The organism is Methanomassiliicoccales archaeon, assembly GCA_026394375.1.
In the GTDB taxonomy this organism is placed as follows: Archaea; Thermoplasmatota; Thermoplasmata; order Methanomassiliicoccales; family UBA472; genus JAJRAL01.
On record JAPKYJ010000013.1, the window covers coordinates 57,139 to 114,456 of the forward strand.

A 57,318-nucleotide genomic window follows, 5' to 3' on the forward strand; every position below is an offset into this window, starting at 1 on the left:
CATAGCCCATGGAGATGGTCTCCAGATCCAGTTTGGCGATGATAGGTGCTCCGGCCACTTGTTCCCCGATCACGTTCCGGCGGTTGCGGGAGTTGAGCATGCTCATGAAGTAGATGGCGTCGCTATATCGCGAGATGGCGTGGGCGCCCGAAGGGAAGTAGATCACTGGCACTTTGATGCGTTTCTTGATCGCCAGGACCGTCTGGTCCAGGTTCTCTTGCGTGACATCCGTGGAACCCCCGACCATGATGGCGTCCGTGCCCGCCTTCTCCGCCACGGCCGCGATCTCCCCTGCTCTCTCATAGTCCTGCTTGGCCGGATCGATCAGGGTCATGTGCAGCGTATGGTGGGTTGCCAGTCTTTCCCGGATGTACGCCTTGACGTTCATGTGATCCCTCCGATGAGGAACGAGACCATGGCGGCTAGCATACCGATCTTGGCCCAGGTCTGGCCCCTCTTCGGGTTCTGGAAATGAACTATGGATGAGTATATAAATATTGCATCTGCCACCAGGACCGTGGCCAGGTACCAGATGCCGAACACCCCGACTAGATAGGGTTCGGGGGACATCGCCACCGCGGCTAGGAATGCAGCGCTTCCCACCACGCCCGCCCGCTTCTTGCCCAATCGCTTGGGGAGGGTCGCTCGGTCATAGTCCCCCTCCATGTCCTGGATGTCTTTGACGATCTCCCGCCCCAGCGTGGCCAAGAAGGCCATGGCGGCGATGGCTACGGTCCTGTCCAGTCCTCCCACGATCGCACCGCCTAGCAGGAACAGGGCTCCGGTCAGCCAGGCAATGGACAGATTGCCGGCCAGGCCGCGCTTCTTGGTGGCGAGCTCGTACGCCAGCACGATGACGATGGCGGAGACCACGATGGCGATGGAAACGAGATCCAGGAGCAAGGAGAGCGCGAGAGATACGACGAAGGCACCGGCCGAAAGGCGGAGCGCGGTGACCGGTCTCATGCGACCTAAGGGCAATGGGCGTTCGGGATGAGCCACCCGATCCACTTCTCTGTCCAGATAATCGTTGAGCGCGTTGCCGCCGGCCACGAAGGCGAAGACCACGCCGGAGGCAATGAGCACCTTCTCCCATTGGCTGGTCATGCCCGTGCCGGCGGCGATGAGTACCGCTAGGACCAGGCCGACCACGCCCATAGCGCAATTGCCCAATCGGAATATCTGGGCGAACCGATTCACGGGCGCAAATTCGATTCCCGTGCTTTAGCTTTTGCCTGGAGAGTCGGTGGAAAACCGCTGAACGATGACAGGTTCTAAGCCAAGGTTATATAGCACGCCCTTTGATAAGGGCGAAGGAGTTCACGTGGACCAAGCGGCTGAGATCGAGCTAGTCCGTTCCCTGGTGGCCAAGCACTTCGCCACCTACGACGTTAAGGTCAGCCTCGATGCGGTGGTGGTCCACATAACCCCTGACGTGTCAAGGTTGGAGAGAGACTTCGACGACCTGCGCAAGGAGATGGCCGCCAAAGGTTACATCCCCATTCTGGAGTACAAGGGCGGAGAATACTCCGTAGCGGCGGTGCGAAAGCCTCAGGCCAGGAAAGGACGCAATTGGATCAATCTCGCGCTTCTGGTCGTGACCATGCTCACGACGATCCTATCTGGGGCGTATCTGTGGGCCGGATACTCTTCCAGCACCGATCTGCTCACCGTGGACAACATCCTCTTTGGCACGGTCTTCTTCGCCATCCCTCTAATGACCATCCTAGGCGTGCATGAGCTTAGCCACTACCTCATGTCCAAGCGCCACGGATTGGAAGCTTCCTTGCCTTACTTCATTCCCTCCGTACCACCTCTGGGGACGTTCGGGGCGTTCATCTCCATTCGCGAGCCCATGCCCAGCAAGAAGGCGCTGGTCGACATTGGTGTGGCTGGGCCCATCGGTGGATTGCTGGTCACTATACCCGTGGCGATCATCGGCCTGTGGCTCAACGCCCAAGGTGTGCCCAATAACAGCACTCCGCCCGGCGGCTCGATAGTGATTAACTTTCCGTTCTTCTTCAACCTGCTCGCCCTGCTCGTGCCCCAGCCAGAGGGGATTATGAACATGCATCCTTTGGCTTTCGCGGCCTGGGTAGGATTCTTCGTCACGGCCATCAACCTCCTGCCGGCCGGGCAGTTGGACGGGGGGCACGTGGCCCGCGGGCTGCTGGGTGACAGGTCCAAGTATCTCAGCTTGGTGACCGTGGGCGTTCTCTTTGCTCTGGGAGTGTTCTTCTACACTGGCTGGTTGCTGTTCGCTGCCCTTATCGTGTTCCTGGGCATGAAGCATCCCGCTCCGCTCAACGACGTGTCCCGACTCGACGTGAAACGGCTGACCGTGGGGGCCGTGGCCCTGGTGATCCTGGTAGGATCGTTCGTTGCCGTGCCTATGGAGGAGATACCTCTGGAACAGACGTTCGAGATGCACGTCGTGGGGTTGAACAACACATCGGTCTCCGGAGGCCAGCTTGCCTTTTTCAATATGACCTTGAAGAACACCGGCAGCGTGAACATCTCCGTGAGGATGGACGTGAACGACGTCCCCTCCACTTTCAGTGCCACCCTCTATCCCACCAATTCCAGTTCAGCCAATGCCACCGACAGCCTCTCGGTCAAGATACCGTACAAAGGCACGGCGAACGTGACTCTCGAGGTGCAGGTGCATTCCTTGGCACTGGCAGGTAAGTACGTGCTGTCCGTCACAGCGGCAACGCAGGGACAGCGGACCACTCAGCGCTTCACCGTCCAGGTGATCTGAACAGACAGTAGTGCCGAGTGAGGGACCGGTGCACCCTCTGGGCGTGCTTCTGCTCCAGTCTCAGACCTGCAGCGTCCTGACAACTCCAGGGCAGGACGATCCCCCCACGCCCTCCCGGCCGCAGGACGTCGGCGATGGAAACCAGCGCGCGGTGGTGCAATTCTAGCATGGGTTCCTTCATGGTGGAGGCTGATCTCCCGTAAGGTGGGTCCGTGGCCACGGCATCCACCTTGCCGAACGTGCTCAGGACATCCCCCACGTCCACGATCTCCAGACGCTCCCACCGGGCCGCGAAATGGCGCATGTTCTGGGCACAGCCATCGATCATCTCCGCTGAGAGATCCGAACCGAGGACCTTCGCTCCCATCAACGCGGCTTCGATCAGGATGCCACCGGTGCCGCAGAAAGGGTCGAGCATGGTCTGCCCTTCGCGCACCTGGGTAAGATTGACCAAGGCCCTAGCGTAGCGAGGGTGGAGCGATATGGGCGAGAAGAATGGGCGACTTCGTACGTGCCTGGCCTCATACTGATCGCGGTCGATGTGGCCTTCCTCGATGAAGAAATGCAGACGGTCGGAGAGAAGCACACGCACCGGGACTTCGGCCGAGTCGAGGTCCACGTTCCTTCCTTTGGAGAGCGCCGCCCCTATCTGCTTCGTGAGATCTCGAGCCTGCTCTGGCGTGCTCGTACCTTGGTGACGCTTCACCCGGACGCTCACGGATCCCTTTGGCAGTGGCAAACCATCGACGAACGGCTTGAGGTGCTCCCGGTCCACGGAGCCGAGGTAGCGGCCATACCGGTGGACGAGGGCCAACCTTCGGACGATGTTACCCCGTTCCTCATCCCCGAGCGAACAAGCCACGAAACCAGGGCCTTCCGCCAACAGCTCAGACCGTCCAGTCTCCGCCTCCAGGCATGAGATGACCTCCGCTCTCGGCAGCGAGGGGTGTTCGCCTGAAAGCTCGAACAGCGTCGCCTGGGGCCTCATTCGCTTCCCCTAAGTTCGCGGAGCTATTAAGTTCAATCGCGAATGCCTTCCTCGGAAACGCTGAAGACCGCCTCGGCCTCGGGGAGGTTCGGAGAGTCGACGAGCCGAGCGATGCGTTTCCCGCCCTTGCTCTTCCGCAGGTAAATCCTGAAGGTGGCCGCGTGCCCTACGATGTGTCCGCCTATTGGTCTGGTGGGATCCCCGAAGAACGCGTCCGGCTTGGCGGATACTTGATTGGTCACGGCCATGACGGTGTTGTTCAGGTCCCCGAAGCGCAGCAGATTGTGCATGTGCTTGTTGAGCAGCTGCTGCCTCTCGGCCAATGCGCCTCTTCCCATGTACTCCGCGCGGAAGTGCGCCGTCAGCGAATCGACGATCATGAGACGGATCGGTATGTCCTTGGCTATCTCCATGGCCTTATCCACCAGTAGCATCTGATGCGAGGAGTTGAACGCCCTCGCCACGTGTATCTTGCGCAGCGTTTCCGCGGGATCCAAGTCCATCGCCGTCGCGATCTGCACGATCCTCTCCGGCCGGAAGGTGTTCTCGGTGTCGATGACGATGACCTCGCCCTCCAGCCCGCCCTTGTCGAACGGCATGGTGGCGTTGACGGCCATCTGGAAGCACAGCTGCGTCTTGCCGCTGCCGAATTCTCCATAGAACTCCACGATGGCTTGGGTCTCGAAGCCGCCGCCCATGAGCTCATCCAGTGCCTTGGAGCAGGAGGTGAGCTTGCGCATGTTGCGCCGCCTCTCCAGGATCACATCGCCGGGCTCGAACCCTCCCACGTCCGCTGCTTCCTTGGCAGCGGCGATTATCTTGGTGGCGGCCGCTTCCCCGATCTCGCACGCTTCCGCGAGGTTCTTGGGCGACTCGACCGCTATGGCCATCAAATCAGTGTAACCGGCGTCCCGCAGCCTCTCGGCCGTTGCAGGCCCAACTCCGGGCAACTCTTCGAGTTTCATCTCAGCCATCGATGCACCTGCCTTTTACCTATCTTCAGCGCACTTATAAACATGCTAGAGGGTAGGACGAAAGTGCCCGTTCTCCGGGCCTCGAGGATCTATCACCTGGCGGGAGTATTAAATCGATTCGCTGCAGTCAGTCTCAACTTCTCCAGCAAGGCTCGTCGACGTCGGGATTGGTGAAAAAGGTTTAAATCCCGCTGCCGTTTAACGGGAGAGCATGGCCAAGAAGAAGAGGAAGGAAGAGGTGGAGGCGGAGAAGTACGAGTTCAAGCCTCCAGATTTCGACGAGAAGTCCTTCCTCGTGAACGACATCAAAGGCACCAAGATGCTCATGGTGGCAGCCCTGCTGGGCATCGTTCTGGGATCGGTAGCATACTTGTTGACCGGCGTCTCGGCCCTGATAGGAGTGGTCGTCCTCTTCGCCGGTGCGTTCCTGCTCAAGTATGTCCTGCAGATCTTGAGAATCAATACCGAGGGGGTGCAGATGAGAACCCTGGCCGGCAACATCGTTCTGCTGATACTGCTGGGGTTGGCCATATGGATCATGCTCCTGAATCCTCCCTTCTCCGACCACTTTGCACCAGAATTCAGAAGCAACACTCAGGACTTCCAGCACGCCGCCGAGCCGTGGGAGAAATACATCGACGCAGGCCACACTCCGATCTATTCGGGGGACGGCGTTCGCATCAATATTACGGTGAGGGACAACGGCCGCATCGCTCACGTCTATGTGGAGGTGCCAGAGGTCACCACTGGCCAGGTCGAGATGGATCCCAACCTGGTCCCAGGCTCGTACATCTACCAGAACACCTACACTGCGAGCGGTTCGACTGCCACGTATACATACACCATCACGGCTGTCGATGAGGCCGGCAACAGCGCCACGACGAACGGTGCTTTTGTCGTCAACCCCGTGGTCTAGTCATCTCTCCCAAGGGAGGGTACGGTCCAGGTGCCGGGACAGTGTTCGCTTCATATCGGCCTTCAGCGAACCAGCGGTGTCCCGCACTTCCATTCCTGCGAGGTCCCTGAAACTGCTGCCGAGGGCGGCCTTCATCGCCTCTCCCCGCACCAGCTCAGGGGCGCGCCGATACTTGCGCTCGACCAGCGCTACCCAGCGCCCGTTCTCGATGTAAGGTCCGACGACCGCCTTTCCAGACCATTTCTCCAAGAACCCGACAGCGTGCCCGATCCAGACCGGCGGACCGACATGCTTCATCACCCTTGGCAGCTCTTCCGCCATGAGCTCGAACACCAAATCCACCCGACCTTCCATGGGATGGGTGCTGGTGGCGACCACAGAGAACTCCCCCGCTTCTAGCGCCGCTTGCAGACCCTCCACCGTCTTCTTCATCTGCGGGAAGAGGTCATCATCTATGAGCTTCGGTCGCTTGAGGCTCACCACCAGCAGACTGGTGCCCCTTTTGTCCATCTCTTTCTTGATCTTCGGCAGCGGCCAGGTCTTCGGCGCCCGGGGAAAGAAGAATCTGATGGACGGGCTGTCCAGGTACGCCTTTGCCGCGTGCTGGAAGCAGGCCATCGAGTCCATGGAGACGGCGGAAGCCACGTTCCGTGAGGAGTCCACTGGGTCGTAAAAGACCAAGGGTGTGTCAAACCGCTCACCTTTACCCTCCAGGTCCAGAACCTCTCCTTTTTTCCAGCTTCCCGCTGCCGCCAGAACGGAGCGGAAGTCTCCATACCTCAGGACGAGGAGCTCAACCAGATATCCTGAGAAGCCTTGCACCTTTGCCTCGGCACCGTACGCCCCGATGCCCTTCATGAACTGCTTGAGCAGGCGCACGTCCGCCTTCTGTTTCTCAGCCAGGTGCGATTTGATATAAGTGGTATGGAAAGGGGTACGATCGACAGCGGACTTGAGACCGACGGGGCTGGAGATGCGGAAACATGGGACCAGGTCGACCTCGTACCCAGAGTAGATGCCATGAACGTAGGGGTGCTCGGCGTAGCGCTCTTCTCCTCCCAGAACGCTCTTGCCGATGCCTAGGCCCACTATTTCCAGATCCTTGCGCGAGGTGCTCTCCGGGAAAAGGATGAACACATCGATGTCGGGCGTGGAGGTATAGGTGTCCTTCGCCACTGAACCCTGGAGGGTAGCCTCCAGAGGCAATCCGGTGTCGTTGATCGCTTCTAGCACGTGAGCGAGAAGGGTCTTGGCGGCCTTCTCCACCCGCTTTCGACGGGCAGGGGACGGAGACACCCTTCCCAATACCTCGTTCTCAATATCCATCGACCCGACCATTGACTGCGCTGTGGATAATACTTGCTGCAGAGGCGGGACCCTCGGGCTATGACTGGATGGCGGTCTAGAGAATGAGATATATGATGTCTAAGGCCGGTGTGGGGGATTCAAGACAGATGCTTAGGAGGAAAGTTGAGCCACCGACCTCAGACACCGATTTTTCGCCTAGTAATGCACTACTATAAGTATTTATGTATTATTCGCATCTGTACAATTGTTCTAAAGCGATTCCGATAGGACACCATATCAGGCTGAAGAATCAAGATCTGGCTAAGCCTTTTAACATTCGCTGAATGATTAACTATGGACTCATGTGTTGCAGAACCGAATCTCGAGGCTGGTATATACGCTTCATGGAGATATGTTAAGATCATGCGATTGACTTAGGGGATAGGCTCTGATTCGAAGCGTTTTTTTAGTAACTCATTGGTTGGTAACAACCCAAAATAGGAAACAGGCAATTGCCAATGAATGTTCATAGATGCGGATTGGATTTTACGAACACTATATTGACTATTGTTAAATTTTACAATTGTTAAGCATGGATAAGGCGCATTGAATTACCATTTCAAAAGCTACAACCTATTAGTATGTATTTAAGCTGTTAAATCTCTATATCAAAGTCTGACATATGTAAAGGAAGCATCGTAGGGAACCTCACCGCAGCGGCGAGCTGAAGCAAGGTTAATATAAGGGGTGTCGCCTGATTTCAATTAGAGGTTTTGAGGGTTCGCGAGATCTCTCGAAGACCTCTCAATACGAACACCTAATAACCAGAAATATGGGGGGGGTTCGTAAGGGGTGTGAGAAATGATAGACATAAGTAGTGTAAACTATGAAGAAGTTTTCCGACGCTATGATATCGAGACGGAAGCCAAAGAGAAGCCTGAAGCGTTGGCCGCAAAGATCTTGGCATCCGTTTCCGACGCCAAGCTGAAGAAGGTCGCTGAGGACGTCGTCTTCATGAACTATAAGGGCGTGGAAGAAGACGTCAAGGCAGCGCTCGAGAAGACCAAGCCTGAGGACGTGATCGAGAAGGGGCTCGTCAAGGGAATGGATGTCGTCTCAGAATTATATGGACGCGGCATCTACTACCTGCCCCAGGTCATGGTGGCTGCAAAGGCGATGGAGCTCGGCATAAAGACCGCTGAGAGTAAGATGAAGGGCGAGAGGGAGATGAAGGGCACTGTTGTCATGCATGTCGCCGAGGGTGACCCGCACGATATCGGCAAGAACATCGCGGCAGTCCTGCTCAGGTCCAACGGCTACACCGTGGTCGACATGGGCAGAGATGTGCCGGTTGACGATGTTGTCAAGATGGTCGAGGAAAAGAAGCCCCAGATGGTCACTGGAACAGCACTCATGACCACGACCATGTCCGCGTTCCCGACGATCGCAGAAAGGCTCATCGAGAAGGGCATCGAAATCCCATTCGTCTGCGCTGGTGGCGCAGTGAACAGGGTGTTCGTCGAGTCCTACCCGCTGGGTGTGTACGCCAATAAGGCGGTCCAGGGACCAGTCCTGGCGAGCAAGGCCGTCGAAGGCTGGAACTACCAGAAGTTCAGACTGAAGTGGGATGAGCTTGTGGGTGCCCATGGAGCAAAGTAAGAGGTGATAAAAATGGCATCAATAAAGAGATTCACCAGGATGGAATACAAGAGCGCTGACGAACTGGTCTTCGGTGAGGCGAAATACCCGGTGACATACGGTCTCGGCCAGAAGGCTGGTGCTGGGCATGTCATCCCCGAAATCAACTTCGCCCCCAGGCCCGGCGCTAGCAAGAACCCCGAGACCCTGACGAGGGAGTACGTCGACTACATCGCCAAGGACATACTCGACCGCGCTATCACCTTGGGATTCCCACGAGTGCAGCTGGAGAACGAGCACATATGGCAGATGGTCAACGACCCGCAAAAATTCGAGAAGCCGGTGGTCGCCGGTCAGAAGGAGATCATGGAGAAGTACCACGATGAGTATGGCATCGAGCTCTCCATCAGACACACGATCGCCGACCCCAGGCTTTGCGAGAAGGGCTTAAGGCCGAAGATGGACAAGGTCCACAACTACCCGGAGAAGGTCATCGAGTCCGCTGAGGTCGCTGCGGAGAACGGCGCCGATATGCTCTCGATCGAGTCGATGGGTGGCAAGGAGGTCTCGGACTATGCCATCATGAACGGCGACATCAAGGCCTGGCTGTTCGGTATCGGCTACCTTGGCTCGCTGGACATGGAGTGGCTATGGCCCCAGCTGGTCGACATCTGCAAGAAGAACAAGGTCATCGCTGGCGGCGACACGAACTGTGCCGGGGCGAACACCTCGATGTTCATGGCCGGCGGCTACCTGGACAAGGATGTTGCCAGGACGTTCGCGGCCGTGACCAGGGCGATCGCTTCCGCAAGGACCCTGATCGCATATGAGGCTGGCGCTACCGGACCGGGCAAGGACTGCGGCTATGAGGGCCCGATCCTGAAGGCCATCTCCGGAAGGCCTGAGGCCCAGGAAGGCAAGGGTGCCCAGTGCGCTCACGCCGACCTGATGGGTAACCTGATGGCGCACACCTGCGACCTGTGGTCGAACGAGTCCGTCGAGTACCACCCTGAGTTCGGTGGGTCATCCGTAGCCTGCTGGCTGGGCGTCATCGGCTACGAGTGCGCGCTGATGACGACCGCGAAGCAGCTCGGCAAGGACAAGGTCCTCAGGGACCTGTATATGGCCGCGGACCGCTTCAAGAGCCCCGAGGGATTCATCCTCTGTTACGACAACGCCTACCAAATCGGAGAGGCCATCGTCGGCGAGGGGAACGACATCTACCTGAGGTCAAAGGCGGCCGGTATGAAGGCTGCGGAGCTGATCGACGCATCTGCCAACTCCAAGGGCGGCATCCGCCTGAACAAGATGGAGAAGGACACTCTGGCCAAGATCATCGTGGACCTCAAGTCCCTACCGGACGACCAGGACAAGTTCGTCGACTGGGCGCTCAAGACCTACAAGGACATCCCGATGTTCAACCCGAGGAACTACGGGCTGTAAAGCGTCTGAAGAACTCCATGAAACCTTTTCCAAAACCCTTTCTTTATCCCCTTTTTTATGACACTGGTCGAGGTGCTGCCCTGCGATATTGCCGTTGATGCGTGCATTCGCTCAGAGGCCAAGCTGGTCCGAGACACCCTTCATGCCGCTGAGCGCCAGCCCGAGGAACTCGTCCAGGCTTAGTCCCAATTCCGCGCAACGCAATATCCGGTCCCTTGAAACGCCCTTGGCGAAATCCTTGGATCTGTGCTTCTTGACAAGTGATTCCAGTTTCACATCGACGATCTTCTTCGATGGCATGACCAGGGCGCATGCGAGCACCAGGCCGGAGACGGCATCGCACGCCACCAATCCGATCTTCAAGCGGGAATCGACCGGGACCTTGGTGTTCTCGAAGTTGTGTGCCATTATTGCCTCGATGACATCGACGTCGACGGTGTCCTTGAGTAGATCTTTGGCCTTGATGGTATGGTCGGCAGGACCGGTGCAGACCTCGAAGTCGATGTCGTGCAAGATGCCCACTAACTCCCATCTATTTGCGTCCTCGCCCAATCTGGAGGCGACGGAGCGCATTACCGCCCCGACGGCGATCATGTGCTTGATGTTGTTTTCCTTCTTGACATAGGTCCTGACCAGATCGAGAGCCGCTTCCCTTGTGAGCATCAACACCACCTGTCCGGTTCGAGTTCAAGCCAGCCTTCTCAGCTCGACCTGCCTCAGCGGTTCTCCATACTGTTGATGATGAAGGCTGGAAGCTCGAAGCCGCTGATCGGGCCAACCTCCACGGTCCACCTGGTTATCTGCTCAAGCTGCTTCTCGATCCCCGCGCACAATCCGGGTATGATCAGCTTATGGTGGTTGACCTTCATGGCCACTGCGCTGTTGGTCAATCCCCGCATTACGGTCATGGGCGTTACCAGCTTCATCCCGGCCGCGTGATCGATGGTGAACCCCTTCGTTTCCGTAGGAACCAGATACGCGCTCGCTCCAGGCGTCTTTGAGAAAATGAGCTTGAGCACCTCGATCGTCACCCCGGAGTTGCCGGTGATGAGCACCGGCGAATCCTCACTCGGGAAATTGAGCTCTATCATCTTCTCCGAGACCGTGCTCATCGTGGCATCGGCCTCGTGCACCTCCAGCTTTATCGACAGTGCCCCGGCCAGGGATTCGCTCATCCTCATGGCCATCTCCGGGCAGTCCTTCACCGAAGTCTTACCCTCGCTGAGAGGCTTGGCGAACTCCGGGCAAGATGCATACCCACAATTGCCGCAATCCTTCCCCGGCAGATACTTGACGATGATCTCCGGGGAGAGGTTATAGAAGTCGACCTCTTCCACGACCACGCGACATACCCCAATGGAATTCAATAACATGTTTTACATATAATTGTTGTCATCGAGCATTCTCCGCAAAGGCGCCACCATTGGAATATCGGGGCCGCAACTCAGGCCTTGGCGGCCTTCTCCACCTTGCCTATCTTGAGATTGCGGAACTTGAAGACCTTCTCGGGACAGCCCTGCTCGCACCTCAAGCACGCCGTGCCTCCGCATAGGTCCGACGCCACGCAGATGTGGTAGCCGCTGGGCGTGGAGTCAATGGCTATTGCGCTCTCGGGGCACGCCTCCTTGCACTTCTCGCATCCGATGCAGCCCTCGAAGCTGCCCTCTATCTTGACCCCGATGTCCCTCAGTATCCTCAGCCCCAGGTCGCCGAGGATCGGTATGTCACGCTGGACGAGCTTCACGACCTTGCACTTCTTGATCTTCTTGGGCAGCTCCTGGATGCCCTCCATGCGCAGCATCATGTTGTACGCGTCCAAGGGCATCCCCTCTTGCCAGTAGGCCAGCTCCTGGATGAAGATGGTCTCGAAGACCTTGTCGGTGGCGAACATCACATGGTTGGAGCGAATGGAGTTGGCCACGGTCTGCAAACGGTCGATGATCTCCGGGTCCTTGACGATGTCCGTGGCCAAGGCCAGCGAGGTGTTGCCTACCTGGTACACGGTGTTGAAGGAGGGAGGGATCAGACCGACCCTCTGCGCTTTGAGGGCATCGACATAGGTTCCGGATGCGCCAGACATGTACATGCTATCCAGCTCCGCGAACTTGATGCCCGCGTGCTCCAGCAGGGTGAAGTGCCCGGCTCGCATGGCACCGAAGGTCTTGGCAGCCTCCAGGAAGTCGTGGGTGTCGATGGAGATGCCCTCTTGGAGGTGCATTTTGCCATCCTTCGTCAGTATCTTCGGTGGCTTGATGAGGTATGTCTCCATGCCCGCCGCGATGACGGCGATGACGCCAGTGCCGGTGACCCCTATGGCCTTGCCATGCATCCCACCTTCCTCGATGATGTTGCCGGTGGTGATGTCCATTAGGTCCCCGTCTTGGGGGAGCAGGTTCTCATCCAGTACCTTCATCCTCCAGTTGAACTCGTATTCCAGGTCGCATATGGCGCCAGGAGATGCCAGCATGCCATGCTTGATGTGCTGTCCCTCGATCGCCGGTCCGGCCGCGGCCGAGCCCGTATAGATCTCATCGCCGACCTTAAGGGCCATCTCAGCGTTGGTCCCGTAATCGGTGACCAGGCAGGTCTCCTTCCGTTCCAGCAGCCCGGTCTTCAGCATCATCGCCAGCGCGTCGGCTCCGATCTCGTGCTTGATGGCCGGAGGCACGTACAAGTCCGCCTCGGGGTTCACCGCCAGCCCGAGCGAGCCGGCCTTGATCACCTTGGCGTCCCTCTTCTGGTGCTCCACCCCTCTGACCTTCAGGGCGCGTTCTCCAGCGAAGGCCAGGTCGCGGATCTCCATGTTCTGGAAGATCGAGAGCTGGATAGGATTGCCGCAGATGGCCATCGTCCTCACCTTCATAAGGTCGATGCCCAGCAGCGCCAGCAAGCGATTGGTGGAATCGATCAGGAGCTTGTTGGCGATATCCGTCGACGCCTCGATGCAGAATGTCAGATGGTCCATGACGTTCATTCCTGGAACAGGGTGTCTGACGGTGATCGCGGTGGAGATGATGTCCTTGGTCTTCAGGTCGATCGCGTGCGCGCGTGTCCCGCTCGTTCCCACATCGATGGAGATGCCGAATTCCTCGCTCAAGTCCTTTCACCCCAATGATATCAACTTGTCCAGGTTCCGAGTCTGATCGTGATCGCGCTCATGAATGGTTATCTTCAACTTCAAGGCCACTGGTTCCAAGGCTTTGCGCATCGCTTCCTCTATCTTCCTGTCCTCGGTCCCTACGATGGCGGCCATCAGGTTCATGCTTCCCGAGGTTATCGCCCCGTCTCCTATGGTCTGGACGGTCTCCAGCCCCAGCTCGGTGTCTACCAGGTTGAGCTGGATATGTCCAAGGGGGGTCTTGATGAACGCCTTCACATGGCCGATCAATGGTTGCTTGCCCGTTATCCGGTTCGCCACCTCCAGCAGGAGGTTGCCCATCATCTTCGTCAGGTCCTGTGCCCTGAGGTCCCCTCGTGACTCGAAGTCCACCTTGAGGCCAAAGGAGCCCGCCTCTGCCAGTTCCTTTGTGTCCTCATCGCCCATCGCTCAGGTCACCCCCAATGCCGTCATCAGCTCCCTCACTCCCTCCCCTTCCTTGGCGGATATGTGCACCAGAGGGGGTTTCGGGTTGAGCTCCCTGATCATGCCTTCGATCTCCTTGATCCTCTCTGGAGGAACGAGGTCCACCTTATTGATGGCGATGATGTCCACGCCCGAGATCTGCCTGCTGAAGAATTGCCTCATCTCGTTGAAAAGCCTCTCCGCCCTGAACGCATCGACCAAAGCCACCGAGATGTTGCGATCGAACTCCACCATGGAGGTGCGGATGATGGTATTGATCTTCGAAGGAAGTGCTAGTCCGGTCGGCTCGATGAGGATGATGTCCGGCTTGTACTCCTTGGAAATTATCCTCAAGGTGTTCTGCAGACTCCCGGACAATGAGCAACAGATGCATCCTTCCGTGAGCTCGACCGACCTCAGCCCGAAGGACTCGATGACCGCCCCGTCCACCCCCACCTCGCCCACTTCGTTGACGATGATTGCGACCTTCTTGCCCGCTCCTCCCAATTCCTTGCCCAAGCGGATCATGAGAGTGGTCTTGCCGCTCCCTAGGAACCCGGCCAGTTGACAGATCATCATCAATCGTTATGAATTGGCTGCAGCGTTAAGAAGCTTGTGTCCAGACGCTTCGCCTGGAGAACTTGGAAACCGGCTCTTGATCACGACGGGCCTTTGGACGGCGACTTCAAGTCCTTGTCCGCGCCCTAATCGCCTTCCCAACGGTCAAGCGCATGAAGTCACGAGCGGCGATGGTCCTCACCCCGGTCCGATCCTGGACATACCTGGCCTGCTTCTCCGCCCCTTCTTGCACCAACTTGGAGCCGAAATGCGTCAGAACCGCCACCTCGGGACGAATGGCCTCGGTCATCTCCGCCGCGTCCTCGGTGGCGAGATGATACTTGACCCTTGATCCTAGTGGGCGGGTCACGCACATGATGAGCACCCTCGCCCCTTGGTGAGCGGACACGACGTCATCGTCCAGCTCGCTGTCGCTGACGTAGGAGATCACTCCGCTGGAAGTGGAGATGCGAAAGCCGATCCCATCCGGGTCGGAGTGTTTTGTCGGCGTTGCGCGTATCATCAGTCCACCTGCCACCATTTCCTCACCAACCGACAATGCTCGGACCTCGCCTGCGATCCGTCTGTGGTAGGCGGACAGCACGGGACCGAAATCGCCTCGGCCTTCGATCGCGCTCACCGCCCCGGCCACCAATCCACGGTGGGAGAAGTTGCATCTGGTCATCCCTTCCACCAGCACCTCCGCGTCCACGTAGTGGTCTGGGTGAGCATGAGAGATAAGGATGGCGTCGGTGGCCGCTGGATCGAGATGGGCTTCGCGCAGAGCCACCACCGCCCCCGGGCCGGGGTCGATATGCAAGTTCCCGCCGTCCTTGATGTAGATGCCGCCGGTGCGACGCACCTGGTACACCATGGAGAACCGACCTCCGCCCGAACCCAGGAAGATGATGGTGACCATTCCGTGACCCCGCTGCAGCCGAGGCATCGAGTAGTCGCCCCCACGCAATTAATGCTTTGCACCCTCTACCCAAAGCTGGCCTTCCAAAACTTGAATAGCGGGGAATGGCATGCGAAGCGCGGTTGTCATGTCCGACCTGCTGGTGAAGGATGCCCTGGTCCTGACGCAGAACTCGACCCGCGAAGTGCTGAGAGGCGACGTGTTGGTGCGGGACGGGAAGATTGCCCAGGTGGGCAAGGTGAAAGCCTCCGCGGACAGAGTGATCGATGCCAAGGGAGACATCCTCTTGCCCGGATTCGTCAACGCCCATACCCACGTCGCCATGAGCATCATGCGGGGAGTGGCGGACGACGTTCCATTCGGCAAGTTCCTGGACAGGATGTTCGCCCTGGACGCAAAGCGCACGGACGATGACATCCTGGCTGGCGCAAGGTTGGGATGTCTGGAGATGCTCCGGGGCGGCACGACCACCTTCGTGGACATGTACTATTCGGAGGACATCATCGCCAAAGCGGTGGAGGAGGCCGGTCTGCGAGGCGTACTATGCTGGGCCGTCCTCGACCAGGAGTTCACGACGCAGAAGGGAGTGCCGCTGGACAACTGCAAGCGCTTCCAGGCGCGCTTTCGGGATTCGGAGAGAATCATCCCCGGGATCGGGTTGCAAGGCGTCTACGTCTGCTCGAAAGAGACCTTCCTCGCCTCTAAGGAGTTCGCGGAGAGCAACGACCTCTTGCTGCATTTTCATCTCTCCGAAACCAGGGGAGAGGTGTACGAGCACAAGCGCAAGCACGGCGCTCGGCCGGCCGAGTGGCTGGAGAAGATAGGTTTCCTGAGCGGGCGATGCCTGGCAGCCCATTCCGCCTGGCTGACCATCAATGAGGTCAAGGCCCTGGCCAAGGCCGGGACGTCGGTAGCCACTTGCCCCGTTTCCAACATGAAGCTCGCCACGGGCGGCGTCGCTCCCATCCCCGAGATGCTGCAGGCCGGGATGAACGTCTCCATCGGCACGGATGGTGCTTCGACCAACAACAGCCTGGACATGTTCGGGGAGATGAAGACGCTGGCATTGCTGCAGAAATCGAACCGTTGGGACGCCACGGTAGTGAGCGCGCAACAGGCCTTGGACTTCGCCACTTTAGGTGGGGCGAGGGCCATCGGCCTGCAGTCGGAGATAGGCTCCATCGAGGTGGGCAAGCGCGCCGACCTGGTCCTTCTACGATCCCAAGCACCGAACCTATGCCCTGTGACCCCCGAGAACGTCGTCTCCGGAGTGGTGTATTCCGCGCACGCGGGGAACGTGCGAACGGTCATCTGTGACGGCAAGATCCTCATGCTCGACCGCCAGGTCCTCACGCTTCCCGAAGCTCAGGTAGCGTTAGAAGCAGAAAAAGCGGCCAGCGGTCTTCTTGGCCGGGCATAATGCTGGCTCAGCTCTCGACAGCACTCCTGGCCGGTGCGTCCGCGGAGGGAAACCTGATACACAATGTGTCATGGAGATAAGCCTCTTCCCCATTGACTATCATCGCTGGAACTTGAGGATCAAATGGCCAGGCGCATGCGCAGCACGAAAACCACTCCCTTCGGATGGTTGTCTTCTACAGTGACGGTTCCTTCGTAGCGCTCGATGACCTTCTTGACTATGTAGAGGCCCAGGCCGGATTGTCCCCCTTTGCCATACTTGAAGCCTTCTTGCCATATCTTCGACATCACCTCAGCGGGGATGCCGACCCCTTCGTCCGCGATCCGGATCTCCCCCTCATTCTCAGGCAGCTTCCGCATGGTTATTCTCACTACCTGGCTGCCCGAATGCACGATGGCGTTGTTGACAAGGTTCTCCAGGACCGAGGAGAGCGCATCATCGCCGATTACGGTCACGTCCCCCTCCACCTCAAAACGGATGCCCTGGCCAACGTGGCGGCTCAATACCTCCTCCAAGACCACCCTCACGTGTATTGGTTTAAGTTCCTTTGGTGAGACGACCGACTCCACCTCTTTCATCTTCTTGATTAGGTCGACCGACTTCTCCACCGCGTTCGCCGCAGAGTCGAGGAATTTCTCGTCTTTCTTCATGCGGTATATGTCGATCCCGCCGCCGATGACCGTAAGGTTGTTCATCACATCATGCCGAAGGATGCTGTTGACCACCTTAAGCGTCTTGTTCACGTCCTCCAGGTCTCGCTTCGCCGTCGCCTCAGCCAGAGCCGCGCTGAGGTTGACATCGTCGAAGTGCCCCCATACCAGGACCGAATGCGCCCCCGCCGCCAAGGTCTCGCGGATGCGCCTTCGATCTCCGTGATTGGTGATAGCCACGAGGGGAGTGCGAGGCAGCCTCTCCGCCATCTTCCTGAGCGGCTCGAATCCATTTCCTCCCGGGAGCCCGAGGTCGATGATCACCAGGTCCGGAACGCTATTGGTCGCCGCCTCTAGGGCTGAGGCAAGACTGCCCTCCGGTCTCATTTCCGTATCGTCGCCGAGGGTCTTGGCAAGCATCTCCATGAGCGAGTTCATTGCATCTGGTCTTGCCGCCACTAGCACCTTCGACCCCTTTTTTCGCATCCTCAGCCACCTCAGGCAGGAGTGAATCCCTTTCATTCTATGGTCACGATACCTAAAATAATCTTCTGGCCCGGCTACGATTTTGAGTCTCCAGTACGCAACGGTGGGCCAATGGAATTCACTCACGCGTTGGCGCCACGTTCTTGTCTAGCTGCAGGATGAGACGGGGTCGTCGAAGCCTGAACTGGATGACGCATCCTATGCCAGAATCACCCGACGGGCAGTTTCAGGACAGGTTCATCTCTGCCAGCATGATCTGGGCATTAGCGCACGGTCTAGATCTGAAGAAATGAAGGAGTCCCGACTCCCGGATTTGAACCGGGCGCCTGCTGATAACGGCTGGATACCGGAATACCGGCAACCTACTACAGTCAGCCGCTCTAACCAGACTGAGCTAAGTCGGGGGTTCAGAACCCTATTACAAGAACCCTATTACAAGTTCCGTATTTGAAATTTTGTTCGAGCTCTTTTGCCATTCCAGCCTCTCAGCGGATTTTAATCAAGGGGGCAATCTTTAAATATGCTCCAGAACATATCATCGAAACGTCGGACAGAAGAGGTCTATCCGACCTCTTAGGTCTTCAGGTGCGAGGATGGAAGACAACGAGCTGGAGAAGGTAACGCTGCGCCTTCCCGCACGCTACATACGAGCCCTCGACTTCCTGGTGAAACTAGACGACTTTCCCTCGAGGTCCGAGGCGGTCCGAGCCGCCGTCCGCGATTTCGTCTATGACCGGGTCGATCTGGTCATGGACAAGGTCAAGAAGATGGAGGAAGCGGAACGCACCCTGGCAGAAATGGAGACCTTCGAAGAGCAGTACTTGAACAAGTAGCCTGAGAGGATGGGATGGGATGCACATTCTCTGACCGTGAGGTTCACGATTACCTCCCCCCTTTTTTTTCTCCATTGTTGAGCGGCAGCCCTAGCTAGCTCTAGGCAGAAATGTGATTAAAGGGGTTTTGCGGCCGAGGCTTGTCTAGCCAATGTAGCCGAGGTCCTCGCGCTTCGGTTCCTGGGGGGACTCCAGGTCCTTGATCTTGGAAGCGATCATATCGATCTGCTGTGCCTTGTTCTCCAGCTCGCTGAAGTCCACCTCCACGTTGAGGATGCTCGCTAGGACTCGCAGAACGGCCTCTGCGCCCTTCGGATCCACGAAGTAGCCGGAGGTCTCACCCATCAGGCAGACCGCGCGCATGCCTTCGATGCGGCCCAGACCGAGCAGAAGGCCGCTTGCGCCCACGATACCGCTTCCCGGTTCGCCCTTGGAGAAGATCACTCCCTTCTGCTTCATCTCCTCCACCAGCTCCAGGTCCGTTGCCGCTCCCAGTACTCGGGGGTTCTCCACTATGCGGCCGATGCCATAGCCGCCCAGGGTGAATATGGTCTGCACCTTGAGCTTCTTGGCCAACTGCAAGACGTGGTCCGAGAGTTCATACTGCCCTTCTGGTGTCAATCCTTGGTAGTCTCCGACCAGGAGGACCAGGTCTGGGCGTTTTCCTTCTCCTTTGGAGTAGTAGAGAGCGTTGTTCACAAGGCGGATGACGCCGTTGTCATCCAGGAGCACCTGGGGAGGGAAGAACTTGGAATAGATGTCAGCGAACTTCTTGGCCTTGAGCTGTTCCAGCAGGTGCTCAGCGGCGAGCTTGCCTACGTTCCCGACACCAGGCAACCCCTCCACCATAATGGGGGATTCCAGCTCCGGCCACTCTATCACTACGGTCTTGATGTCATCCATTGTAATCGCCTCTTTCCTTCTTCAGTCTCCTTCTGTACTCACCGTAGCGGTCATCGGGCGAGTACCTAGGGGGCAAAGGGACCTCGACCTGCGCTCCGCAGCGCGGGCACTTGGCTCCCAGCGTATATTCCTGACAGCTCGGGCACCTTCTTAGCAGGGTCCTCATTATTAACCTTTCCTTAATTGTGATGCGAGTAGAAGTAATTGCGCCAGTCCGGCATGTTCTTGGCTCACTTGCCATCCCGGTGGAACTCGCCCTCGCCGCCCAGATTCCTGACGGTGGCGATCATCTCGTTCGTGACGGTCTTGAGGTCCTCTTCCGCGGTCTTATAGTCCGGCGCCGACACGACCACGCGGTAACGAGGGGCTCCCACGTATTGAACGCTAACGTTGTCTCCGCCCGTCTCGATGCCTGATATCAAGGCCTTCTTGATGCAGTCCACTCCCTCGGAACCGGGGCACTTCAGCTCGATGATGCCGGAGATCTGCACGAACGGTGGGGCGACATTCTCCCTGGCCACCTGGATGAAAGCTTCGGTCCAATCACCCTGGAGCTCGTTCTCCTCCAGCGCTTCTCCGTTGGCGGTGCACTGCTCGAAGGCCGCGTAGAGAGAACCGAACTTGTCCACCAGCAGGTGTCCGAAGCGGTCGTGGGCCTCTTGCGCGGTTATGCTTAGCCTGTCCGCCACGATCTCCATCAGCTTGTCCGCCTTGGTCTCGTTCTTCCATTGCTGGATCTTCTCTCGGCGTTGGTGTTCGTTGACGGACTTCAGCGAGAGGTCGATGTGCCCTTTGGACGTGTCCACGCCCACGACCTTGCACACCACTTTCTGTCCTTCTCTGATGTAGTCCCGGATGTACTTTACCCAGCCGGTGGCTACGTCCCTAACATGGACGAAGCCCTCCTTATTGCCGTACTCATCTAAAGTGACGAAGGCGCCGAAGCTCTTCACGCTCTGCACGGTGCTGACAACGAGCTCCCCTTCCTCGGGGAACTCGCTGGTCCTCGACATCCTAATCGACCACCTCAAGCAGCTGCCCTTTCATTTGACCGGTCCCTCCGGTCGGCTTGATGAGGGTGGAGCCACAGACGTGGCAGACCACCGATGTGGCAGGCCGTTTGAACGCGATCTGTTCGTTGCTGCAGTCCGGGCACTTGATCTTGATGAAATTACCGCTGTGAACCATTGCCATCACTCCGATAGCTCGAACTTCTTCGACCGGAAGCACTGCTTCTGGTGGGCCTTCTTGCAGGTTTTGCAGCGGTACCTTAGTGGCACGCGCTTCGTCGGCTTCTCTCGGCCCTCAGGCTTCGCCCTGGGGAAACCGCCGTAACCAGACGTGGCACGCCTGAATCGCCTCTGCCCCCACTTGAGTTCGCTGGCCTTCTTCTTCTTGACCCTTTCTACTTCGTGCTGCTTGTGGACCTTGCAGAAAGGGCAGTAAGTGCTAATTGTCCTGGGCATCTTCATGGATTGTCACCTTCGGACGTAAGTTGCCCTAATATGCAATTGATATATAAATCCTTAGCAGAGACATGTCGGAGCTTTGAGCATCTGGCTCGTTATGAGCGCTATCCGGAGGGATCAAGCGGACAGGACCGAACGAATCAGGCGCTTGGATTATGTGGTCACAGAGCCTCTTTTTGACCTCTCAGGATAGACCACCTCTGCGAATCGTTGTATGGCGGACAATAATAGAACTATGATATTTTTATAGCGGTTGATGTTTGCGTTTTCCTCAGAAGATGATTGATATCCAGAAGAAGAATTGGCTATTCTGGAGGCCTCATCCAGTCACTAGCCAGACATTTGAATCTAGTAATGAAATAGAAAAGGATATATATGTTCTGAATAATATTTGGGAGAGTGAAAAATATGGGTGAGCGGGGCTTCAGCAAGAAGGACGAAACGCTGGTGGAGCTTCTCGTGAACACCGGCCTGCCGAAGAACGTGGCGAAGACCCTCACCTTCCTGCGCAAGAAGGAGGAGACCACGTCCGTTGAGATCGAGGTCTCCACCGCCCTGCGACAGCCAGAGGTCTCCATCGCCATGCAAGAACTGCGACGGAGGAAGTGGGTCAACAAGCGGGACATCAAGAAGGAGGGAAAGGGTCGTCCGGTGCACGCCTACCGCCTGTCCATCCCGTTCGAGAAGATACTGGAGGCACTGGAAAAGGATGAGCGCAAGCGCATCGAGCGCATCGTGAGCAACATCGAGCTGCTCAAGCAAACGGTCCAACCCTAATTCTTCTTCCTCGTTTCCACGCCGCCATCCGTGCCGATGATCACCTTTGTGACCAGGTCGACGAACAGGCCACTCTCCACCACGCCCGGTATGAGGTGCAGCTCCGCTTCCAGGAGCTCAGGGTCATCGATGCGAGCGAATCTGCATTCGTAGACATAGTTGCCGTTGTCGGTGACGAACGGTCTTCCTTCGCCTTTCAAGTTCGCCGTGCATCCTAGGCTCTCCATGGCGCTCTTGGTCTTCCGGTGACCGAACTGAGCCACTTCCACCGGCAGCGGCGACTTTGTGCCTAGAACCCGCACCAGCTTGGAGTCGTCCACGACGATGACCTCCTCGACTGAGGCGAACGCCACCACCTTCTCCCGCAGAAGCGCACCGCCCATGCCCTTGATCAGGTTCATGAACGGATCCACCTCGTCCGCGCCATCGATGGTCATGTCTATGATCTCCACCTCGTTCAGGTCGACCAAGGGAATGCCTTGCTTTCTGGCCAGCGCCTCCGTGCTCTTTGAGGTGGCCACGCCCTTGATCCTCAATCCCCCGGCCACCCTCCGGCCGATGGCTTCGATGGCGTAGTTGGCCGTGGATCCCGTGCCCAGACCCACGGTCATGCCATCCTCTATGAGCTTCACTGCCTCCTCCGCCGCCGCTCTCTTCTTGTCCACGCCATCACTCCTTGAAATTGTCCTTGATCAGCGAGCACATGCGATCGAAGATGAACTGATTGATGTCCTCGCCTAGCTCAGCCGTCGCCTTGTTCGGATCGCCCACCATGCCCGCCGGGTAGCAGCGTTCCGGGTCGGCGATGACCATGAAATCCTGGCTCAAGAACTTCCCTCTCTTCCGCTTGCTCTTCACCAGTTCTGGTCTCAATGCCAGCACCCTGGAAGTCTCCACCAGGCCCCCGTGCCCGTCCGGACAATCGGGGTCGCTCTTGATCGGGTACTTGTAGGCGATGTCGTAGTCCGAGAGAACCATGAGCTTCATCCCTGTATCGCGGACGACCTCTTCGGCAGCATCGCGGATGGCCGCCAGATGGATGGTCCCAGCGTGCCCGCTCACCAATACCACCTTGTGGATGCCTTGGCGGTGCATCGAGGTAAGGATGTCCATGACCAGCGCCTTCAATGTCTCAGACTCGATGCCGATGGTGCCGGGCATATTGCGGGTGGACGAGTGGTGTCCGTAGCGAACGGAGGGTGCCAGGAGGCCGTCGAACTCCTTCGTCAGGTCAGCGCACAGCGCCTCTGGTTGATAGCAGTCCGTGGCCAGGGGTAGATGTATGCCATGGGCCTCGGTGGCCCCCATGGGCAGGAAGACAATAGGTTCGCGCTTCATCGCCTCAGCGAATTCCTTCGAGGTCATCTCTCCGATCTTCATTTTATCACTTCCGGACCTTCTCCAGGTCGATAAGGCCGGTGCCGCACACCGGGCACAGCCCCCTTTCCAGGGAGTCCTTCTTGTAGCGTTCCTTGAGCTCCTGGTTGATCTGGGCCAGGCGCTCTTTCTTGATGGTCCTGTCGCACTTTGGACAGTACATGAGAGGAAGAACGCATCGTCCATACAAAAACCCGCGCGGTCCCTCAGAACGGAGGCAGCGAGGTCAGAAATACCCGGAACGACGTTGAAGCGAACATGAGGCTGGCGGTGCTCTTCTCCGGCGGCAAGGACTCCACCTATGCCGCGTTCCTCATGCACCAGCTGGGTCACGAGGTGCGAACCATGGTAAGCATCCTTCCCAAGGAGGAGGATTCGTGGCTCTTCCATACCCCCAACCTTCACCTGTTGCCGCAGATGGCGCGTGCGATGGGCCTGGATCTCCTGACCGTGGAGAGCGAGGGAGGCGAAGAGGGGGACCTGGCCGCGCTCCGATCTGCGCTCAAGGATCTGGATGTGGAGGGGGTCGTCACCGGTGCCATCGTCTCAGACTATCAATGGGACCGGATCAACGGCGTGTGCGAGGAGCTCGGCCTGCGAGTCTTCTCCCCCCTCTGGAGAAAGGACCAAGAGATGCTCTTGCGGGACATGGTGCAGGCCGGTGTGCGAGCGGTCTTCGTCCGTGTTTCGGCGGAGGGTCTGGCCCCATCCTGGCTAGGGAGGGAGATCGATCCTCCGGTGGTGGATGAGCTCGTCTCCCTTTCGCGGCGTTGGGGCATGAACGTATCCGGCGAGGGAGGAGAGTACGAGACATTGGTGCTCGATTCCCCTCTCCATCGGCATCCTCTCAAGGCTGTAGGGAAAGAGGTGGTCACGAGGCGGGACGGCGGAAGCCTGCGCGTTCTCGCTCTCGAGGAAGGGTGAGCAAGGCATGAGCCCACATCAGTTCGACGCCAAGGACAAGGCGCATCTCAAGAACGAGAACCGGATGAAAGTCCAGCCTGCGGAAGGCATCCTGGAAAGGGCCGAGGTGCGACGGGACGAGGTCTGCGCCGATTTAGGGTGCGGCATCGGCTATCTGAGCGTGCCGTTAGCACTTCGTTGCCAGGCGGTGGTGGCCGTGGATTCGCAGAAAGAGATGCTTACTACGCTCTGGAGCTCGCTCTCTGAGTTCGCGCGCTCCAACGTATATCTGGTGCAGGCACAGGTGGACCGCCTGCCCTTCTCTGCGCCCTCCTTCGATCATGTCTTCCTGGTCAATGTGCTGCATGAGGTGGAGGATCGCGATCGACTGGCGGAGGAGGTGGAACGCGTGCTCCGCCCCGGGGGCCGGATGACAGTGGTGGATTTCCAAAAGAAACCGACGTCCTTCGGTCCGCCCGTAGAGGAGAGGCTGACCGCGGAGGAAGCGGAGGCCTGCTTCAACAGCGTGAGGTTGGAGAAGAGGCACTCACTGGACGAGTTCTATCAGCTGGAGATGATCCGCCTCTGAGCCTCAGCCTTCCTTGGCGGCCTCGGTCAGCAGTTTGAGCACCAGATCGTAGTCCGGTTCATAGGAAGGGTCATCGGCCACCCAGACGTATTTGAGCCTCAAGTCCCGCTCCACAATATAAACGGCCCGATTGGACCTTCCGGCCAGGTAGCCCTCCTCCCCGCATAGAATGCCGTACTGCCCCGAGACCCGGCCGTCGAAATCGCTCAGGATCTGGTACGGCAGGCGCATGTGCTCTCGGTAGGGAGCGTTGGACATGGGAGAGTTGGTGGTTATCGCTATCAGCTGGCCTCCAGTTGCCTGAAACTCCCCGAACATGTCCCGGAAGGTGCCCATCTCCACATTGCACATCATCCCCCAGACGGAAGGGAAGAAGAGCAAGGCCACCGGCCCTTTCCTCGTCAGCTCTCGCAGCGACACTGGCTCGTTCATCTCGTCCGGGATCTGGAACTCCGGAGCAGGATCACCGGCCTTAAGGGTCGAAGAACGGTCCATCGTCCACCGGAAGAGCATACTGCATATTCTGCGTTTGCATGGCGAAGCGGAACGCGGAAATAGCTCGAAGGTGAATGGCGAGTCGCTCCGAAGGAGGCATCCTATGGCATCATTGAAGAAGGCGGCCAAGGTGGCCATGGAAAAAGTGCTCGCTCTCACGCCCGGCGAAGAAGTGCTCATCATCACCAATTTCGAAGGTGAGGTGTTCCAGATAGCCAAGGCGATCTACGAAGAAACACGCGCTCTCGGTGGAAAGCCAGTGATGATGGTCCAACCTGAGAAGACGACCTACGATTACGCTGAGAGGGTGGTGCTGGAGGCGATGGAATCCGCCCCGGACATCTGCCTCTGCCTGAACAGCAAGAAGACCGGCAAGGACCCGTTCGGAATGAGCGTTGGCTACATTGGCCGGGATGGCAAGAAGTACGAACACGTATACATGAGATCGATATTCGGTGACAGGCGCGTACGAGGCTTCTGGTCTCCGACGGTCACGCTGGACATGTTCCAGCGCTGCGTGGACCTGGATTACGATGAGATGCGCTCCAGCGCCGCCAAACTGGTGGAGGCGATGAAGGGCAAGAAGGAGGTGCACGTGACCGCTCCCGCGGGGACGGACGTCACCATTTCCGTCGCAGGGCGACCTGGAAGGGCGGACGACGGCGATTTCCGTTCGCCTGGTAAGGGAGGGAACCTACCGGCAGGGGAGGTGTACATCTCGCCCGTGGTCGCCAGTACGAAGGGCGTCATAGTCTTCGACGGCACGGTGGATCTGGTGCCGCACGCGGTCCTAGCCAAGACCCCAGTCAAAGTGGAGTTCAAGGACGGTTACGTGAGCAAGGTGACCGGAGGAGAGGAGGCCAAAGGTCTCCTGGCCGTGATCCAGAAAGGCGAGCAGATGGCTCGGGAGAAAGGGTTGAAGACCGAAGAGAGGAACGCTCGCCATTTGGGCGAGCTGGGCATCGGGCTGAATCACAAGGCCACCATGACCGGCAACATGCTGGAAGATGAGAAGGTGGGAGGCACGGTGCACTTCGCCATCGGGGCGAACTACGACAACGACGGTCCGGCGCTCATCCATCAAGACTGTCTGGTGAAGAAGCCCAGCATCTGGGCCGACGGCGAGCAAATCATGAAGGGCGGCAAGTTGCTGCTCTGATTCCGCTCTCTGCGCAGCGTAGCCGCCTCACCTTGAGTCTGCTCGCGCTGCAGAGATTGATGGGGTCGATATTCGCCATGATCAGAGGCTCTTCACCCATTCTTACTGACCGTACGACCAGGAGCGACATAGCACGGGCCAATTCAGCGCAAAGTCAAAAAAACGCTCATTCCTTAGACATTTGTCTATTGATGCATCGCTTATTGTGCAACAACACGATTCCTTGAGCCCATCAGAGCCTTAGAATTAGACAAATGCACGATACCTATAAAGCTAGAATCGTTGTTGTCTGTGCCCACTGAGGGCCACGCCATCGAGGGAGTTGCGTCCGCTCCATCACCGAGAAGGGCGCGATCGTCAGCGGGCGGCGGTCGGCAGGGGGCTGCGAATGGCTCAGTGCAAAACGGTCACACTGCGTGTTGGTCGCTTGAGAACGACACCGATGAAGGAAGAGGGGTACTTCTTTGAACGCCAGCTCCTCTGAGACCCTTCATCAGACCGAGCCAGTTCCCGTTGCCGAAACGGCCATCGATCCGCTCTCGACCCCTCCAGCGTCAGCAGACCCGTGGACGACGCGGTTCGGCATCGATGCTCTTTTCCCAGGAAAGGATGAAGGGAAGAGAGGAGAATTGGCGAAGGCCATCGACGACCTGAAGATCCCTGACCTCATGGTGATATCAGCCAAAGGCTGGCGCGCCCTATACTCCAGAGATCAGGCGGATGTGCCAGATTTACTCCGCAATGTCCTCTTCCGAAGCATGCCAGGCGTCGTAGTGCAGCCCTTTTCCGTGGAAGCCGTGGTCGCGGTTCTGCGATTCGCCACCTCGAAACGCGTCCCTGTGGTGGTCAGAGGGGCAGGCTCCTCTCCGTTCGGCGGCTCGATGCCGGTCAAAGGCGGCATCGTGATGGACATGAACGCCATGGATCGGGTGCTCGATTTCGATGCCGCCAAGAGCTTCGTCAAAGTCCAAGGGGGCATGAGATGGTCCGACCTCGACTGGTTCCTTGAGAAGCATGATCTGATGGTTCGATCTTCGCCCTCGAGCAGGTTCTCCACCGTCGCGGGCTGGGTCGCCACCGGAGGGATAGGGATCGGGAGCGTGTCCGGCGGGCACCTGAGCCGCTGGGCGAACGAGCTGGAAGTGGTCACCTCTGATGGCCAGGTCAGAACGCTTCGCCCTTCGGACAAGCGGTTCGCCTCGCTCTTCGGCAGCGAAGGGCGGCTGGCGGTCATCGTCTCCGTGACGCTTCAGGCGCGGCCCAGGCCCAAGGCGCCTCTCCCCACCCTGGTGCTCTTTAATGACCGGGCGAAAGCGCTCAGGTACGCGACTTTCCTAGCGCAGTCGCCCACGCCTCCCCTGGACCTCACCTATTACAGCCCAGCGAAGTTCGAGGCGATCAACCGCCTCCTGGGCCGCTCGCGTTTCCCCATCAAGCACGGGGTAATGGCGTGCTATGAGAGCAAGGATGCCGTTCCCTCGTCCTCGGCGGTGCCGCCGGGAGCGATGCGCGCGGAACCCTATCTCGCCAATCTGATCTGGAACGAGCGCTTCTTCCCCATGAAGTTCCGCAAGCTCGGCCCGGGGCTGATGGGGTCGGAAGTCATGGCCCCCCGGGAACGCTTGCCGGAGATCGCCGCCCGCGCCGATGAGATGTGCCGCCATCACGGCCTCTCCCCGCTGATGGAGGTGCACTTCATGCCGGGGGGCGACGGGCTTCTTCTCACTTACTACACCACGGACCAGGCGAAAACGCTGCGGTACACCATGGACTCGTTCCGTGGGTTGCTCATCAGCAGCGCCCTCATGGAGGCGGGCGCGCGCCCGTACTCGCTAGGGGTCTGGAACAACATGTTCTCCGATCAGGCGGGAGAGGAAGAGGATCTGGCCGGGGCGAAGGCCGACCTCGATCCCGCCGGCATCATGAACCGCGGAAAATACCCGCGCCTGGGAGGGCGACTGGGAGGATTCCCCGCGGTGATGTTCGCCCCTGGGGTCCTAGGCAGCATGCTCAAGCTGGTGAACCGGATGGGACCGCTGTCCGCCGCCGGGATGAAGGTCATCTCGGCGGCCAAGGCGTTCGACCGGGTGGGCGACGATCAGCTCCTCAGGGCGGCCGACGAGTGTGCCATGTGCGGAGCGTGCGTCGGCGTCTGCCCGGCGTATATCATGACCAAAGATGAGCGGGTGACGGCGCGAGGGAAGCTGCTCGCGGCCCGCCGCATAGCCCAAGGTAAGGAGATATCGAAGGAGCACGCGCACCGCGTCTTCCTCTGCATGCGCTGCAAGGCCTGCGAGCAGGTCTGCCAGTCGAAGCTCCACCTCATCGAGGTGTACGAGGAGATGGAGAGAAGGCTCGAGAAGGAGCATGGCAAGGACGAGGCGGAGATCAAGCGCTTCGTATCCGTGGCTGAGAAATCGCCCGCCTACGACGCGCTGGTGGAAAGGGGCCTGGTGCTCGGCGCTCCCAGCAAGACCGTCCAGGGAGGCAAGTGAGATGTACGAGCGCTACCACGTCCCAAAGAAAGAGATGCCTCCCGCGGGAGTGCCTTTCTCAAAGTCATCGGTGATCAGGAGCGACCGCTGCATGAACTGCGGTCGGTGCAAGGACGCTTGCGTCTATGGCGTGCACGAGCGGGACGCCTCCGACCCCAGGACCATGGCCGAGCCGAAGAGCCATCTGTGCAAGAACTGCCTGCGCTGTGTCGAGGACTGCCCGCAGCGCGCGCTGTCGGTCGAGCTCTCGCCCCTCTACCTCGGACTGGGGGGAGGGCTCTGGACGCCCCAGCGGGTGTTCACCATCTGGAACGAGGCCTGGACGGGCAAGATCCCGGTGTTCGGCGCCGGCTATAGAGGCAAGTTCGTAGGCCCAGGCTACGATTCAATGTGGACGGACATGTCCGAGATCGTGCGCCCCACCAGGGACGGCATCCACGGAAGGGAGTTCATATCCACCAGCGTCGACCTGGGGAAGAGGGTCGACTACCTTGAGTTCGACGAGGCCGGGAGGCTGATGACGAAGATGCCCGGTTTCGTGGAGCTTCCCATCCCCATGGTCCTGGACCTCACGCGGATCGACCTCACGCCGCAGGCCAGAAAAGGACTGATGCAGGCGGCGAAGACCCTCGGCACCCTGTTCATCGCGCCGGCGGAGGGACCTCTGCCCAACGGCAGCAACGAATCGATGGTTCCAGTGTTCGCATCGGGCAGGACGTCCGCCAACCCGGACCTTTCCAGTCCGAGGATGGTCGAAGTGGAGCATTCGTCCGATTGGAGGTCGGATCTGAGAGCGCTCAAGGAGCGGTTCGGCGGGGCGGCGGTCGGAATCCGGATCCAGGCCAGGAACGGCGTCGAGAGCGAGGTCGTCGAGCTGGCATCATCCGAGGTGGACGTGGTCCATATTCTTTACGACGAGCAAGGCCAGGAGGCCGATGGCAGGCTGGCCAAGGATTCGCTCATGGCGGTGAACCGCGCGCTGGTAACAGCTTCGCTCCGGGAAAGGGTGAGCATCATAGCCGGAGGCGGTCTGGCCGCGGCGGAGCACGTTCCCAAGAGCCTCATCTGCGGGGCGGACGCCGTCGGACTGGAGCGGGCGCTGAAAGTGGCCCTGGGCTGCCAGGCTTGCGCCGACTGCGATAAGGACCGCTGCATGGCGGACCGCGAGAACGTCACATCCGACTGGTCGAAGTGGAGGGCGGTGAACCTGATCGGCGCCTGGCGCGACCAGCTGCTGGAGGTCATGGGCGCCATGGGGATGCGGGAAGCGCGCCGGTTGAGGGGCGAGATCGGGCGGGCCATCTTCTTCGAGGAAGCGGAGAAGGACGCCTTCGCCGGCATCAAGGGAGGTGCCTGAGATGGCGACCAAGTTCTTCGAATCGACGACCGAGGACGACTACAGCCAGGTGCCACCACAATTGCTGAAGCGGATGAGCCGGTACCGGGTGACGCGGGCGGACACCTGCATCAACTGCGGAACGTGCGCATCCCTCTGCCCATACGGCGTGCACCGACGCGTCGAGGGGCACGTGAGCATCCTGCCTCCGGCGGACCCAAAATGCATCGGTCCGAGCTGCGCCTCGAACTCCTTCCACTGCGTCAAGAACTGCCCCACTGGATCGCTGTCCTTGAGCGCCAACCCGATGTTCACCAGCATGGGCGATCCCCGTTGGACGGCGGAGATGATACTTGGGACGTGGAAGATGGCGGAGAGCGGCGAACCCCTGCCCCTGGACCACCCGGCGAACACCGGCGCCTCGGAAGGAGGGTTCGACCGCATGTCATTCGAGCTGCCTCCATTGAAGGGCAGCTTCGATCCCGAATCGATCTCCACGGCCATCGACCTGAACCACCGGAAGGAAGGGACGAGGGTGCGCATCCCCATCCCGGTGTACGGAGGAGGCATGTCCTTCGGCTCGATCAGCCAGAGGACCATGCTCGCCCGGGCCATGGCGGCGAAGGAGTGGGGGACCTTCACCTGCACCGGTGAGGGCGGATATCCAGAGCTGCTCATCCCTTACAAGGAGCACGTCATCACGCAGATCGCCACCGGGCTGTTCGGGGTGCGGGAGGAGACGATAAAGCGAGCTCCGATCGTCGAGTTCAAGTACGCTCAAGGGGCGAAGCCCGGACTTGGAGGGCATCTGCTGTACGAGAAGAACACCCCGGACGTGGCGAGGATGAGAGAGGCCGTTCCATTCACCAACCTTTTCTCCCCCTTCCCGTTCCATTCCGTGTACTCGGTCGAGGACCACAAGAAGCACCTGGACTGGATCGCCTCGGTGAACCCCAGGGCGCTGCTCTCGGTAAAGGTCTCCACCCCGAACGACGTGGAGATGGTGGCGGTCGGCTCGTACTACGCCGGCGCGCACATCGTGCACCTGGACGGAGGGTACGGGGGCACCGGGGCCGCACCGGAGATCGCGAAGAAGAATATCGCCATGCCGATCGAGTACGCCATCCCGAAGGTGCATCGCTTCCTGGAGAAGGAGGGCATCCGGGAAGAGGTGACGCTCATAGCGAGCGGCGGAATCCGCACGGCCATGGACGTCGCCAAGGCCATCGCCTTGGGCGCGGACGGCGTGGTCATCGGGACCGCTGAGCTGGTCGCCATGGGATGCGTGCGCTGCGCCAACTGCGAGAGCGGGCGCGGCTGCCCCCGCGGGATCGCGACCACGGACAAGGAGCTGGAGCAGCTGAACCAGATACCCATCCTGGCGCGCAGGCTGAGCAACCTCTATCGCTCGTGGAGGCTGCAGTGGTGCGAACTCCTCTTCCGCCTGGACATGAACGATCTGAGACAGCTCAGGGGGCGGATGGACCTGCTCCGCTATGCCGGTACCCCAGGGAGGATGCTGCCATGAGCCATGCCAAGGCGCTATTGGAGTCGAGGAGGAAGCTGCATCAAGCACCGTTCAAGTACGTCCCGCAAGAGGCGGAGGGAGGATGCGGCGTGGTCGGCCTGGTCGCCTCGCGTCCCATCCGAGGCTCGCACATCCTGCAGCCGCTGGAGCAGATGCACAACCGGGGGAACGGGAAGGGAGGAGGCATCTCCGCCGTCGGCCTAGTCCCCGAACAGCTGGGAGTGGACCGGAATACCCTGGAGCAGGACTACCTGGTGCAGGTCGCGTACCTGAAGGAGGATGTAAGGGAGCAGCTGGAAAAGGAGTTCATCTTCACCACCTACGACGTGCACGCGTCGCATCGAGTGGCCACCAGCGACGATCCCGCCCTGCTCGGCCGCCTGGAGGTGACCCCTCCCGTGGTGCACCGCTATTTCTGCCGGGCCAAGAAGGAGGTCCTAGACCGCTTCGTCCAGGAGAACGCGCTGCACGACGTCGACCGGAGACGCGCGGAGGACGAGCTGGTGTACCAGACCAGCTTCCAGATCAACAAGAAATACTACGCTGGCACTTCGATGTCCGCCTTCGTCATGTCCCATGGGCGGAACATGCTCATCATGAAGATCGTGGGCTACGCCGAGGACGTCATCCACTACTACAAGCTGGAGGACTTCCAGGCGCATATGTGGATCGGGCATCAGAGGTATCCGACAAAGGGGCGGGTCTGGCACCCGGGAGGGGCGCATCCGTTCATGGGCTTGGACGAGGCGCTGGTGCATAACGGCGACTTCGCCAACTACTACTCCATGACGGAGTACTTGGGGCAGAAGGGCATCACCCCGCTCTTCCTTACCGATACGGAGGTGTCTGTGCTGCTCTTTGACCTGCTCAATCGCGTCTATGGCTATCCGCTGGAGTACATTCTGGAGGCGCTCGCGCCCACCACCGAGAGGGACTTCCACCTCCTGTCCGAGGAGAAGCAGAAGGTGTACCGGGCGATCCAGTCGACGCACCTCCATCGTTCGCCGGACGGACCGTGGTTCTTCATCATCAGCCGCAACGACCATTACGAGGACAGGCTGCAGCTCATCGGGATCACAGACACATCGATGCTGCGGCCGCAGGTCTTCGCCCTGGTCGAGGGCGAGGTGCAGGTCGGATTGATAGCCTCGGAGAAGCAAGCCATCGATTCGTCGCTCCGCAGCCTGTCCACGGAGTTCCGGTCGGTGCCGCAGCAGGCGGACCTGTACTGGAACGCCAGGGGCGGGAGCCATACGGACGGCGGGGCATTCATATTCACCCTGGGTGCTGAGGTGCCCGGCAACGGACGAGAGCTGGTCTGCACGAACAAGTTCGGGGCGTGCGTTTCCGTCCCCGGCGAGAGATACGAGAGGCAGCAGGACGCCGCCATGTCCGGGCCGCTGCCTGAGGAAGCGACCTCGTCGCTCGCCGATTATATGCTCGCCTCCAGCGTGGAGGACGGTTTCCATGTTTGGAAGGAAGCCATCGCCCGCGCCTCCGCGCAGGAAGCGATGGGCGCCATCTCCTTCCTGTCTTCGTCGGGCTCGAGCGCGAAGGATGTGGAGAAGAGGCTGGCCCTGCTCACCCTGGCGATGGACCGGCGCTATTCCACAGGCCGGCTGCGGAGGAGCCGGGTGCTCTCCAGGCTGAACGAGGGAGTGAACGCCCTGCTCCACGCTTCATCGGGCCAGGGGTTCGTCCTGGTGGACCTGAAAGGGCATCGCCAGATCCGCGCGCCGGGGGAGGGGGAAAAGGCCCTGGTAATCGATTGCGAGGGCTTCCCGATGGAGGGTGTGGAGGGCGTCTCCCACCTCATCTGCCGCGGGGCAGAGCTTGGATGGAAGCGCATCATCGTCATCGGAGCGCACGGCCAGCGCTTCTTCGGCTGCGGCCTCGGACCGCGGTCGAAGGGTATCGAGATCGAAGTCTATGGCAGCTCGGGCGATTACCTCGCTTCCGGTCTGGACGGAGCTTCGATCACGGTGCACGGCAACGCCCAGGACCAGCTGGGCCAGATCCTGAACTCCGGTAAGCTGGTGGTGCACGGGGACGTCGGGCAGACTTTCATGTACGGGTCCAAGGGCGGCGAGGTCTTCATCCTAGGCAACGCTGCTGGGCGACCGCTCATCAACGCCGTCGGAAAGCCGCGCGTGGTCATCAACGGCACTTGCCTGGATTATCTTGCAGAGTCGTTCATGGCCGGAGATCCGTTGAACGGAGGGGGTTTCGTGATCCTCAACGCCCTGGGCTTCGATGGCGACGGTGGAGCCTTCGACCTTCCCGAGCCATATCCCGGCGGTAACCTCTTCTCACTCGCCTCGGGGGGCGCGATCTACGTGCGCGACCCGAAGGGAAAGGTAGGCGAGGACCAGCTGAACGGAGGGAGGATAGCTTCACTCACCGAGAAGGACTGGGAGGCGGTACTTCCATACTTGAGGGAGAATGAGCGGCTTTTCGGCATCTCGGTGGAGGATGTGCTGCTGCGAAAGGATGGGGCGCAGGTGAAGCCCTGGGAGATCTACAAGAAGGTCGAGGTCGTGCCGCTCTCCGCCCTCTCCAAGAGCGAGCAGGTCGAGGATGATTCGGACTAGCTGCGATAGCTCGTCCACTCCCACCAAGATAAGGGCGAAGATGTTCTCTCCCGGAAGCGCGTGGTGCATCTCGCACCCAGTGCTCAGCAGAAAGCCGCTATGTGCGAGGCCAGAGCGGCGAACGATTGGAAAAGATAGGGACCGCCCCTCGCATTCAGACCCATACAAGGGAGCGATGGATCAGACTCTCCAGTGGACAAGACTCAGTTCGTTTCAACCTCTACGCTCAGGTCTTCCTTTGCCTTGTCCAATCTCCGGTTCTCCCGCTGCGAGTAGGCCCACAGTGGGAAGAAGACTGCGAGCACCCCGAAGCCGACAAGCGTGGGCATTATTCCGTACGCCAGGTTGTTGATGTATATCGCCCCCACGAGCAGAAGCGGTATCTGCAGTATGCCCAGCGCCAGGGCGATCCATACCCAGCCTCTCGGGGCTTTGTACGGTCTCTCCAGCTTCATCAGGGTCGGGTCCCGGTGCGCTTTGACGTAGGCGAACAGCCCGATGGCGAACGCAAACACGTACCCGATGGCCGAGGCCGCGAGGATGGCCACCGGGTTCCCCAAGAGAATCAGGAGCATGTTGAACACCGCGATCACATAGATGGCGCGCATCGGCTCTCCCCGGGAGTTCGTTCGGACGAACCACCGGGGAAGATTGCCCTCCAGGGACATGGCGTGCATCGCCCTTGCGGCCGCGGAATATCCTATTTGGATGAGCAATATCATTGCGCCGATTAGCATCAAGATGACCACTGACGCCCCGATGCTGCCGAACGCCATCTCCGCAACCGGCTGCAAAGGCGAGATCGGCTGAGCCAACACCCCGTCCACGCCCAAGGCGCCGACGACCGATGTTTGGATGAGCACGTACATGACCAAGCAGAAGATGCCCACGGAGAAGAGCGCCTTCTTCACGTCGGAACTCGGCTTCTTGTACTCCGGTCCGTAGATCGCCACCACCTCCCAGCAACATGCGCTCCACTGAGCAATGACCATCAAGCCCAGGATCAGCATGATATGGTCAGCATCCCAGCTCCATTCCGCCGGAACGAGCGCATTGGTGATATTCTCCACGTGGAAGTTGCCCGTCACGAACGGAGCCAGGACGATGATGATGATTGGTATGATGGTGAAGATAGCGATCAACAGTCCCAGCCGGGCGCTGTGCTTCAACCCTCTAGAGGAAAGCAGCGCGAGGCCTCCTAGAATGACCGCGCCCAATGCTAGATTGAAGACAAGAGCATCGGTAGTCGCCAGGGCAGGGAAGAGCGCCTGCAGATAGCTGCCGATGAGAACGATGAAGACCGCCAGGCCAGGCGCCCAAACCAGCCAGTAAGCCCAGGCGCAAAACCCGCCGATCAATCGGCCTCTATCGAATCTATTTTCTTCGATCTTCTTGCTCTTGAATATCTCCTGCGCGAAGCCCGGTATGCCCGAGACCTTGGGGAATGCGGTGGCGAGCTCGCCGAACGCCATGTTCTGCAAGAACCCCTGGATCACGGACATGCCCCAAAGAACGATGGAAGCGGCCCAAAGAAAAGAGACCGTGAATCCGATCGTCGGGACGATGGCGAGAGGTATCCCGATCCCGATGAGGAATCCCTGCCGCCAACCGATGCTCCGGTGCAGGCCGTTGTTTGCCTTGTCCTCCGACATTTTTATAGTTCCGTACCTTGAATTGGATGATACATCCAACTGCCAATGAGAATCAGTCTCTAGTATTAGAATGAATCGTCCATCCAGTGCTTCGAAAACATGGTTATTCGGGCCTTACGGACAGGTCTGATTCCAATCGGGAGGCTTCGCTTGTCGGGAGCGCCCAATCGGGCGACCTCAGACCGCAGTGAGTGAGGCTTTATGTTCCCATAGGAAAAAACAACGCTAACCTGCTCAAGCAGCACAAGCTGGAAAAGGCTGTCTGGCTAAAGATGAATGGACGGTGGAGGGATTATGTATCGATTTACGCTCATGAGCCCAAGTCGGTCATCGGTGAATTGAGGGTCAACACGAGCAGGAAGGCGGTTTTCGTCCGTAATAAGGGCGCGGAATATCCATTGCGCCGCGATTCGGTTGGAGGATTGGCTGCCTGGTGGTTCCTTACGCAGGACAAACGGAGAAGGATCATCTCAAAGGCAGATTTCAACAAACCTAGGTACGCATTCAGAGCGCTAAACATTAATATTCTCTTTCAACTTAGCGCAATCAGCAAGGTGGAAGATTATGGAACTGGACAAGTGCAGGATGATCCTGGCAGCGATTATTCCGGCTCTGATGCGTTCGAGCTTAATGGTCATCGTGACCCCTGCGGCGGCAGCAGTACCGGCGAGCGTGTTCTTCGACAACTTCGATGGGGTTGACAAGGGCTGGACGCACAGCGGCTTCTGGAACAAGGTGGAGAACCCCCAGAATCTGGCGATCAGCGCTCAGATTAACCCCCGCCTGGTGCATCTGCCGGACAACGGTCACCTGCCCAGCGCGTACAGCGACGGCAAGTGCTACTGGTATGGGGAAGCGTCGACCGGGACTTTCATCGGCAGCGACTTCAACCCCCTCCAGGATGATGAGAGCGGGGGCGAATCGATCGCACCCAACGACGGGTGGCTCGTATCCCCCAGCATCGATCTGAGCGGGCTGACATCCGCATTCCTGTCGTTCGAGACCTGGTGGGAGATCGAGGGAGTGGACGTCGACCGCTACGACATGATGAAGGTGTTCGTGAACGTGAGCGGCGGTTCCAGCCACTACCTCGGCGCCATCAACCCCCTGAACGACGTGAACGGGAACTCATGGAAGCCCTATAGCTCCGCTGGCCTCGGCTCACCTGGGGTCTGGGAGAACATCAAAGTCGAGCTCTCCGACTATGTGGGAGAGGTGGTCAACATCGCCTTCTTCTTCGAGACGCGGGACGACCTATACAATGGATTCCGCGGCTGGCTGATCGATGACGTCAACGTGCTCAATGGGGCACTGCCCCCGGTGACACTGTCCGCAGCATCGCCTGGAGCGGGCGGCGTCGGTAAGAAGGTGACGGTCCAGGGACTCAACTTCTGCATCGGCGCGCAGGTGGAGATTGGCGGTATCCAGGCGCTCTACGTGAGCGTCCTAAACTCTGAGAAGCTGGAGTTCCTCGTTCCCAGTGGGCTCGCGGTCGGCAATTACGCGATCAATGTCACGAATCCTGGCGGATCGAAGGTCACGCTCCCGAATGCTTTCCAGATGACCAACGTTCAGTCGCCGGCAATCACCTCGGTCGTTCCCGTCAAGGCCGGAACGGATACCTCGTTCGTCATCAACGTGACCGGCTCATACTTCTTGACCGGATGCACGGTGCAGGTCACCTCCACGGCCTGCGAGATCCTTGAGACGACATCCACTTACGTGATCGCCAAGGCTCCATCCGGGCTGCCGGTGGGCTACCAGAACCTCAAGCTGACGAACCCGGACACGCAGTACGACCTGGTGCAGGGCGCAATACTTGTGCAGCCGCAAGGATACGTGCCCGGCGGTCTTACGGCCACGCCCTCCTCCGGCAAGGTCGATCTCCAGTGGACCGCGCCAGCCAACATGGGGACCATCGTATCCTATGAGGTGTACAAGGGAACCTCCCTGAAGGACATGAAGTTCCTCAAGAGCGTCACCGGGACCAGCTGCTCGGACACGGACGTGAAGGATGGCACCACTTACTACTACTCCGTGCTGGCGGTCAACTCCACAAGCACCAAGAGCGCCATGTCTGGCATCGCCTCGGTCAAGCCTGGGGGCGGTGGATTGGATCTGATGGTCATCGTTGGAGTGGTCGCGGCCGTGGCAGTGGTCGCGGTCGTCGCTCTCCTGGTGATTAGAAGTAGGGCGCATGGGCCTAAGCTCGGTACGACCCCTGGCGGAGGCAGCGGGCAGAGTCCCCCGGCCATGAGCTCATGCCCCCAATGCGGCACCCCCCTGGCCCCGGGAACGACGTTCTGCGGCAACTGCGGGAGAAAGTTAGGCTGATCGCTCCCTCGAAACCCTTTTTTCTCATTCCCGATGAAGAAGGCGAAGGTGGAGAAGCTATCTGGAGTGAGGTTCAAGCTGAAGGACTTCCGCTCTGCCCTGACTTCGGTCACGGTGAACGGCGACATGAGCCGGCTTCCCGAAGTTCCTAAATGATAGCGTGGACCCGCATAATCTTCCTTTTACGCTCTTCCCTCGTGGATTTAGCATACCGTGCGGCTCTACCTCGAAGGACCCGGTTCGCGACCGTGTTGAACGGGCAACGATCCATTTCATTCCGCAGCTTTACGAATCGGCCATCCACCCATTTCGGCCGTTCCTTCATGACAACGGAGTTGGCTGGACGCGGAGATTGGGAAGCCTCGGAATCTCCCTGGTCGTCTTGACCAACCCCCAAGATCGGCTGTCTGTCCCTGTCGACACATATCCTAGCCTCAGTAAGGAAATCGATCGATTGAGAAGTTGAACCATCGTCCCGTTGCACTGTCAAAGAAATCCGGTTTGGCGGAGAACCTGGACGACCTTATCTACAGTCCATCCAATATCCCTATCATTCTTTGCCCCCGTGATTACCATCTTCCCAGAGCCAAACAGGAGGCAGACAACATTGGGATCTCTCAATCTGTAGACAAGGCCTGGAAATTGCTCTGGCTCATACTCTATGTCTTTAAGGCCCAATGACATTGCCAGATTTGCTAGATTCAAAGCGCAACCGATATCGTATACCGCAACCATATTTTGTACGATGATCTCGGGATCAGAATCGACAGGGATGCCTAACTTGTTCAAAATAATAGCGAATCTTCGTATTGCTCTTCGGACTTCTTCCAGACTTTTACCACCGGTGCAATTAGCCTTCCCGCTTCTGAAAAGGAGAATTGCAGTTTTTGGGTCGCTGAGCCGGTAAATGAGGCCAGGGAATCTATCAGGGTCGTATTCTGATCCTGTGAGTTTCTCGGCGACCGTGCATAAATCAAGTTCTTTCGCAAATTGCGTCGAAGCCACAATATTTTCTACTCGCGGTCTGGTTTCGATTGCATTCATGATGTCCCAAGAGAATACCTATTGATGGTACGACGAAATAGCTATGTGAAAAGCCTTATCGTTAGGAGGCAAATCAAATCTCAATTCACGTTCGGCACTTTGGCTTTTTCTTCAATCCTAGAGGGCTTAGAGGGCGGCGCACAAACCGCTTCCCATTTCCTTTCCTCTACGAAAACGTGACTTGAGCATCCACTTAGCACTAAGACCCCTAAGTACCGTGAAACGATGATCCGCATGGCCGTAGGAGGTCTGGCGCTACCTTCTCCTTGTTGAAGAGAACCAGTATTTTCGATATTACGAAGAATGAGAGTACTGGATAAGATAAGTGGTGGGTCTGCCCGAATTTGAATCGGGGTCTCAGGCTCCCAAAGCCCGTAGGATGGACCAAGCTACCCCACAGACCCATCGCCCATCGGCGTTCCGAAAGACACGTTGGCGTATATTAGCGTAACCGGAAGGGGAAGCGGAAGGATTAATCTAGCATGGTGGCGTGATTGGCCCGCAGATGAAGCGGCTGTACAAGTTCCTGGTGATGGCGGTCGTAGCCGTGCTCCTCGCGCTCGTGCTGTTTGTCGCCTTCTACGAGCCTACGGTCCAAGGTTTCAGCAAGGAGCAGCTGGTGGAGCCGCTGACGCCGATCGTCGAATGGCCCGCTGGTACGCCACCTTCTCCATCCACCTCGATCACGCAGACCTACGGTTACTCCATCGAATGGCTTATGACCAAGGTGTACGAGTACTATGGCGGAGTGCTGAGGCTGAGCTTGAATAACACCGGGACCCACAGCATCTACGTCTATGGATTCGGATTGAGGTACCAAGGTTCGGACAGCACCTTCGAACGCCAAGCGGCCAGGCTGATTGAACCTGGCAACGAGGTCGAGCTGGGTCTGCTTGCGTTTCCTGGTCCTTGGCCAGAGGGCGCCTACAACTACCAGATTCGGATGGACCTGGCGGTGGCGACCCTCGACGGATCGCACTGGTTCGATTGCGGAGATGTGGCAAGCGTCAGCCAGACCATGAACGTGAAGAACTTCACCGAAGCGCGCAGCTACTCGGTGAAGGAGAATCCCTTATACCTATACAACCAGGTGAACGGTCTAGTGAACCGGACCGTCGTCCAGCCCATCGCCGATGCCATCCGGGCCAACAACAGCGGGGATTTCAGCATCTGGCAGGCCCTCGACGCCTACGAGTGGGTGCGGACCAACGTCAACTACACCAAGGACGTGGACGGGGACCACTGGCAATCGCCCAACGAAACATTGCAGCTGCGGACCGGGGATTGCGAGGACTTCGCCCTCCTCATGGATTCCATCATCTGGCAACTGGGCGGCAATGCGCGCTTCAACTTGATAGACGGGCATGCCTTCGCCACCGTCTTCGTGACGGCGGACCCACTGCACCTGAACGCGGTCAGAGGCTCGGTCGAATCCTACTATCACGTGTCGACCGGCACTCTTCGCATCAGCTACATCCATGACGACTTCGGGTACTGGATGGTCGTCGATCCGGCCGGCTTCATGTACGGCGGCGGGATGCCGTCGCTCTCCCAGCCTGCGCACCATGCCTACTATTCCGACGCCTGGGCCTTTGAGAGCTCTACCTGGCTGAAGACCGTTGACGTGACCGGTGCACAGGCGTCCTGGTATTTGTTCTAATTCACTTTCTTGCCCAGAATCTCGCGCACCGCCCGGTGGATGGCCTGCTCGCTATCCAGCTTCGGCCTCCAGCCTACGCCCGCCATCTTGTCCACGGCCAGGAGCATCTCTTTGACGTCGCCGATCCAGCCCCGGCCTCCTTTGACTCCCCCGGTCCAATGGTAATCGACATCGTTCAACCCCATCTCCTCCACCACGATGTCCGCGATCTTCAGCACAGAGAGCTGATCGCGCGAGCCGATGTTGTAGATCTCCACCTGCTCTCTCGCCTTCTCTGCCCCGACCACCATGGCATCCACGCAATCGGACACATGCACATAGGATTTGTTGGTGCCCGGCTTCTTCCCCAGTATCTCGAGGTAGTTCGGCTGCTCTCGGAGCTTGCGGATGAAGTCGTGCAGGACATTATGAGTGCTCCTCGGCCCGACCACGTTCGCGAAACGGTAGAGGACCGAGTTCATGTCGAAGGTGTGACAGTAGCTGGAGATGAGAGCTTCGCAGGCCAGCTTGGATGCCCCATAGATCGATATCGGGACCTGAGGACCGTATTCCTCCGGTGTGGGGATGACCGTCGGCTCTCCGTACACCGTCGAAGTGGAAGGAAAGATGAAGTCCTTCACGTCGTGCTCGGCGCAGCCCTCCAGCAACCGATATGTGACCTCGATGTTCTGCTCGAAATGGATGCGGGTGTTGGAAGCGCCCAAGCGCACGTCCGGATTGGCGGCGAAGTGGCAGACCAGCTCCACCCGGTGCAATGCCGGCTTCAGGTCCATGGTCAAGAGGTCGCCCTCGATGAAGCTGAAGTCCTCGAACTCCTCGCAGCCGGCCAGGAAGGACCTTCTTCCAGCGGAGAGGTTGTCCACACCCAAGACCTCATTGTCCTTACGCAAAAGCTCTTCGGCCATGTGGCTGCCGATGAATCCCGCGCAGCCCGTGACCATGATCTTTCTTCCTCGTAGCTTCATCTACGCATCCCTTCGGTCCTGGCCATCAGATTGGCGGCGAAGTTCTTAATCGCTTTGCCCCGGTGCGAGATGACGTTCTTCTTCTCCAAAGGCATCTCTGCAAAGGTCAAAGTGTAACCTTCTGGCACGAATATGGGATCGAAGCCGAAGCCCCCGGTCCCGCGCTTCTCATGGATGATAGTGCCGGTCGCCTCCTCTGAAACGATGATATCGTCCATGTCCTCGATGCAACAGCCGATGCAGCAGCGGAAGGCAGCGTTCCGATCCTTCTCATTCTCCAGCAACTTGAGGATGCCCTCGCTGCCCAGGGTCTTGAAGGCGTAGGACGAATAGACGCCCGGGAACCCGTGCAGCGCACTTACGAATAGGCCAGAATCATCCAGGATGAAGTTATGCACGCCCCTGCCCCCCAGCTCGCGCATGCAGCCTCGCACTACCTCCTCAAGCGTGTCCGCCTGGATCTCGTCCACCTCCTCGGGCAGGTGCTCGACCTTGAATCCCAAAGGTTCGAGCGCATGGCGGAACTCCTTCAGCTTGCCAGGGTTCGATGTGACCAATCTGAGCTCGTTCATGTATATCGGCCTCGCTCCTCGATCTCACGTATCTTGGCCACGACCTTCTTCGCCCGGTCGAAATGCTTGCTGTAGGAATCGAGAACCGTCTGGAACAGCTCGAAACGCTCCGAATGCGCGGACTGGAACGCCTCCTTGAGCAGGTGCAGGTCCACGCCCATCTCCTCGATCTCGGCGTTCCTCGAGCCCAGAGAGAAGTCGATGAAGTAGATCTTCTGCCCCTGCAAGATCATATTGGAGGTGGTGAGGTCGCCATGGACCATGCCCGCCTTGTGAAGCAGCGCCGTGAGCCTGCCCATCTCAGCGCAGATGTCCTCCGCCTCGTCCCTGGACGCTGTGAGGAGTGCATCTTTGACCCTAGGACCGATGATCTCCTCCATCACGATTTCCGCCTTCTGCAGGTCGATGTCATAGATGACCGGGGTCGGTATCCCGTGCCGCCTGGCCTCCTGGATCAGTCGCGCCTCGTTCTTCGTTCGGCTGGTTCGGAGCGCAGAATCCAGCTCCACGTGTCGGTAGGCCTTGGGCACCCGGCTCTTGACCATGACTTGGCGGCCCATCCATGCCCCGCGGCTTATCTCCGCTTCCGCTCCACGCCTTACTATGTCCACGTCCAGCCCTAACATCTGCGGATTAGATAAATTCTTCATTGCGCTGGCGCGTGCCTATTTGGGACGGAAGAAAAGAACGATTCCAAGCTCGCTCTCAGGTCCTCCGCGGGCAGAGGTCGAAAGTCATCAGGAAAGGAGCTTTTGACCGAGGGCAGGAGGTAGCGGTCGTCCAGCAGGAGGATGACGGCGCGATCCTTCTCGCTGCGGATCGCCCTCCCCGCCGCCTGGAGCACCTTCGAGACGGCAGGGTAGGTCTGAGAATAGAGCATGGCCTTCTGCAGGCCGTGCTTGGATTGCAGACGCGTCCGCAGAGCTTCGCTTTCCAGGCTGGGCGGGCCAAGCGGGAACCCGACCACCACCACCGCCGAGAGCAGGTTGTCGCTAAAATCGATGCCTTCCGCGAACGATCCGCCCAGAGTGGCCATCAGCAAGGCGTTTCGCTCGCGCCTCAGGTCCATGACCATGGCGTCCCGCTCGTTCTTGTTCAGCTCCCTGGACTCGCTCACCATCCGCTTGGGAGATTCGAACTTGCGCATCTGGAACGCCACGCCGTTCATGAAATCGTAGGAGGGAAAGAAGGCGGCGAGGTTGCCTGGCACCGCCTCGCTTGCCTGAACGAGCTTCCGGGCGATTTTGGCGTACATGGATTCGCCTCGCAGTCGGAAGCGAGAGCTGACATCGCCCGCCACCAGCACCAGTCTATTCTCGGTCGGGAAGGGCGAACGATAACGGCGAAGGGCGCATCTGTCCGCCAGACCAAGGATGTCAGCGAACATCTCCGGAGGGTGCAGGGTGCCGCTCATGATGAGGGCGCTCGATACTCGGTCGAATATCGGTCCAGCGACCAGGGATGGCTCCAGCAATCTACACGTGAGCCTTGCAGGCAGAGGCTCCGAGAAGCGCACGCTGCTGCTGCCGAAGGCGCTCCAGCATTCCAGGAACTCCAGTAGGGGGCGGTGTCGTTCCACGTCCAAGGGTGAGAGGGCGAGGCGCAACTCCTCCGCCAAGGGGCCGCTCTCCGCTCCGCAGTTCTGGGCCAAGGTTTCATCCAACTCCCAGGGATCGATCCTCGCCCGTCCCTTGCCCGAGGTCAATCGATGGAACTCTCGTTCCAGGGTGATGAGGTCGTCTCGATAGCGGCGGAGCGAAGGAGAGGAGATCGAGCGCTCCAGCAAGGCCCCGGTCAGCTCCCCGCTGTTCGCGTCCACGATCCGAGCGGGAAGGTTGTGTCCTTCGTCCACGATGGCCAGTTGTTCGGTCCGGTTTGAAGAGGGACCGCTACTCTGGGACGCGCTCTGAGACAACAGTAGGTTGTAGTCGCCCACCACCACATCCGCCTGATCCGCTGCTTTCTGGGCAGCCAGATAAGGACAGGCACCCAGGCGCAAGCAGAGGCGCATGGCCTCCTGCACGTGCAGGGGATAGGCGAGCAGGCGTTCCGCCGCCTCTTCCACCTTCCGGCTCAGGAAATAGCATTTGCCCGAGGAGATGCATGAAGGCCAGCCCTTCTTTCGTGCCAGGCACATGTCGTTCCGGGAAACAAGGTCGATGGCTGAGAAACGCTTCTTCCGCCAGATCAGACGGATCGTGTCCATGGCAATGGTGTGATGGGACTGGCGAGCGGTGGTGAAGAGCAGGTGGACGCCCGTGGTCAATGACGTTTCCAGTCCGGCTGCCAGGGAGACCGCGGTCTTGCCCAACCCGATTGGGGCGTGGGCCAGGAGGTGAGTGCCGCTGGCGAAACAAGAACGCGCATCCTCCAAGAAGAGGTCCTGGCCCGGTCGGAGGTTGGAATGCGGGAAGAGGTCGATAGGGGTGTGTTCCATCTTCGGTGGCAAGGAAGCGCTCGATTCCATGTCCGGAGCAAAGGGCGAAGTAAGGCAATAGATTGTCAGTAGAAGTAGGCTAACCTCTCAGGGAAAACCACTTAAGCCGAGGCTGGAATCCCCGCCATGTCCATGGATCCTCCGCCATCTCCCAGCCGTCAGAGGCGCACGGCCGTGGGCATCGCCTCCATCCTCTTCCTCGTCACCCTCGCCGCCTACATCGCCCGTGTCAATGTCTCCGTAGCGCTTCCGTTCATCGGTGCGGACTACGGCTGGAGCAGCTCGGAGCGGGGCGTCTACGGAGGCCTTCTGCTGGGCATCTTCTTGGTCGGATACGGAGTCTCGAACATCTTCATCAGCCCTCTGGTGGACTACTTCGGTCCCAGACGCAGCATGTTGGTGGCGGTAGCGGTCTTCTCGCTGCTCACTTTCCTCACCGGCGTCGTAGGCATGATCTTCCTGGCCCTCATCAGTACGCGGCTGCTGCTCGGCCTGTCCCAAGGCATCCTCTACCCGAGCGCAAGCAAGGTGACCCAAGCCTGGTTCGAGCCCAAGGACCGTTCCAAGGTGAACTCCCTGCACCTGAGCTCGATGTATGTCTCCAATCTCCTGGTGCCCCTTCTCCTCATCCCGCTCATCATGCGCACCGACTGGCAGGTAGCGTTCTACGCTGTGGCCTTCGTCTCCATTCTGACCTTGATACCGCTCTGGATCTATCTCCGGGACAAGCCTTCCGGCAACCACGAACCGACGGAGAGGAAGCCCCTGAAGGAGGTCATCGGCCAGGCCAAGGCGGATTTCAAGGAAGCGCTGCATATCAAGGGGCTTTTCGTGCTGACGGCCGCCGACGCGACCGGCAGTTTGGTCTTCTGGGGCATCTCCCTCTGGCTTCCGACCTATCTCATCCAGGCCAAGGGGTTCAGCCTGGAGACGGTGGCGCTGGCCGCCTCCTTGCCCTACCTCGGAGGTCTGGTAGGCCTCTACTTCGGTTCGCTAATCAGCGACCGTACGGGAAGGAGGGTACTGACCACCTCGACGTTCGGGCTGGTCGCATCGGTCTTCATCCTTCTGCTCATTGGCGCCCAGGACCAGGGCCTGGTCATCTTCTACCTGGGCATGGTGTTCTTCTTCATCGGCATCCTTCCGCCCAACGCCTTCACCCTGCTGCAAGGCATCTGTCCGACCGATAAAGTAGGCACCGCCACAGGCATAATGAACGGCCTGGCGGTCGGCCTGGGAGTGCTGGGGCCGATGATCCTCGGCCTGGCGGTGGCGAGCACCGGCTCATACGATTCTGGGCTGGTGCTTCTGGCGGTCATGGAGGTGATTTCCGCCTTCATCTTGCTTTTCTTTCTGCGCTACGAGAAGTCGAGCAGCGCCGCGCCCACCGAGCAGAGCAAGTGATCTCCGCTGAGCGAGCCTCGCCAAGGAGGCAAGGATTATCCCATCCCAATCCTTTGTGGTGGCGTGCGGAGGCTACCCTTCGAATGCGACGCGCTGGACACGCTGCTGGATGGCGGCGTGGAGTCTAGCTGTGTTACCTTGATCTATGGCGAAGCGGGCACGGGCAAGACCAACCTCTGCCTGGTGCTGGCCCGCAATGTCGCCAAGCAAGGCAAGAAGGTGGTGTACCTGGACACTGAGGGGGTGTCCCTGGACCGCTTTCGCCAGGTGAGCGGCGAGGGCTTCGAGAAGCTGCTCAAGTCCGTGCTCTTCTTCGAGGCAAACAGCTTCGACGAGCAGGAGAAGATGGTGGACAAGGCCATCAAGCTGGCCGAGGGCAATCTGGACGTGGAGATGATCATCGTCGATTCGCTGACTATGTTCTACCGTCTAACCGCCAGAGAGGAGGATAGGACGGAGCGGCGCTCTTTGACGTCGCAGAGCGTCAAGCTCCTCAGCATAGCCCGCAAGAGGGACATACCGGTGGTCCTCACCTCGCAGGTGTACACGGACGTGGAAAGGAAGACCATCGAGTCGCTCGGCGGCCATTCGCTGCATCACAACGCCAAGACCATCATCAGTCTGGAGAAGGTCTCTCCCGGTCGAAGGAAGGCCGTGCTGAAGAAGCACCGTCACATCGCCGAAGGCAAGTCGGCCGACTTCAGGCTGGTGGAAACGGGCATCAGCTGTTAGAGCTCCCGGCCCACGGAGAAGTCCACCACCGCTCGCAGGAACTCCTTCTCCTTCGAATCGCGCAAGCAGTCCAAGCGTTCCTTCGCTCCCTGGGCGTACTCGAGCGCTTTTTCCTTGGCGAAGTCCAGGCTGCCTACCTCCCGGAAGAGGTCTATGCAAGCTCTGACCTCAGCGTCCGTGGCTTTCTCGTCGCCAAGCGCCTTGAGCACCTTGGCTTTCTTTTCCTTCCCTTTGGGACCGAGGGTCTCCAGGGCATGCACCACGATGAGCGTGCGCTTGCCGTTGCGGATGTCGCTGCCCACCGGCTTCCCCAGCACTTTCTCGTTGCCCGTGAGCCCAAGAACATCGTCCCAGATCTGGAAGCCTATGCCCAACAGGCGGGCATACTCCTTCATGTCCTTAATCTGGCGCTGGCTTCCGCCGCCGATGATCGCCCCGCCTTCGGCCGCACAGGCGAAGAGCACCGCGGTCTTCTTCTCCACCATCTCCATGTAGAGGTCGACGCTCACATCTGGATTGTTCTCGAAGTCCACGTCCATCTGCTGCCCTTCCGCGATGAGGTACACGGTCTCCGAGGTACTCTTGACCAGACGACGGAGGCGTTCGCCATCCACGTCCGTGGAGGCGATGACCTCATAGGCGATGGCGAACAAAGCGTCGCCGGCGATGATGGCCGTGGGCACGTCGAAAAGCACGTGCACCGCTGGCCTGCCCCGGCGCACCGGGTCCTGGTCGATGACGTCATCATGGACCAAGGTGAAATTGTGAATGATCTCCAGGGCGCAGCCGAACGGCACCGCCCTTTTCCCCTGCTTGCCCACCGCCTCCGCCACGGTGATGGCCATGAGGGGACGGAGCCGCTTCCCTCCCGCTTCGGGGTAGTGCTTCATGGCCTGGCGGAGCTTCTCGTACTTGCCGACGTCCAGATAGGGCATGAGCGCCGCGTCCACCTCCTTCGCCATTCTTACCAGGTCCTTTGTGATGTCCATTGTGATCACTCCTCGAACTGCTCGATCCAGTCCCTGACCTCTCCGGTCAGTATGAACTTTTTGCTGCCTAGCTCCTTCACCGTCCTGGAATCGGTCAGGAACATGGCCGCTTGGAACTCCGCCTGCACGGTCCGCAAGCGCTCGACCACCGCTTCGCTGGAAACGAGGGCATCCTTGAGCACCGCTCGGGCCATGCCTCCGCAGGAAGCCCCCAGAGCGATGCCCTTGGCGACGTCCAGACCGCTGCTCACACCGCCCGATGCGATGACGGGAACGCCCACCTGAGCCCAGATGGTGGATACGGGCGCAGGGATGCCCCAGGAGCGGAAGGTGCGTCCCAAGGCCTCGAATCGTGCGTCGCCCGATCTCCCCGCCCGGTACATCTCCACGGCCGAGAAGCTCGTTCCCCCTGTACCGGAGATGTCGATGCCTCTCATCCCTATCCCCCGGAGGCGCATGGCCATCTCGTGAGAGACGCCCGCTCCCGTTTCCTTCGCCAGGAGCGGGAATTCCTTCGCCAGGGAGCGGATGGCGTCCAGGCAACCGGCGGATTTGGTGTCGCCCTCCGGCTGCGCCACTTCCTGCAGGAAGTTCATGTGCACTGCCAGTAGGTGAGCGTCCACCATCTCCATCGATCGCCCGATGCTCGTCCGATCCAAGGCTCGCTTGCCTTTTTGCTTGATTAGCTGGGGGGCTCCGATGTTGCCTATGCGCAGGGGGATGTCAAAGTCCTTCATGACCGAATAGGAATCCTCTTCGCCGTGTTCCAGTCCGGCGCGCTGGCTGCCGATGCCCATGCCGATCTGCAGCTCTGCGCACGCCTGCGCGAGGTTGCGATTTATCTTCTTCGCCTTGGGATAGCCACCGGTGATGGCGGTGACGATGAGCGGGAACGCCAGCTTCTTGCCGAAGACTTCCACCGAGGTCTCGACCTGGTTTAGGTCCACCTCCGGCAAGGAGCAATGCACCAGCTTGACCTCCTCCCAGTAGTTCTTGCCCGTGGATACGTCCTCGTCCAGCGTGACCTCGATGTGGTCCGCCTTGCGCTTCTCGATCTGCTTCATTCTCTCAGTCTCCGACCACTTTCGACGCGATCACTTTCTTACCTCGGAGGGCTTGCGAAAGCCTACCTTCCGCGAACCCGTTGATGACCATGACCTCGGCGCCCATCGAGGATATCGCCAGCATGTTCTCCAGCTTCCCATACATGCCTCCGGTGACGTCCACATAGCTCGTCCTCTTGGACAGGGTGCGCAGATAGGATCGATCGACCGTGGTCAGCAATTTCGCTTCCCTGTCCTTCTTGGGATCGGCGGAATAGACCCCGTCGACGTCCGCGCAGAACACCACGCGCTTCGGCCAGAACTCCTCGGCCAATCGCCTTATGAGCTGATCCCCAGAACAGATGCTGAACCCCATTTCCCGGTCCAGGACCACGTCCCCGAAGGTCACCGGCAGGGCGCCCATCTCCATGTACTTGCGAAACAGTTCGACGTCCAGGCGCTCGAGCTTTCCCCCTTTCATGGAGGCACAGGCGGCCGGAGGCAAGGAGACGGCCGGTAGGCGCGCATTCTCGAGCACGTCCATCACCCTCAGGTTCAGGTCTCGCACGTCCTGCATGACCCGGGAGAGGGCAGGCATCTGCTCCGTTCCGGAATAGCCTTTGTCGAGGTTGTGCTGGGCCGCTACCAAGTGGCCGAACGAACCCGCTCCGTGCACCAGCACCACTCGCTCGCCCGAATCGGCGATCTCCTGGGCGAGACGCCGGGTGACCGCCCGACGGAAGCTGCGATAGCGGTCCTTGCGTGTGATAACGCTCCCACCCAGCTTCACTATCATCATGACGGTTGAGCATGCCCTGGCCCATATAAAAAGGCTTACAGCTTTCAGCCCAGATGCGTATGGCATTTAGGACAGCGCTCGTCCGTTTCGCCCACCTCTGTCTGGCAGACAGGGCACGAGAATAATGATCGAAGCTGCGTTCCGCACTTGCGACAGAACACGTCATCCGGCCCTACCTCATCCGCGCAACCGGGACAGCGAGGCACCTTGACCATCTTCTCACCGCAGCGGCGGCAGAAGGTGTCGCCCTCGTCCACCAAGGTATTGCAATTGCGGCAGTAATCGGTCTTGGGCTTGGGTGCCGGCTCCAGCCTGGACTCTAGCGTGGGTTTGTCAGCCTTCGCCTTCTCCTTGGTATCCCCGCCTTCCAGGGATCTCTTGGCCTTCATGGCGAAACGCAGTGCATCGGTGTATTGGCATTTCCCAAGGAAATCCTGCGCCTGGTTCAGATGATCCTCTGCCACCGAGGTGTCCTTCCCTTGGAACTTAGCCTGTTGCAGCGAGTCTTGGACCGAGGAGATCATGAACTTGCTCTCCAGCAAGTCCTTGGGGAACTTTTTTGTCTCAACGAATGGAACCTCGCAAGCCTCCTCCCGGGTGTCTTTCTCGTCGGCCTCGGGGGTCACCGCCACGTCGAAGACCGCCGAGGCTTCATCCGTCTTCACGTGTCGGAGCGCCTCCCTTGCCTTGTCGGCGCTGGTCTTGGCTGAGAGGTAGTCGCCTCGTGAATAGGCGGCTTCAGCGTCGACCATCAGGAGGTCAGCCTCTTTCGATCGCTCTCCCCTTTGCCGGAGGGTGTTGGCCACCGCCTTGGTGCAGACGATGGCATTGAAGGCCTCGTCCTTGATCAAGACCTTGTCCATGCCCTTGGACTTTCGAGAACGGATGAAGCGGACCTCGAAGAACACCGCTATCGCCAGGAGTATCAGCAAGATGACCATGACGGCTATCGTTCCGGGCTCATCGAACGCCGAAGCCATTGGTACACCGACGTTCTCCGAACTCGATTCCTCGCGCTAAAAGCTTTGCCTTACTTTTTCGTTGATGCGAATTGAGAGATGTCCATGCAGATAGCTCCCACCGCAATGGAAGGAAAGAAGAAATAAGGAAGGTTGACAGCGTTCCAGGCTTCCCGTGGGCTCGCGCACCACAGTACAACGGGGAACGCGGGCGGGCTTAACTGCCGGGTTCGGATGAGACCGGGTGTGACCCCGCCGCTATGGCCGTCATACCATCCTTGTCCTCCTCGAACATTGATGTCGTATTTATACGTTGGGGCAGGGCGAATTCATGCGTTTGGTGAGCACCTATCTGATCCCTAGCCAGAGGACCACCAGGAACGCCGCTAAGGTCCCTATCGCCATCGATGAGATGTTCGTGCCTAGCTTGTCCACATAACCCCTTCTTTCCAACGTCGCCCCGATCACGCTGTCCACGTTGCAGCCTATGAAACCGAAGATCACGGGCACTAGCACGGTGAGGTCCAGAGGAAGGGAGTTGAGGATGACCAGCCAGCCGACGAGCGAGGCCACCAAGGCCCCTACGAAAGCCCACGCGGTGCCATATATCGACACGCCTCCATCCGTGCCCGCCGGGACCGACTGGAAGGAGGTTATCAGCCGGGTCTTGGGACTGAGCACCCCCAGCTCGCTGGCGATGGTGTCGGAGGCGGCCACGCTGACGGCGGTGAGGTAGACCAGGGAGGCTGCCGTTCCGCCCTGAACGGAGAAGGCCCAAGCCAAGACGGCCACGCATGCCGGGATCAGGCCGTTCGCCAGGACGTTGCGATAGGCCCGCTCTCCCTTCTTCCCTTCCTGCAGTCCCTTGCGGGTCTTGAGCTCCAAGCGGAACCTGGTGACCGCGAACCCCAGGAGAGCGAAGGCGATGAGCACGATGAGCCAGTTGATGGAGCCAAAGAGCCCTATGACCATGCCGATGACGAAGGATGCCACGCTTCCGCTCACCGTCAGTAGTCTTAACCGGTAGGAGATGACGCTGAGGGCGGCGCACAGAACCAGCACCACTAGCAGGTTCTCCAGGAAAGACATTCAGGCCGCATGAGGTGGGCGGCTATTTCAACCTTGGCTCCTAGGTGCCGCTCACTTCTTGCCTTCCTCGGAGATGTCCTTGGCCACCGCTTCCAGCGCGTCCACGTTCCCGCTCTCCAGGTCCGCGGAGCAGTTGGGGCAGGTCTTGCTCTCGGGGGCGATGCTCGCTCCGCAGGCCGGGCATTCTATGGTGGCAGGCGCTTGCATCTCCTTCTTCCTGCCCTTGACCCTGGTTCCTGCCAGCAGTGGGCTTGCCATGTCCTTGATGCCGCGCACCTTCTCCAGATCGCCGTCCCAGTTGCGAATGACCGGGCTGTACTGCTCGTCCATGGCCTGCATGACCTGCTTCATGCGCTGCGGGACCTTGCCCACCCGATCCCCGTGAAGAACGACCGCCAGGATCACCAGCTCGCCCTTCTCCACCAGGATCTTCTTCTTTCCGAAGTCCAAGCGTGCCAGGTGCGTGGCCGATTCGTCCTTGAACGAGTCCTTGACGAAGCTCTGGATGGCCACGAGCATGGAGGATAGTATCTCATCATCCATGCCTGGCTTGAGCCGGCGGGTCTGATGGGCCATGAGCCTCCCGTCCTCGTAGATGATGAAGACCTCCTCCACCGCCGCCGCCACGCCCCGAAGATAGAACAGCGTGGCGATTATCAGCGCCGCCAAGACGACAAGCCACAGCCAGGTGCTGTCCTGCAAAGCGGCCACTTGCGGAGCCATCACCAGGATCTGGTACTGTCCGGTGGTGCGGATGTTCTGGGAGCTGTCGAAGGCCACCACCCAATAGGTGATGGTGGCGGTGTGGTTCACCCCCGGTATCTGCCCTTCGAAATGGCTGGCAGTGCCGACCGGGGTCATCTGCACCGTCACCTCGGTTCCATTGTCGATCTTGTAGTGCAGCCAGACCGAGGCCAATCCTACGTTGTCAGTCACGTTGACGGCTATCGTCATCGCCTCGTTGAGAGTGGCGTGGCCACCATTCGAATCGAAGGTGACCGTGGGCACGGTCCGATCGAGGGTGATCTTGTGGTAAGCGATCGTCCAAGCGCCATCGTCGTCGCGCACTCTCAACGTTACATTGTACATGCCATCGATCGGGAAGGAATGGATGACGATGCGCTGCGATGAGTAGGCGGTGAATCCTCCACCATCGTCGAAGTTCCAGCTGAACTGGAGCAAAGGTTCATCGCTGACATTATCTGAGGAATAGGAGGCGTCGAACTGCACCTGCTGCGCGCTTTCGTTGCGGAAGCTGAATTGCGCATGCGGCTGTACGTTCACGACCTCCACGTTCAGTAGCTGCAAGCTCGAGGATTGCGAGAAGGCGTCATCGTCCCACACCCGCACCGCCACCTGATATGATCCGGCCTGAGGGTAGACGTGGCCGGTGTGGTTGGTGCTCCCTCCCGCCTCCACCTGGAACGTCCCATCATAGTGGAAGTCCCATTCGTACCGAATGATGTCCTCTCGTGCCTTGATCGCGTACACGTACACCTGGAACGAATCGTCCTCGTTGAAGCTAGGCTTCGCTGGCTGGAGGCTCACGGTGACGATGGTGGGGTTCGTTTCGAGGATCACCAGCTCTACGGAATGAGAGGAGTTAGAGCCGTCGATCTCCTGCACCCATAGGGTGACATGGTAAGTTCCGTTTCGAGAGTAGGCATTGGTCGGGTTCCTGAGGCTGGAATGGCTCCCATCCCCCAGGTCCCAGTACCATTCGACCAGCTGGTTGAAGGTGGTGGATGTGTCCGTGAATGCAACAGTATCCTTCTCCGTCGGGGAGCTGGGCGAGAACGTGAACATGGCGACGGGGTTCACATCTGCCACTGACATCCACTTGCTCGTCGAGTTCGTGCTTCCGTCGTCGTCCTTGATCGTAAGCGCAACAAGGAAGCTTCCGGTGCGATTGAAGGCGTGGGTGACCTTGGCTCCCCATGCCAAATGCCCGTCCCCGAAGTTCCAGGACCAGTTGACGATCGGGTCCACTGGTGTGGTCGAGGTATCGTTGAAGAACGCTAGGACCCCTTCGATTGGATCGGTGTGGCTGAAGTACACCTGCGGCCCGAGGTCTAGGATGCTGACGGATGTGGAAGTGGAGTTGGTGCTGCCGTCCCGGTCGGTCACCAGCAGAGAGAATAGGTAGGTGCCATTGTCGCCATATGCGTGGGTGGCGTTCCTCAGGTCCGAGTGGCTCCCATCCCCGAAGTCCCAGTACCAGGATGCGATGCCATCGTAGGCGACGCTGGTGTCGTTGAACCAGACGGTCTGGCCTTCGCAGATCGTCAAGGGGGCATAGGTGAACGAGGCCGTTGGCCCGGTATCGGAGATCGTGATCGGGATAGTGATGTTGGCCTCCGTTCCATCCTGGTCGCGGATGCTCAGCTTCACCTGGTAGGTGCCGTTCTGCTGGTAGATGTGAGTGATGTTCCGCACGGTGGAGTAGGAGTTGTCGCCGAAGCTCCAGTACCAGGATGCGATGCCATCGTAGGCGACGCTGGTATCGTTGAACCAGACGGTCTGGCCTTCGCAGATCGTCAAGGGGGCATAGGTGAACGAAGCCGTGGGCGCGGTGTCAGAGATCGTGATCGGGATGGTGATGTTGGCCTCCGTTCCATCCTGGTCGCGGATGCTCAGCTTCACCTGGTAGGTGCCGTTCTGGGCGTAGACATGCGTGACATCCTTCCCGTTGGAGGAGTTGCCGTCCCCGAAGTCCCAATGCCAGTAGACGATCTCGTCATAGTCAGAGGAGTTGTCGTGGAACGTGACCTGTGTTCCTTCCACAGGCTGCAGTGGCGTGAACCAGAAGTCCGCTTGGATGGATGAATCGGAGACGTTCACGACCTTGGTCATTTCACTGGTGTTGCCGTCCGTCTCCCAGATCTTCAGCTTGACCGAGTATGACCCGTTCTGAGCGAACATGTGGGTGATGTTCCTTGAGGTCGAGCTGTTGCCATCTCCGAAATCCCAAAGCCGGGCCGTCAGACCATCGTAGCTGTAGGAGGTGTCGTTGAAGGTGACATTGGTTCCCTCGATGGCATCGGTGGGCGCGAACAAGAAGTTGGCCAGAGGAGCGATGTCCGTGATCTTGACCTGGTGCGAGGTGGAGTTGCTGCCGTCCGAGTCCCGGACGGTGAGCGTGACAGTGAATGTGCCATCATGCACGTAATTGTGAACGATCGAGCTTCCATATCCCACCCCACCGTCGTCGAAGTTCCAAGTCCAGTTAATAATGGGATCCCAGACATAAGTCGATTCGCTGGTGAAGTCTATCGATCCGCCTTCGTTCACCGTATAGGGCGCGAAGTCGAACGCTGCCGTGGGCACTGTATCGCTCGCGACAACGATCTTTGTTCGCTGGTTGGTGTCGCCGTCATCATCTCTTACGGTGAGCAAGACAAGATACGTTCCGTCGGAGTCGAACTGGTAGGCGATGTTCTGGGAGTAATAAGTGTGCCCATCCACGGTCCAGGTCCAGTTGTCGATTGGATCTGGTCCGGTGGTCGAAGCGTCGTTGAAAGTCACCGTCTGGCCTTCGAATGGTGAGCTGGGTGAGTAGGTGAAATCGGCGTTGGGCGCGACATCGGTAATGATCAAAGTCATGTTTGACCAATTGCGGAAGCCATCTCGATCTGTGACCTTGAGTGAAACGAGGTAAACGCCATCGTCGCTGTAGCTGTGGGTGACACTGACACCTGTTTGCACGTCGCCAGGCGCTAACGTCCATTCGTATTGCAGTACACTCCTGTCCGAATACGAATCTTGGCTGCTGGCTCCGGAGAAAACGATGCTCTGCCCTTCAGCTTTCGAATATGAGTTGGTGACCCCATCGGCGGTCGCAACCGCCTTCGGCATGAGGTTGTTCTGCAACCAGTAGCTCGCGCTTTGCGAGACTGAGGCTAGGGAAAGGATATCGCAGCGTTGGTCTCCGTTCGCATCCATGGCCACTATGGATGTCGATAGGCCTCCACTTGTGAAATTGCACGAGTTTGTGAAAACCCAGCTCGTAGTTAGCACCTGTTGCATCATTAGGACGGACACTTGGGGTGAATTCGAACGGCTGACGACGATATCATCCTTCCCGTCGTCGTTGAGATCTCCTGCACCAAAACATGATGACGAAATTCCAAGGCCCTGAGAAGTATACATTGGCGTGTCATCATAGAAGCCGTCCGTGGGTTGCTTGAAGACAAAGACCCCGGTCGACTCATTGATGACCGCTACGTCCGAAAACCCGTTGCCATCAAAGTCACCGATTGCCATGCCATCAAGGCCTACGCCTGGGACCCTAAGCGTTGCGTCCGGAGTTGTCAGGAAATGATCGCCATGTCCCGTTTGGTCGTTGTTGATATAGAGCTCTACCTTGTCCGATTCAAGGTTGAGTGCCGCGATATCACTTCGATTCACATCGCCATTTAGGTTCCCTACGCCCAGAGCTTGTCTCTGCCCTCCAGTGGTTGTCCCCAGACTCTCGGAGCTTGCCATCGCATAGTACGGGAAGGCTCCTGTATTGTAGAGGATCGCAATGCCCCCATCGTACGATACGGCCAGATCACCGTTGTCGACCCCATCGAGATTCGCCGGCACTAAGCCAACTGGGTTGGTCAATCCGAGATTCACGGTCGTGTCTGGCGAGACAGCTGTAAGTGGGTCAGACGATCCCAAGAAAATTGACAGAGTTGACGAGAAATTGCTTAGGACCACAAGGTCGCCAATTGAGTCCCCGTCGACGTCTTGAAAAGTCGTTGCGATTGGCGACCCTACGACGTTGAGATAGTGTACCACATACGGATTGAACCCCGTGATGACTACCCGATTCAGAGTGGGGATGGGAATCGCCGTTGCGTTCCTGCCTCCATACGTGCGTCCGCCACTCGGGCTTCCATAGCCCATTCCAGAACAGAAGACGTTGAGATTTGAATTGCCTCTGATTGCTTCAGTGAACTGGAATACTTCGAGCGTCCCGTTGCCAGCGTTTCCTTGGGCAAGTATTACTGCGCTCTTCTTGCCGTTGGTCAGCTGATCGAACAGCGCACGGACCGGCTGTCCGTTGCACGGGAAAGTGACGTTCGTCATCGAGTAGAAGCTGCCGGTCGGTGTCTGGTAGAAGCAGGACGCGTTGGCCGCTTGATTTGATAGCGTCATCAGGTCAAGTCCCGACAGTCCGGAGAATTCTCCCGGAGCAAGCGCCGAGACTCCATTCTGTGCTCTAATGCGGTGTGAGTACAACGTATCGTAACAACTGAAGTCTTCAGTATTGTTATATATGTGGACATAGCCGCTGGTCCCGCTGGAGACGGCGAGGTCAGGTCTTCCCAGCCCTTGGAAGTCTCCAATCTCGATAGCTGAGATTGCCATGTCCATGCTGATCTTCTTCTGCGACTCCCAGAGCGGGAAGGCGGGGAACGACCAGGTACCTGGGTTCGTCAAAACGTAAAAGTCACTTGAAGACTCATTCGTGATGACAAAATCGACGTATCCATCACCGTTGAAGTCAGCCGTCTTCATCAGGTAGGACGACGTGAAATCTGGGATTCGAATAGTGATCATATCATTCAGGCTTGAAAATGGATACTTAATGA

The 57,318-nt window shown here is 58.9% G+C and carries 52 protein-coding genes, 2 tRNA genes and 1 rRNA gene (1 of these 55 only partly in view); 19 read left to right on the forward strand and 36 right to left on the reverse strand.

From position 1 onward, the window contains the following. Positions 1-388 carry the 5' portion of a geranylgeranylglyceryl/heptaprenylglyceryl phosphate synthase gene (locus tag NT137_02190; protein MCX6652148.1) on the reverse strand. The gene continues 350 nt to the left of window position 1, outside the view, so the window shows 388 of its 738 coding nt (coding positions 1-388); its start codon is at positions 386-388; its stop codon lies off the left edge, out of view. Next, positions 385-1,200: a UbiA family prenyltransferase gene (locus tag NT137_02195; protein ID MCX6652149.1), complete on the reverse strand. Its 816-nt coding sequence runs from the start codon at positions 1,198-1,200 to the stop codon at positions 385-387. Before NT137_02195 ends, NT137_02190 begins: the two co-directional genes overlap by 4 nt. Positions 1,201-1,324: 124 nt before the next feature. Between NT137_02195 and NT137_02200 the strand changes: the two genes are divergently transcribed. After that, the gene (locus NT137_02200) at positions 1,325-2,761 is read left to right on the forward strand and encodes a site-2 protease family protein (GenBank protein ID MCX6652150.1); all 1,437 of its coding nucleotides are present in this window, start codon (positions 1,325-1,327) and stop codon (positions 2,759-2,761) included. Here NT137_02200 and NT137_02205 read toward each other — a convergent pair. Together NT137_02205 and radA are read right to left on the reverse strand one after the other, a co-directional pair. After that, positions 2,742-3,749: a methyltransferase domain-containing protein gene (locus NT137_02205; GenBank protein ID MCX6652151.1), complete on the reverse strand. Its 1,008-nt coding sequence runs from the start codon at positions 3,747-3,749 to the stop codon at positions 2,742-2,744. The two genes, NT137_02200 and NT137_02205, sit on opposite strands and share 20 nt — an antisense overlap. Before the next feature lie 32 nt (positions 3,750-3,781). Further along, positions 3,782-4,723, reverse strand: a complete 942-nt coding sequence (gene radA, locus NT137_02210; protein MCX6652152.1) for a DNA repair and recombination protein RadA — start codon at positions 4,721-4,723, stop codon at positions 3,782-3,784. A gap of 211 nt (positions 4,724-4,934) precedes the next feature. Between radA and NT137_02215 the strand changes: the two genes are divergently transcribed. Then, the gene (locus NT137_02215) at positions 4,935-5,639 is read left to right on the forward strand and encodes a hypothetical protein (GenBank protein MCX6652153.1); all 705 of its coding nucleotides are present in this window, start codon (positions 4,935-4,937) and stop codon (positions 5,637-5,639) included. On the opposite strand, the gene cca is transcribed toward NT137_02215, so the two are convergent. Next, positions 5,640-6,965: a CCA tRNA nucleotidyltransferase gene (gene cca / locus NT137_02220; GenBank protein MCX6652154.1), complete on the reverse strand. Its 1,326-nt coding sequence runs from the start codon at positions 6,963-6,965 to the stop codon at positions 5,640-5,642. Between the two features lie 822 nt (positions 6,966-7,787). Here cca and NT137_02225 point away from each other — a divergent pair. Both NT137_02225 and NT137_02230 read left to right on the forward strand, forming a co-directional pair. Continuing rightward, positions 7,788-8,585, forward strand: coding sequence for a cobalamin-dependent protein (locus NT137_02225; protein MCX6652155.1), 798 nt, complete (start codon positions 7,788-7,790; stop codon positions 8,583-8,585). Positions 8,586-8,597: 12 nt separating this feature from the next. Continuing rightward, complete coding sequence (locus NT137_02230; GenBank protein MCX6652156.1) at positions 8,598-10,007, forward strand: methanol--corrinoid methyltransferase; 1,410 nt, start codon at positions 8,598-8,600, stop codon at positions 10,005-10,007. A 111-nt stretch (positions 10,008-10,118) separates the two neighbouring features. Here NT137_02230 and NT137_02235 read toward each other — a convergent pair whose 3' ends face one another. The 6 genes from NT137_02235 to NT137_02260 all read right to left on the reverse strand — a co-directional run bounded on the left by NT137_02235 (position 10,119) and on the right by NT137_02260 (position 15,046). Then, entirely contained in the window at positions 10,119-10,670 is a 552-nt protein-coding gene (locus NT137_02235; GenBank protein MCX6652157.1) for a hypothetical protein, read from the reverse strand. A 53-nt stretch (positions 10,671-10,723) separates the two neighbouring features. Continuing rightward, on the reverse strand, positions 10,724-11,350 hold the full coding sequence (locus NT137_02240; protein MCX6652158.1) for a hypothetical protein: 627 nt from the start codon (positions 11,348-11,350) through the stop codon (positions 10,724-10,726). Positions 11,351-11,451: 101 nt separating this feature from the next. Then, positions 11,452-13,104 (reverse strand): methylamine methyltransferase corrinoid protein reductive activase, encoded by a 1,653-nt coding sequence (locus tag NT137_02245; GenBank protein ID MCX6652159.1) that lies wholly within the window; start codon positions 13,102-13,104, stop codon positions 11,452-11,454. Between the two features lie 6 nt (positions 13,105-13,110). After that, on the reverse strand, positions 13,111-13,551 hold the full coding sequence (locus NT137_02250; protein ID MCX6652160.1) for a hypothetical protein: 441 nt from the start codon (positions 13,549-13,551) through the stop codon (positions 13,111-13,113). A gap of 3 nt (positions 13,552-13,554) precedes the next feature. Next, entirely contained in the window at positions 13,555-14,148 is a 594-nt protein-coding gene (locus NT137_02255; protein ID MCX6652161.1) for a hypothetical protein, read from the reverse strand. Between the two features lie 106 nt (positions 14,149-14,254). Beyond that, on the reverse strand, positions 14,255-15,046 hold the full coding sequence (locus tag NT137_02260; protein ID MCX6652162.1) for an MBL fold metallo-hydrolase: 792 nt from the start codon (positions 15,044-15,046) through the stop codon (positions 14,255-14,257). Between the two features lie 127 nt (positions 15,047-15,173). Between NT137_02260 and NT137_02265 the strand changes: the two genes are divergently transcribed. Beyond that, positions 15,174-16,466, forward strand: coding sequence for an amidohydrolase family protein (locus NT137_02265; protein MCX6652163.1), 1,293 nt, complete (start codon positions 15,174-15,176; stop codon positions 16,464-16,466). A 119-nt stretch (positions 16,467-16,585) separates the two neighbouring features. Here the strand turns inward: NT137_02265 and NT137_02270 are convergent, their stop codons facing one another. Continuing rightward, a complete protein-coding gene (locus tag NT137_02270) occupies positions 16,586-17,602 on the reverse strand; it encodes a hybrid sensor histidine kinase/response regulator (GenBank protein ID MCX6652164.1) in 1,017 nt (338 codons plus the stop codon). Positions 17,603-17,900: 298 nt separating this feature from the next. Then, positions 17,901-18,006 (reverse strand) — tRNA-Tyr (locus NT137_02275). A gap of 189 nt (positions 18,007-18,195) precedes the next feature. On the opposite strand from NT137_02275, the gene NT137_02280 reads away from it, so the two are divergent. Further along, positions 18,196-18,435, forward strand: a complete 240-nt coding sequence (locus NT137_02280) for a ribbon-helix-helix domain-containing protein (GenBank protein ID MCX6652165.1) — start codon at positions 18,196-18,198, stop codon at positions 18,433-18,435. A gap of 144 nt (positions 18,436-18,579) precedes the next feature. Here the strand turns inward: NT137_02280 and NT137_02285 are convergent, their stop codons facing one another. The 5 genes from NT137_02285 to NT137_02305 all read right to left on the reverse strand — a co-directional run bounded on the left by NT137_02285 (position 18,580) and on the right by NT137_02305 (position 20,810). Then, a complete protein-coding gene (locus tag NT137_02285) occupies positions 18,580-19,338 on the reverse strand; it encodes a proteasome assembly chaperone family protein (GenBank protein MCX6652166.1) in 759 nt (252 codons plus the stop codon). After that, positions 19,331-19,504, reverse strand: a complete 174-nt coding sequence (locus NT137_02290; protein MCX6652167.1) for an RNA-protein complex protein Nop10 — start codon at positions 19,502-19,504, stop codon at positions 19,331-19,333. The genes NT137_02285 and NT137_02290 overlap by 8 nt, the downstream gene beginning before the upstream one ends. Before the next feature lie 64 nt (positions 19,505-19,568). Next, the gene (locus tag NT137_02295; GenBank protein MCX6652168.1) at positions 19,569-20,351 is read right to left on the reverse strand and encodes a translation initiation factor IF-2 subunit alpha; all 783 of its coding nucleotides are present in this window, start codon (positions 20,349-20,351) and stop codon (positions 19,569-19,571) included. A gap of 1 nt (position 20,352) precedes the next feature. Continuing rightward, positions 20,353-20,526 (reverse strand): 30S ribosomal protein S27e, encoded by a 174-nt coding sequence (locus tag NT137_02300; GenBank protein ID MCX6652169.1) that lies wholly within the window; start codon positions 20,524-20,526, stop codon positions 20,353-20,355. Positions 20,527-20,531: 5 nt separating this feature from the next. Then, the gene (locus tag NT137_02305) at positions 20,532-20,810 is read right to left on the reverse strand and encodes a 50S ribosomal protein L44e (GenBank protein MCX6652170.1); all 279 of its coding nucleotides are present in this window, start codon (positions 20,808-20,810) and stop codon (positions 20,532-20,534) included. A gap of 405 nt (positions 20,811-21,215) precedes the next feature. Between NT137_02305 and NT137_02310 the strand changes: the two genes are divergently transcribed. Further along, positions 21,216-21,584 carry an ArsR family transcriptional regulator gene (locus NT137_02310; GenBank protein ID MCX6652171.1) on the forward strand — a complete coding sequence of 123 codons (369 nt, stop codon included), beginning with the start codon at positions 21,216-21,218 and terminating at the stop codon, positions 21,582-21,584. Here the strand turns inward: NT137_02310 and rpiA are convergent. Genes rpiA through NT137_02325 form a run of 3 tightly spaced genes read right to left on the reverse strand, consistent with a single transcriptional unit; the run spans position 21,581 to position 23,124 of the window. Further along, entirely contained in the window at positions 21,581-22,249 is a 669-nt protein-coding gene (gene rpiA, locus NT137_02315; protein ID MCX6652172.1) for a ribose-5-phosphate isomerase RpiA, read from the reverse strand. The two genes, NT137_02310 and rpiA, sit on opposite strands and share 4 nt — an antisense overlap. A gap of 4 nt (positions 22,250-22,253) precedes the next feature. Beyond that, positions 22,254-22,964: a creatininase family protein gene (locus NT137_02320; GenBank protein ID MCX6652173.1), complete on the reverse strand. Its 711-nt coding sequence runs from the start codon at positions 22,962-22,964 to the stop codon at positions 22,254-22,256. Positions 22,965-22,968: 4 nt separating this feature from the next. After that, positions 22,969-23,124: a hypothetical protein gene (locus NT137_02325; GenBank protein MCX6652174.1), complete on the reverse strand. Its 156-nt coding sequence runs from the start codon at positions 23,122-23,124 to the stop codon at positions 22,969-22,971. 95 nt (positions 23,125-23,219) lie between these two features. Here NT137_02325 and NT137_02330 point away from each other — a divergent pair, with 95 nt between their 5' ends. Next, a complete protein-coding gene (locus NT137_02330; protein ID MCX6652175.1) occupies positions 23,220-23,885 on the forward strand; it encodes a diphthine--ammonia ligase in 666 nt (221 codons plus the stop codon). 7 nt (positions 23,886-23,892) lie between these two features. Beyond that, a complete protein-coding gene (locus NT137_02335; protein ID MCX6652176.1) occupies positions 23,893-24,453 on the forward strand; it encodes a class I SAM-dependent methyltransferase in 561 nt (186 codons plus the stop codon). Positions 24,454-24,456: 3 nt separating this feature from the next. On the opposite strand, the gene NT137_02340 is transcribed toward NT137_02335, so the two are convergent. Beyond that, a complete protein-coding gene (locus tag NT137_02340) occupies positions 24,457-24,948 on the reverse strand; it encodes a redoxin domain-containing protein (GenBank protein ID MCX6652177.1) in 492 nt (163 codons plus the stop codon). A gap of 103 nt (positions 24,949-25,051) precedes the next feature. On the opposite strand from NT137_02340, the gene NT137_02345 reads away from it, so the two are divergent. The 5 genes from NT137_02345 to NT137_02365 all read left to right on the forward strand — a co-directional run bounded on the left by NT137_02345 (position 25,052) and on the right by NT137_02365 (position 34,057). After that, positions 25,052-26,107 carry an aminopeptidase gene (locus tag NT137_02345; protein ID MCX6652178.1) on the forward strand — a complete coding sequence of 352 codons (1,056 nt, stop codon included), beginning with the start codon at positions 25,052-25,054 and terminating at the stop codon, positions 26,105-26,107. Positions 26,108-26,571: 464 nt separating this feature from the next. Then, positions 26,572-28,602 (forward strand): FAD-binding protein, encoded by a 2,031-nt coding sequence (locus NT137_02350; GenBank protein ID MCX6652179.1) that lies wholly within the window; start codon positions 26,572-26,574, stop codon positions 28,600-28,602. A gap of 1 nt (position 28,603) precedes the next feature. Continuing rightward, entirely contained in the window at positions 28,604-29,959 is a 1,356-nt protein-coding gene (locus tag NT137_02355) for a glutamate synthase-related protein (protein MCX6652180.1), read from the forward strand. Between the two features lies 1 nt (position 29,960). After that, positions 29,961-31,466 (forward strand): glutamate synthase-related protein, encoded by a 1,506-nt coding sequence (locus NT137_02360; GenBank protein ID MCX6652181.1) that lies wholly within the window; start codon positions 29,961-29,963, stop codon positions 31,464-31,466. Then, positions 31,463-34,057 (forward strand): hypothetical protein, encoded by a 2,595-nt coding sequence (locus tag NT137_02365; protein MCX6652182.1) that lies wholly within the window; start codon positions 31,463-31,465, stop codon positions 34,055-34,057. Before NT137_02360 ends, NT137_02365 begins: the two co-directional genes overlap by 4 nt. A gap of 203 nt (positions 34,058-34,260) precedes the next feature. Here NT137_02365 and NT137_02370 read toward each other — a convergent pair whose 3' ends face one another. Next, complete coding sequence (locus NT137_02370; protein MCX6652183.1) at positions 34,261-35,709, reverse strand: APC family permease; 1,449 nt, start codon at positions 35,707-35,709, stop codon at positions 34,261-34,263. 564 nt (positions 35,710-36,273) lie between these two features. On the opposite strand from NT137_02370, the gene NT137_02375 reads away from it, so the two are divergent. Further along, the gene (locus tag NT137_02375) at positions 36,274-38,043 is read left to right on the forward strand and encodes an IPT/TIG domain-containing protein (protein ID MCX6652184.1); all 1,770 of its coding nucleotides are present in this window, start codon (positions 36,274-36,276) and stop codon (positions 38,041-38,043) included. Positions 38,044-38,076: 33 nt separating this feature from the next. After that, positions 38,077-38,199, forward strand: a complete 123-nt coding sequence (locus NT137_02380) for a hypothetical protein (GenBank protein MCX6652185.1) — start codon at positions 38,077-38,079, stop codon at positions 38,197-38,199. Between the two features lie 330 nt (positions 38,200-38,529). Here NT137_02380 and NT137_02385 read toward each other — a convergent pair whose 3' ends face one another. Beyond that, a complete protein-coding gene (locus NT137_02385; protein MCX6652186.1) occupies positions 38,530-39,087 on the reverse strand; it encodes a TATA-box-binding protein in 558 nt (185 codons plus the stop codon). A 326-nt stretch (positions 39,088-39,413) separates the two neighbouring features. Then, positions 39,414-39,491: transfer RNA gene (locus NT137_02390), tRNA-Pro, on the reverse strand. A gap of 101 nt (positions 39,492-39,592) precedes the next feature. Here NT137_02390 and NT137_02395 point away from each other — a divergent pair. Further along, positions 39,593-40,747 (forward strand): hypothetical protein, encoded by a 1,155-nt coding sequence (locus tag NT137_02395; GenBank protein MCX6652187.1) that lies wholly within the window; start codon positions 39,593-39,595, stop codon positions 40,745-40,747. Here NT137_02395 and NT137_02400 read toward each other — a convergent pair. Genes NT137_02400 through NT137_02415 form a run of 4 tightly spaced genes read right to left on the reverse strand, consistent with a single transcriptional unit; the run spans position 40,744 to position 44,751 of the window. Then, positions 40,744-41,712: an NAD-dependent epimerase/dehydratase family protein gene (locus tag NT137_02400; GenBank protein ID MCX6652188.1), complete on the reverse strand. Its 969-nt coding sequence runs from the start codon at positions 41,710-41,712 to the stop codon at positions 40,744-40,746. The two genes, NT137_02395 and NT137_02400, sit on opposite strands and share 4 nt — an antisense overlap. After that, positions 41,709-42,284 (reverse strand): RdgB/HAM1 family non-canonical purine NTP pyrophosphatase, encoded by a 576-nt coding sequence (gene rdgB, locus NT137_02405; protein ID MCX6652189.1) that lies wholly within the window; start codon positions 42,282-42,284, stop codon positions 41,709-41,711. Before rdgB ends, NT137_02400 begins: the two co-directional genes overlap by 4 nt. After that, the gene (locus tag NT137_02410; protein ID MCX6652190.1) at positions 42,281-42,895 is read right to left on the reverse strand and encodes a KEOPS complex kinase/ATPase Bud32; all 615 of its coding nucleotides are present in this window, start codon (positions 42,893-42,895) and stop codon (positions 42,281-42,283) included. Before NT137_02410 ends, rdgB begins: the two co-directional genes overlap by 4 nt. Positions 42,896-42,930: 35 nt before the next feature. Continuing rightward, positions 42,931-44,751, reverse strand: a complete 1,821-nt coding sequence (locus NT137_02415) for an ATP-dependent DNA helicase (GenBank protein MCX6652191.1) — start codon at positions 44,749-44,751, stop codon at positions 42,931-42,933. A 102-nt stretch (positions 44,752-44,853) separates the two neighbouring features. Here NT137_02415 and NT137_02420 point away from each other — a divergent pair, with 102 nt between their 5' ends. Continuing rightward, the gene (locus NT137_02420; GenBank protein MCX6652192.1) at positions 44,854-46,125 is read left to right on the forward strand and encodes an MFS transporter; all 1,272 of its coding nucleotides are present in this window, start codon (positions 44,854-44,856) and stop codon (positions 46,123-46,125) included. A gap of 63 nt (positions 46,126-46,188) precedes the next feature. After that, complete coding sequence (radB, locus tag NT137_02425; GenBank protein ID MCX6652193.1) at positions 46,189-46,857, forward strand: DNA repair and recombination protein RadB; 669 nt, start codon at positions 46,189-46,191, stop codon at positions 46,855-46,857. Here radB and NT137_02430 read toward each other — a convergent pair. From NT137_02430 to NT137_02460, 7 genes are all read right to left on the reverse strand, one after another. Continuing rightward, positions 46,854-47,846: a polyprenyl synthetase family protein gene (locus NT137_02430; GenBank protein MCX6652194.1), complete on the reverse strand. Its 993-nt coding sequence runs from the start codon at positions 47,844-47,846 to the stop codon at positions 46,854-46,856. The genes radB and NT137_02430 overlap by 4 nt on opposite strands. Before the next feature lie 5 nt (positions 47,847-47,851). After that, on the reverse strand, positions 47,852-48,910 hold the full coding sequence (gene fni / locus NT137_02435) for a type 2 isopentenyl-diphosphate Delta-isomerase (protein ID MCX6652195.1): 1,059 nt from the start codon (positions 48,908-48,910) through the stop codon (positions 47,852-47,854). A 4-nt stretch (positions 48,911-48,914) separates the two neighbouring features. Continuing rightward, a complete protein-coding gene (locus NT137_02440; protein ID MCX6652196.1) occupies positions 48,915-49,688 on the reverse strand; it encodes an isopentenyl phosphate kinase in 774 nt (257 codons plus the stop codon). Positions 49,689-49,732: 44 nt separating this feature from the next. Then, complete coding sequence (locus tag NT137_02445) at positions 49,733-50,668, reverse strand: zinc ribbon domain-containing protein (protein MCX6652197.1); 936 nt, start codon at positions 50,666-50,668, stop codon at positions 49,733-49,735. Positions 50,669-50,798: 130 nt separating this feature from the next. After that, positions 50,799-50,919, reverse strand: a 5S ribosomal RNA gene (gene rrf, locus NT137_02450). Between the two features lie 76 nt (positions 50,920-50,995). Next, positions 50,996-51,736, reverse strand: coding sequence for a DUF92 domain-containing protein (locus tag NT137_02455; GenBank protein MCX6652198.1), 741 nt, complete (start codon positions 51,734-51,736; stop codon positions 50,996-50,998). 51 nt (positions 51,737-51,787) lie between these two features. Continuing rightward, the gene (locus tag NT137_02460; GenBank protein ID MCX6652199.1) at positions 51,788-55,678 is read right to left on the reverse strand and encodes a PKD domain-containing protein; all 3,891 of its coding nucleotides are present in this window, start codon (positions 55,676-55,678) and stop codon (positions 51,788-51,790) included. Positions 55,679-57,318: the final 1,640 nt, after the last annotated feature.

What these genes read in the sequence shown, in the direction of transcription:
- NT137_02255 (MCX6652161.1), bottom strand. Translation starts at nt 14,148, where the DNA reads ATGATGATCTGTCAACTGGCCGGGTTCCTAGGGAGCGGCAAGACCACT.
- NT137_02310 (MCX6652171.1), top strand. Translation starts at nt 21,216, where the DNA reads ATGGGTGAGCGGGGCTTCAGCAAGAAGGACGAAACGCTGGTGGAGCTT.
- radA (MCX6652152.1), bottom strand. Translation starts at nt 4,723, where the DNA reads ATGGCTGAGATGAAACTCGAAGAGTTGCCCGGAGTTGGGCCTGCAACG.
- NT137_02295 (MCX6652168.1), bottom strand. Translation starts at nt 20,351, where the DNA reads ATGTCGAGGACCAGCGAGTTCCCCGAGGAAGGGGAGCTCGTTGTCAGC.
- NT137_02370 (MCX6652183.1), bottom strand. Translation starts at nt 35,709, where the DNA reads ATGTCGGAGGACAAGGCAAACAACGGCCTGCACCGGAGCATCGGTTGG.
- cca (MCX6652154.1), bottom strand. Translation starts at nt 6,965, where the DNA reads ATGGATATTGAGAACGAGGTATTGGGAAGGGTGTCTCCGTCCCCTGCC.
- rdgB (MCX6652189.1), bottom strand. Translation starts at nt 42,284, where the DNA reads ATGAACGAGCTCAGATTGGTCACATCGAACCCTGGCAAGCTGAAGGAG.
- NT137_02420 (MCX6652192.1), top strand. Translation starts at nt 44,854, where the DNA reads ATGGATCCTCCGCCATCTCCCAGCCGTCAGAGGCGCACGGCCGTGGGC.
- NT137_02215 (MCX6652153.1), top strand. Translation starts at nt 4,935, where the DNA reads ATGGCCAAGAAGAAGAGGAAGGAAGAGGTGGAGGCGGAGAAGTACGAG.
- NT137_02230 (MCX6652156.1), top strand. Translation starts at nt 8,598, where the DNA reads ATGGCATCAATAAAGAGATTCACCAGGATGGAATACAAGAGCGCTGAC.
- NT137_02330 (MCX6652175.1), top strand. Translation starts at nt 23,220, where the DNA reads ATGAGGCTGGCGGTGCTCTTCTCCGGCGGCAAGGACTCCACCTATGCC.
- NT137_02325 (MCX6652174.1), bottom strand. Translation starts at nt 23,124, where the DNA reads ATGTACTGTCCAAAGTGCGACAGGACCATCAAGAAAGAGCGCCTGGCC.
- NT137_02305 (MCX6652170.1), bottom strand. Translation starts at nt 20,810, where the DNA reads ATGAAGATGCCCAGGACAATTAGCACTTACTGCCCTTTCTGCAAGGTC.
- NT137_02430 (MCX6652194.1), bottom strand. Translation starts at nt 47,846, where the DNA reads ATGGACATCACAAAGGACCTGGTAAGAATGGCGAAGGAGGTGGACGCG.
- NT137_02340 (MCX6652177.1), bottom strand. Translation starts at nt 24,948, where the DNA reads ATGGACCGTTCTTCGACCCTTAAGGCCGGTGATCCTGCTCCGGAGTTC.
- NT137_02345 (MCX6652178.1), top strand. Translation starts at nt 25,052, where the DNA reads ATGGCATCATTGAAGAAGGCGGCCAAGGTGGCCATGGAAAAAGTGCTC.
- NT137_02335 (MCX6652176.1), top strand. Translation starts at nt 23,893, where the DNA reads ATGAGCCCACATCAGTTCGACGCCAAGGACAAGGCGCATCTCAAGAAC.
- NT137_02235 (MCX6652157.1), bottom strand. Translation starts at nt 10,670, where the DNA reads ATGCTCACAAGGGAAGCGGCTCTCGATCTGGTCAGGACCTATGTCAAG.
- NT137_02270 (MCX6652164.1), bottom strand. Translation starts at nt 17,602, where the DNA reads ATGCGAAAAAAGGGGTCGAAGGTGCTAGTGGCGGCAAGACCAGATGCA.
- NT137_02365 (MCX6652182.1), top strand. Translation starts at nt 31,463, where the DNA reads ATGAGCCATGCCAAGGCGCTATTGGAGTCGAGGAGGAAGCTGCATCAA.
- NT137_02260 (MCX6652162.1), bottom strand. Translation starts at nt 15,046, where the DNA reads ATGGTCACCATCATCTTCCTGGGTTCGGGCGGAGGTCGGTTCTCCATG.
- NT137_02290 (MCX6652167.1), bottom strand. Translation starts at nt 19,504, where the DNA reads ATGAGGACCCTGCTAAGAAGGTGCCCGAGCTGTCAGGAATATACGCTG.
- NT137_02455 (MCX6652198.1), bottom strand. Translation starts at nt 51,736, where the DNA reads ATGTCTTTCCTGGAGAACCTGCTAGTGGTGCTGGTTCTGTGCGCCGCC.
- NT137_02385 (MCX6652186.1), bottom strand. Translation starts at nt 39,087, where the DNA reads ATGAATGCAATCGAAACCAGACCGCGAGTAGAAAATATTGTGGCTTCG.
- NT137_02280 (MCX6652165.1), top strand. Translation starts at nt 18,196, where the DNA reads ATGGAAGACAACGAGCTGGAGAAGGTAACGCTGCGCCTTCCCGCACGC.
- NT137_02360 (MCX6652181.1), top strand. Translation starts at nt 29,961, where the DNA reads ATGGCGACCAAGTTCTTCGAATCGACGACCGAGGACGACTACAGCCAG.
- NT137_02355 (MCX6652180.1), top strand. Translation starts at nt 28,604, where the DNA reads ATGTACGAGCGCTACCACGTCCCAAAGAAAGAGATGCCTCCCGCGGGA.
- NT137_02460 (MCX6652199.1), bottom strand. Translation starts at nt 55,678, where the DNA reads ATGGATGCGAACGGAGACCAACGCTGCGATATCCTTTCCCTAGCCTCA.
- NT137_02285 (MCX6652166.1), bottom strand. Translation starts at nt 19,338, where the DNA reads ATGGATGACATCAAGACCGTAGTGATAGAGTGGCCGGAGCTGGAATCC.
- NT137_02380 (MCX6652185.1), top strand. Translation starts at nt 38,077, where the DNA reads ATGAAGAAGGCGAAGGTGGAGAAGCTATCTGGAGTGAGGTTCAAGCTG.
- NT137_02225 (MCX6652155.1), top strand. Translation starts at nt 7,788, where the DNA reads ATGATAGACATAAGTAGTGTAAACTATGAAGAAGTTTTCCGACGCTAT.
- NT137_02440 (MCX6652196.1), bottom strand. Translation starts at nt 49,688, where the DNA reads ATGATGATAGTGAAGCTGGGTGGGAGCGTTATCACACGCAAGGACCGC.
- NT137_02395 (MCX6652187.1), top strand. Translation starts at nt 39,593, where the DNA reads ATGAAGCGGCTGTACAAGTTCCTGGTGATGGCGGTCGTAGCCGTGCTC.
- NT137_02265 (MCX6652163.1), top strand. Translation starts at nt 15,174, where the DNA reads ATGTCCGACCTGCTGGTGAAGGATGCCCTGGTCCTGACGCAGAACTCG.
- NT137_02300 (MCX6652169.1), bottom strand. Translation starts at nt 20,526, where the DNA reads ATGGTTCACAGCGGTAATTTCATCAAGATCAAGTGCCCGGACTGCAGC.
- NT137_02445 (MCX6652197.1), bottom strand. Translation starts at nt 50,668, where the DNA reads ATGGCTTCGGCGTTCGATGAGCCCGGAACGATAGCCGTCATGGTCATC.
- fni (MCX6652195.1), bottom strand. Translation starts at nt 48,910, where the DNA reads ATGAAGCAGATCGAGAAGCGCAAGGCGGACCACATCGAGGTCACGCTG.
- NT137_02205 (MCX6652151.1), bottom strand. Translation starts at nt 3,749, where the DNA reads ATGAGGCCCCAGGCGACGCTGTTCGAGCTTTCAGGCGAACACCCCTCG.
- NT137_02400 (MCX6652188.1), bottom strand. Translation starts at nt 41,712, where the DNA reads ATGAAGCTACGAGGAAGAAAGATCATGGTCACGGGCTGCGCGGGATTC.
- NT137_02320 (MCX6652173.1), bottom strand. Translation starts at nt 22,964, where the DNA reads ATGAAGATCGGAGAGATGACCTCGAAGGAATTCGCTGAGGCGATGAAG.
- NT137_02250 (MCX6652160.1), bottom strand. Translation starts at nt 13,551, where the DNA reads ATGGGCGATGAGGACACAAAGGAACTGGCAGAGGCGGGCTCCTTTGGC.
- NT137_02375 (MCX6652184.1), top strand. Translation starts at nt 36,274, where the DNA reads ATGGAACTGGACAAGTGCAGGATGATCCTGGCAGCGATTATTCCGGCT.
- NT137_02415 (MCX6652191.1), bottom strand. Translation starts at nt 44,751, where the DNA reads ATGGAATCGAGCGCTTCCTTGCCACCGAAGATGGAACACACCCCTATC.